General features: G+C 63.3%; 40 protein-coding genes. 19 read left to right on the forward strand and 21 right to left on the reverse strand.

The window, feature by feature from the left end; genetic code table 11:
• The coding region (locus AC07OV_RS15925) for an amino acid adenylation domain-containing protein (protein WP_495092547.1) at positions 1-9131 on the reverse strand (9131 nt) is incomplete at its 3' end.
• A 208-nt stretch (positions 9132-9339) separates the two neighbouring features.
• Here AC07OV_RS15925 and AC07OV_RS15930 point away from each other — a divergent pair.
• Complete coding sequence (locus AC07OV_RS15930) at positions 9340-9591, forward strand: type II toxin-antitoxin system HicA family toxin (RefSeq protein ID WP_176996507.1); 252 nt, start codon at positions 9340-9342, stop codon at positions 9589-9591.
• Positions 9588-9953 carry a type II toxin-antitoxin system HicB family antitoxin gene (locus AC07OV_RS15935; RefSeq protein WP_176996508.1) on the forward strand — a complete coding sequence of 122 codons (366 nt, stop codon included), beginning with the start codon at positions 9588-9590 and terminating at the stop codon, positions 9951-9953. Before AC07OV_RS15930 ends, AC07OV_RS15935 begins: the two co-directional genes overlap by 4 nt.
• Before the next feature lie 8 nt (positions 9954-9961).
• Here the strand turns inward: AC07OV_RS15935 and ispC are convergent, their stop codons facing one another.
• On the reverse strand, positions 9962-11149 hold the full coding sequence (gene ispC, locus AC07OV_RS15940; protein WP_494997960.1) for a 1-deoxy-D-xylulose-5-phosphate reductoisomerase: 1188 nt from the start codon (positions 11147-11149) through the stop codon (positions 9962-9964).
• A 565-nt stretch (positions 11150-11714) separates the two neighbouring features.
• Between ispC and dxs the strand changes: the two genes are divergently transcribed.
• Genes dxs through ispG form a run of 3 tightly spaced genes read left to right on the forward strand, consistent with a single transcriptional unit; the run spans position 11715 to position 15763 of the window.
• Positions 11715-13535 carry a 1-deoxy-D-xylulose-5-phosphate synthase gene (gene dxs, locus AC07OV_RS15945; RefSeq protein WP_494997945.1) on the forward strand — a complete coding sequence of 607 codons (1821 nt, stop codon included), beginning with the start codon at positions 11715-11717 and terminating at the stop codon, positions 13533-13535.
• A 2-nt stretch (positions 13536-13537) separates the two neighbouring features.
• Positions 13538-14467: a 4-hydroxy-3-methylbut-2-enyl diphosphate reductase gene (gene ispH, locus AC07OV_RS15950; protein WP_495092548.1), complete on the forward strand. Its 930-nt coding sequence runs from the start codon at positions 13538-13540 to the stop codon at positions 14465-14467.
• 18 nt (positions 14468-14485) lie between these two features.
• Positions 14486-15763, forward strand: a complete 1278-nt coding sequence (ispG, locus tag AC07OV_RS15955) for a flavodoxin-dependent (E)-4-hydroxy-3-methylbut-2-enyl-diphosphate synthase (RefSeq protein WP_495092549.1) — start codon at positions 14486-14488, stop codon at positions 15761-15763.
• Here ispG and AC07OV_RS15960 read toward each other — a convergent pair.
• Entirely contained in the window at positions 15731-16903 is a 1173-nt protein-coding gene (locus AC07OV_RS15960) for an MFS transporter (RefSeq protein ID WP_494997942.1), read from the reverse strand. The genes ispG and AC07OV_RS15960 overlap by 33 nt on opposite strands.
• A 142-nt stretch (positions 16904-17045) precedes the next feature.
• On the opposite strand from AC07OV_RS15960, the gene AC07OV_RS15965 reads away from it, so the two are divergent.
• The 3 genes from AC07OV_RS15965 (at position 17046) to AC07OV_RS15975 (ending at position 19185) form a co-directional block, all read left to right on the forward strand.
• Positions 17046-17627 carry a TetR/AcrR family transcriptional regulator gene (locus AC07OV_RS15965; protein WP_176996514.1) on the forward strand — a complete coding sequence of 194 codons (582 nt, stop codon included), beginning with the start codon at positions 17046-17048 and terminating at the stop codon, positions 17625-17627.
• Between the two features lie 67 nt (positions 17628-17694).
• On the forward strand, positions 17695-18660 hold the full coding sequence (locus AC07OV_RS15970; RefSeq protein WP_495092550.1) for a GlxA family transcriptional regulator: 966 nt from the start codon (positions 17695-17697) through the stop codon (positions 18658-18660).
• Between the two features lie 63 nt (positions 18661-18723).
• Positions 18724-19185 (forward strand): nuclear transport factor 2 family protein, encoded by a 462-nt coding sequence (locus AC07OV_RS15975; RefSeq protein WP_495092551.1) that lies wholly within the window; start codon positions 18724-18726, stop codon positions 19183-19185.
• Here AC07OV_RS15975 and AC07OV_RS15980 read toward each other — a convergent pair whose 3' ends face one another.
• The 6 genes from AC07OV_RS15980 to fmdA all read right to left on the reverse strand — a co-directional run bounded on the left by AC07OV_RS15980 (position 19186) and on the right by fmdA (position 24805).
• A complete protein-coding gene (locus AC07OV_RS15980; protein ID WP_178919774.1) occupies positions 19186-20541 on the reverse strand; it encodes an MATE family efflux transporter in 1356 nt (451 codons plus the stop codon). It lies immediately after the preceding gene.
• A 25-nt stretch (positions 20542-20566) separates the two neighbouring features.
• Positions 20567-21139 carry a DUF2239 family protein gene (locus tag AC07OV_RS15985; protein WP_495092552.1) on the reverse strand — a complete coding sequence of 191 codons (573 nt, stop codon included), beginning with the start codon at positions 21137-21139 and terminating at the stop codon, positions 20567-20569.
• A 67-nt stretch (positions 21140-21206) separates the two neighbouring features.
• The gene (locus tag AC07OV_RS15990) at positions 21207-22163 is read right to left on the reverse strand and encodes an AAA family ATPase (protein ID WP_494997939.1); all 957 of its coding nucleotides are present in this window, start codon (positions 22161-22163) and stop codon (positions 21207-21209) included.
• A gap of 3 nt (positions 22164-22166) precedes the next feature.
• The gene (locus tag AC07OV_RS15995; protein WP_495092553.1) at positions 22167-23210 is read right to left on the reverse strand and encodes an aliphatic amidase; all 1044 of its coding nucleotides are present in this window, start codon (positions 23208-23210) and stop codon (positions 22167-22169) included.
• Positions 23211-23225: 15 nt separating this feature from the next.
• The gene (locus AC07OV_RS16000; RefSeq protein WP_495092554.1) at positions 23226-23573 is read right to left on the reverse strand and encodes an FmdB family zinc ribbon protein; all 348 of its coding nucleotides are present in this window, start codon (positions 23571-23573) and stop codon (positions 23226-23228) included.
• A 2-nt stretch (positions 23574-23575) separates the two neighbouring features.
• Positions 23576-24805 (reverse strand): formamidase, encoded by a 1230-nt coding sequence (gene fmdA, locus AC07OV_RS16005; RefSeq protein WP_494997937.1) that lies wholly within the window; start codon positions 24803-24805, stop codon positions 23576-23578.
• 233 nt (positions 24806-25038) lie between these two features.
• Between fmdA and AC07OV_RS16010 the strand changes: the two genes are divergently transcribed.
• A complete protein-coding gene (locus tag AC07OV_RS16010) occupies positions 25039-26679 on the forward strand; it encodes a methyl-accepting chemotaxis protein (RefSeq protein WP_494997936.1) in 1641 nt (546 codons plus the stop codon).
• Here the strand turns inward: AC07OV_RS16010 and AC07OV_RS16015 are convergent.
• Complete coding sequence (locus AC07OV_RS16015; RefSeq protein WP_495092589.1) at positions 26676-27407, reverse strand: GntR family transcriptional regulator; 732 nt, start codon at positions 27405-27407, stop codon at positions 26676-26678. The two genes, AC07OV_RS16010 and AC07OV_RS16015, sit on opposite strands and share 4 nt — an antisense overlap.
• Positions 27408-27520: 113 nt before the next feature.
• Between AC07OV_RS16015 and AC07OV_RS16020 the strand changes: the two genes are divergently transcribed.
• The 3 genes from AC07OV_RS16020 to AC07OV_RS16030 all read left to right on the forward strand — a co-directional run bounded on the left by AC07OV_RS16020 (position 27521) and on the right by AC07OV_RS16030 (position 31748).
• Positions 27521-28876, forward strand: a complete 1356-nt coding sequence (locus AC07OV_RS16020; RefSeq protein ID WP_495092555.1) for a class-II fumarase/aspartase family protein — start codon at positions 27521-27523, stop codon at positions 28874-28876.
• A 163-nt stretch (positions 28877-29039) separates the two neighbouring features.
• Complete coding sequence (locus AC07OV_RS16025; protein WP_033897419.1) at positions 29040-30344, forward strand: cation:dicarboxylate symporter family transporter; 1305 nt, start codon at positions 29040-29042, stop codon at positions 30342-30344.
• 12 nt (positions 30345-30356) lie between these two features.
• A complete protein-coding gene (locus tag AC07OV_RS16030; RefSeq protein WP_495092556.1) occupies positions 30357-31748 on the forward strand; it encodes a class II fumarate hydratase in 1392 nt (463 codons plus the stop codon).
• Here the strand turns inward: AC07OV_RS16030 and AC07OV_RS16035 are convergent.
• The 5 genes from AC07OV_RS16035 to AC07OV_RS16055 form a co-directional block, all read right to left on the reverse strand.
• A complete protein-coding gene (locus AC07OV_RS16035) occupies positions 31738-33216 on the reverse strand; it encodes an amidase family protein (RefSeq protein WP_494997932.1) in 1479 nt (492 codons plus the stop codon). The two genes, AC07OV_RS16030 and AC07OV_RS16035, sit on opposite strands and share 11 nt — an antisense overlap.
• 117 nt (positions 33217-33333) lie before the next feature.
• The gene (locus AC07OV_RS16040) at positions 33334-34353 is read right to left on the reverse strand and encodes an amino acid ABC transporter substrate-binding protein (RefSeq protein WP_495092557.1); all 1020 of its coding nucleotides are present in this window, start codon (positions 34351-34353) and stop codon (positions 33334-33336) included.
• Complete coding sequence (locus AC07OV_RS16045; RefSeq protein ID WP_495092558.1) at positions 34350-35528, reverse strand: cystathionine beta-lyase; 1179 nt, start codon at positions 35526-35528, stop codon at positions 34350-34352. The genes AC07OV_RS16040 and AC07OV_RS16045 overlap by 4 nt, the downstream gene beginning before the upstream one ends.
• A gap of 91 nt (positions 35529-35619) precedes the next feature.
• Positions 35620-36432, reverse strand: a complete 813-nt coding sequence (locus AC07OV_RS16050; protein WP_494997929.1) for an AraC family transcriptional regulator — start codon at positions 36430-36432, stop codon at positions 35620-35622.
• A 45-nt stretch (positions 36433-36477) separates the two neighbouring features.
• Entirely contained in the window at positions 36478-37380 is a 903-nt protein-coding gene (locus AC07OV_RS16055) for an arginase family protein (protein ID WP_176996530.1), read from the reverse strand.
• A gap of 493 nt (positions 37381-37873) precedes the next feature.
• Here AC07OV_RS16055 and AC07OV_RS16060 point away from each other — a divergent pair, with 493 nt between their 5' ends.
• The 4 genes from AC07OV_RS16060 (at position 37874) to AC07OV_RS16075 (ending at position 43628) form a co-directional block, all read left to right on the forward strand.
• The gene (locus tag AC07OV_RS16060; RefSeq protein ID WP_495092559.1) at positions 37874-39280 is read left to right on the forward strand and encodes an NAD(P)/FAD-dependent oxidoreductase; all 1407 of its coding nucleotides are present in this window, start codon (positions 37874-37876) and stop codon (positions 39278-39280) included.
• Entirely contained in the window at positions 39270-40532 is a 1263-nt protein-coding gene (locus tag AC07OV_RS16065; protein ID WP_495092560.1) for an NAD(P)/FAD-dependent oxidoreductase, read from the forward strand. Before AC07OV_RS16060 ends, AC07OV_RS16065 begins: the two co-directional genes overlap by 11 nt.
• Positions 40529-41944 (forward strand): FGGY family carbohydrate kinase, encoded by a 1416-nt coding sequence (locus AC07OV_RS16070; protein ID WP_495092561.1) that lies wholly within the window; start codon positions 40529-40531, stop codon positions 41942-41944. Before AC07OV_RS16065 ends, AC07OV_RS16070 begins: the two co-directional genes overlap by 4 nt.
• Positions 41945-42152: 208 nt before the next feature.
• A complete protein-coding gene (locus AC07OV_RS16075; protein ID WP_176996534.1) occupies positions 42153-43628 on the forward strand; it encodes an amino acid permease in 1476 nt (491 codons plus the stop codon).
• 100 nt (positions 43629-43728) lie between these two features.
• Here the strand turns inward: AC07OV_RS16075 and AC07OV_RS16080 are convergent, their stop codons facing one another.
• On the reverse strand, positions 43729-44508 hold the full coding sequence (locus AC07OV_RS16080; protein WP_176996535.1) for a DeoR/GlpR family DNA-binding transcription regulator: 780 nt from the start codon (positions 44506-44508) through the stop codon (positions 43729-43731).
• 111 nt (positions 44509-44619) lie between these two features.
• Here AC07OV_RS16080 and AC07OV_RS16085 point away from each other — a divergent pair, with 111 nt between their 5' ends.
• Positions 44620-44976, forward strand: coding sequence for a DUF1937 family protein (locus AC07OV_RS16085; RefSeq protein ID WP_494997925.1), 357 nt, complete (start codon positions 44620-44622; stop codon positions 44974-44976).
• A gap of 150 nt (positions 44977-45126) precedes the next feature.
• On the opposite strand, the gene urtE is transcribed toward AC07OV_RS16085, so the two are convergent.
• From urtE to urtA, 5 genes are all read right to left on the reverse strand, one after another.
• Entirely contained in the window at positions 45127-45816 is a 690-nt protein-coding gene (gene urtE, locus AC07OV_RS16090) for an urea ABC transporter ATP-binding subunit UrtE (protein WP_138815132.1), read from the reverse strand.
• 10 nt (positions 45817-45826) lie between these two features.
• Positions 45827-46585 carry an urea ABC transporter ATP-binding protein UrtD gene (urtD, locus tag AC07OV_RS16095; RefSeq protein ID WP_025855702.1) on the reverse strand — a complete coding sequence of 253 codons (759 nt, stop codon included), beginning with the start codon at positions 46583-46585 and terminating at the stop codon, positions 45827-45829.
• Positions 46582-47733, reverse strand: a complete 1152-nt coding sequence (gene urtC / locus AC07OV_RS16100) for an urea ABC transporter permease subunit UrtC (protein WP_494997924.1) — start codon at positions 47731-47733, stop codon at positions 46582-46584. Before urtC ends, urtD begins: the two co-directional genes overlap by 4 nt.
• Positions 47734-47743: 10 nt before the next feature.
• A complete protein-coding gene (gene urtB, locus AC07OV_RS16105) occupies positions 47744-48661 on the reverse strand; it encodes an urea ABC transporter permease subunit UrtB (protein ID WP_176996539.1) in 918 nt (305 codons plus the stop codon).
• 199 nt (positions 48662-48860) lie between these two features.
• The gene (urtA, locus tag AC07OV_RS16110; protein ID WP_494997923.1) at positions 48861-50069 is read right to left on the reverse strand and encodes an urea ABC transporter substrate-binding protein; all 1209 of its coding nucleotides are present in this window, start codon (positions 50067-50069) and stop codon (positions 48861-48863) included.
• 302 nt (positions 50070-50371) lie between these two features.
• Between urtA and AC07OV_RS16115 the strand changes: the two genes are divergently transcribed.
• Both AC07OV_RS16115 and AC07OV_RS16120 read left to right on the forward strand, forming a co-directional pair.
• Positions 50372-53755: an ATP-binding protein gene (locus AC07OV_RS16115; RefSeq protein ID WP_495092562.1), complete on the forward strand. Its 3384-nt coding sequence runs from the start codon at positions 50372-50374 to the stop codon at positions 53753-53755.
• Positions 53730-54395 (forward strand): response regulator, encoded by a 666-nt coding sequence (locus AC07OV_RS16120; protein ID WP_494997921.1) that lies wholly within the window; start codon positions 53730-53732, stop codon positions 54393-54395. Before AC07OV_RS16115 ends, AC07OV_RS16120 begins: the two co-directional genes overlap by 26 nt.
• The last annotated feature ends 71 nt before the right edge of the window (positions 54396-54466 follow it).

Below are 54466 nucleotides of genomic sequence, written 5' to 3' on the forward strand. Positions count from 1 at the left end.
TCACCGACCAGTTCGTGCACCCAGCGTGTGGCCGGGAAGCCTGAGTCGGTACGGTCCCACAGTTGCAGGATGTGCTGTTGCTCTTCGGTGTCGAGCAGGTTCAATTGGCCGACGGTTTGCTGCTGGTCAGCCACCATCGCCTGCAACAGGTTCTGCCAGTGACGCGCCATGCGCTCGATGGTGCTGGCGTCGAACAGGTCGGTGGCGTAGCTCAGCGAAGCGCGCAGTTGCTCCTGGGACTCCTCGATATCCAGGGTCAGGTCGAACTGTGCCACGGCCTCATCCCAGAGAACCGGGCTGATGTCCAACTGCGCCAGGCGCCGCAAATGGCTGCCCGCCAGGCTCACATGGTGGTTGAACGCGACTTGGAACAACGGGCTCAAACTCAGGCTGCGCTCCGGTTGCAGCGCTTCCACCAGTTGTTCGAACGGCAAATCCTGATGGGCCTGGGCCTCCAGGGCACGCTGCTTGACCTGTTGCAGCAGTTGGCCGACGGTGGTGTGCCCGTCGATATCGGCCTTGAGTACCTGGGTGTTGACGAAGAAGCCCAGCAGGCGCTCGGTCTCCACACGGTTGCGGTTGGCAATCGGCACGCCGACGCGGATGTCTTGCTGGCCGCTGTAGCGGTGCAGCAACACCTGATACGACGCCAGCAACAGCATGAACAACGTCACGCCTTCACGCTGGGCCAGGCCCTTGAGGCCGTCGAGCAACGGCGCCGGCAACGCAATGCTCAAGCGCGCGCCACAGTGAGTGGGCACGGCGGGACGCTGGTGATCGAACGGCAGTTCCAGCACCGGCTGCTCGCCGCCCAGCAGGTCGCGCCAATAGTCGAGTTGACGGGCCTTCTCCCCCGCCTCCATCCACTGGCGTTGCCACACGGCGTAGTCGGCGTACTGGATCGGCAGGTCCGGCAGTTGCAGGGGTTGCGCCTGGCTGTAGGCGGCATAGAGCTGCACCAGTTCATCGACCATCACCTGCATCGACCAGCCATCAGAAATAATGTGGTGCTGCACCAACACCAACACATGGTCATCGTCGGCCAGGCGCAGCAAACCGGCGCGCATCAGCGGGCCCGAGCGCAGGTCGAACGGCTGGGTGATGCGCGCTTCCACCAACGCCTTCAGGTTTGCCTCGTCGGCCTCGGCCGTGTCGAGCTGAATGCGGGCAACCGGGCTGATCACCTGCACGGTGCGATCAGCGTCCTGCTGCACGTGCGTGCGCAGGCTTTCGTGACGGCTCACCAAGGTATCGAACGCGCGCTGCAAGGCGTCCTGATCGAGCGCGCCCTTGAGGCGCAAGGCGCTCGGCACGTGATACGCCGCGCTGTGCGGGTCCAGTTGCCAGAGGAACCACTGCCGCTCCTGGGCATACGACAAGGCCAGCGGCTGGTCGCGCTCAACCGGTTCAATCGGATGGGTTTCCACCCGCTCGGCGCCCAAAGCCTGGACAAACGCCCCGAGCACCGGCTGATCGAACAGCGCCTTCAGCCCTACCTCAAGGCCCAGGCCGTGGCGCACGCGCGCGATGGTCTGGGTGGCCAGCAACGAATGCCCGCCCAGCTCGAAGAAATGATCGCTCAGGCCAACCCGCTCCATGCCCAGCACTTGCGCCCAGATCGCAGCAACCTGCTGTTCCAGTGCGGTATGGGGCGCTAGATAATCCCGCGATTGGGCCTCCACTTTCGGCAAGGCCTTGCGGTCCAGCTTGCCGTTGGGGCTCAACGGCATTTGCTCCAGCACCATCCACTGGGCCGGCACCATATAGTCCGGCAGGTGCTGGGCCAGGTGGGCGCTCAATACATCGCGCCAGTCGTCACCCGCCTGTTGCAGCACCAGGTAACCCGCCAGGGTTTGTCCGTCGACTGCCAACACGGCCGTTTCACGCACCCACTCGTGCTCCAGCAGGCGCGCCTCGATTTCCCCCAGCTCGATACGCAAGCCACGCAGCTTGACCTGGTGGTCGATGCGCCCGGCGTATTCGATCACGCCGTTGTCGCGGTAGCGCGCCAGGTCGCCGGTGCGGTACAGGCGCTCGCCTTTTACAAACGGGTGGGCAATAAAACGCTCCGCCGTCAGGGCCGGGCGACGGTGGTAACCCCGGGCCAGGCCGACACCGCCCAGGTACAGCTCGCCAAGCACACCAACGGGCGCAGGCTCGAAGTTGCTGTCGAGGATGTAGCACCCGAGGTTGGCAATTGGGCGGCCAATCGGCACCGCGTCGCGACCTTCATCGACGCAGGTCCAGTGGGTCACGTCGATGGCCGCTTCGGTCGGGCCGTACAGGTTGTAGAGCGCGGCCTGCGGCAGCTTGGCGAAGACTTGGATCTGCGCATCCACCGGCAAGGCCTCGCCGCTGCAAACGATGCGGTGCAGGGTATGGCAGGTGGAGACCATCGGGTCTTGCAGGAATGCCTGCAACATCGACGGTACAAAGTGCAGCGTGGTGACCTGCTCGGTGTTGATCAGGCTGACCAGCTTGGCCGGATCGCGGTGATCGCCGGGCGCAGCGACGACCAGGCGTGAACCGGTCATCAACGGCCAGAAGAACTCCCACACCGACACGTCGAAGCTGAACGGGGTCTTTTGCAGCACGCTGTCGCTGGCATCCAGCGCATAGGCTTCCTGCATCCACTGCAGTCGGTTGAGCAGCGCCGAATGACGGTTGCCCGCGCCTTTCGGCTGGCCGGTGGAACCGGAGGTGTAGATCACGTAGGCGAGGTTTTCGCCGTCCAACGTCACGTTCGGATTGGCTTCGCTGAAACCCTCGAAGGTCGACTCACCCAGCACCAGGCATTCCAGCCCGGTCGGGATTGGCAACTGGTCAAGCAGATGAGCCTGGGTCAGCAACAGCTTCACGCCACTGTCGTCGAGCATGTAGGCCAGGCGTTCACGCGGGTATTCAGGGTCCAGCGGTACATAGGCGCCCCCGGCCTTGAGCACAGCGAGCAAGCCCACCACCATCTCGATGGAACGCTCTACGGCGAGGCCGACCAGCACATCCGGCCCTACGCCCGCCGCTATCAGGCGATGGGCCAGGCGGTTGGCACGACGGTTCAATTCGCTGTAGCTCAAGCGCTGCTCGGCAAAGGCCAATGCCGGGGCGTCCGGTGTATTGGCGGCCTGCGCTTCAATCAGTTGGTGCACACACTGCTGCAACGGGTAATCGCGTGCGGTGGCATTCCACTGACGGATCACCTGCTCGCGCTCTGCCTCGGTCAACGGCGACAGATCCCCCAGGCGTTGTGAAGAATCCTTGGACAGGCCGTGCAACAGGCAGTGGAAATGCTCGGCCAGCTGGTGGATTTCACCTTCAGCAAACAATTGCACGTCAAAGCTGAACTCAAACGCCAGGGACGCCCCAGCGCCCAGCAGTACCGTCAGCGGGTAATGGGTCTGTTCCACGTTTTGTACGTTACTGAACGCAAGCCCGGCCGGCGCCCCGTGGGCCAACGCCTCGGATACCGGGTAGTTTTCAACCACCAGCAGCGTGTCGAACAACGCGCCGCCGCTGGTGCCCGCCCAACGCTGGATATCGAACAACGGCGTGTGTTCGTGCTCACGCAGGGCAAGGTTCAGGTCCTGGACCTGCTGCAACCATTCGCCGACCCGCAACGTCGGACTTGGCGTGGCGATGACCGGCAGCGTATTGATGAACAGCCCCACCTGCTGCTCGACCCCTTGCAAACCCGCCGGGCGTCCGGAAACAGTGGCGCCAAAGGCGACGGTGTCCTGGCCGGTCTGGCGTTGCAGCAACAACAACCAGGCGGCTTGCACCAGCGTGTTGAGGGTGACTTTGTGCGCTTGGGCAAAGGCTTTGAGTTGCGTGGTTTGCGCCGCCGTCAACGCCAGATGCACCGCACCCTTGGCCAATGAAGGATCAGGCGATACCGTGCGAGCCAGGTGTGTAGGCGTTTGCAGCGCTGCCAACTGACCTTTCCAGAAGGCCTCGCTGGCGGACGCATCCTGCGCCTGCAACCAGGCGATGTAGTCGCGGTAATGCCCCTGAATCGGCGCCAACGACTGGCCGGCATAGTGCTGCAAAACCTCGCCGAACAACTGCGCACGGCTCCAGCCATCGAGCAGGATGTGGTGGTTGGTGTAGATCAAATGGAAGCGATCAACGCCCGTGCGGATCAACTTCAAGCTCAACAGCGGCGCCTGTTCCAGCACAAAACCCTGGGCCCGGGCCGACTCGCTCAGCTCATCGAGCGCCGCTTGCTGATCAGGTCGGGACTGCCAGTCATACGCGGCGAACGGCAAGGCGACCTCGCGGTAGACCGCCTGCAACGGTTGCGCTTGGGCGTCCTGCCAGACAAAGCCGGTGCGCAACATGTCGTGCCGGGCCACAACCTGCTCCCAGGCACGCTGGAAGCGTGCGACGTCCAGGCCCTGGATATCGGCGCGCAGCTGGCTGACATAGATGTCGTCCTGCCCTTGTTGATACAGGCTGTGAAACAGCATGCCCTGCTGCATCGCCGACAACGGGTACAGGTCCTGTACCCGACGGGCCGGCAGTGCCAACTCATCCAGTTGTGGCTGGGCCAGTTGTGCCAGGGGCACGTCGGCCGGCGTCAGGCCGCCCTGTTGCGGGTCCACGCAATGGGCGATCAGCGCCAGCAATTCGCGACGGTAATCTTCGGCCAGGCGTTCGATGGTCGCCGCCTGGAACATCTCGCGGCTGAACCCCCAGCTCAGGCTCAGCTCACCGCCGTACACCTGCCCTTCCACCGTCAGCCAGTTGGCCAAAGGCGCCTCGGCGTCCTGGGCCTGGCCGCTGCCTTGAGTGGCCGGCACAAACAGTGCCGAGTCATCGAACTGGCGGTCAAACTGCCCCAGGTAGTTGAAGGTGATACGAGGTACAGCCAACCCTGCAAGGGCTTGGTGAGACTCGGAGGTGCCCATATAGCGCAACAGGCCATAGCCCACCCCCTTGTCGGGGATTGCGCGCAGTTGCTCCTTGACCGCCTTGATCGCGCTCGACAATTCGCCATCGGCTTGCAAACGCACCGGGAACAGGCTGGTGAACCAGCCAACGGTACGGGTCAGGTCGACGTCGTCGAACAGGTCTTCACGGCCGTGGCCTTCCAGTTGGATAAGCGCCGCAGCCTGGCCGCTCCAACGGCCGATGACCCGTGCCAGCGCCGTCAGCAACAGGTCGTTGACCTGGGTGCGATAGGCGGCCGGCGCGTCTTGCAGCAGTTGGCGGGTGTCTTCGGCGTTGAGGCGGATTTCGAGCTGGGTGCCCAGGCGATTCTGCAAGCCGCCTTGAGGGTTATCGCACGGCAGGTCGGCGTCGAGTGACTGCGCCTGCCAGTAAGGCAGTTGAGCCTCCAGGGTCTGCGCATGAGCCTGCAGCCGCTGCGCCCAGTGCTGGTAGGCGCTGGTCTTGGCGGGCAGTGCCGCGTTGCGATAAGCCTGTTGCAAGTCTTCCAGCAGGATGCGCCACGACACACCGTCGACCGCCAGGTGATGGACCACCAGCAACAGGCGCTGAGTGCCATCGGCCAGGCTGATCAAGGCGGCGCGCAACAACGGGCCTTGCGCCAGGTCCAGGCTGCGCTGGGCTTCATCGCACAAGGCGGCCAGCGCTGCATCGTTTTGCGCATGGGACTGCCACAACCCGGACGCGCTGACCGGGGCCCCGTGAGTTTGCTGCCATCCGTCAGCCTGCGCCACAAAACGCAGGCGCAGGGCATCGTGGTGGTTGATCAATCGGTTCAGGGCCGCGTCCAGGCGTGCAGGGTCGAGCGCCTCACGCGGGGTCAGCAGCAACGACTGGTTCCAGTGATGCCGCGCCGGGATCGCCTCGCTGAAAAACGCCTGCTGCACCGGTGTGAGGATCACCTCACCGCTGACCGGGCCCTGGTCGATCACGATGGCCTGCTCGAAGCTTGCCACCCGCGCCAGGCTGCGCACGCTCTGGTACTGGAACAGGTCACGCGGGCTGAGGCGAATGCCCGCCTGACGGGCGCGGCTGACCACCTGGATGGAGATGATCGAGTCGCCGCCCAGTTCGAAGAAGTTGTCGTCCAGGCCGACTTGTTCAAGGCCAAGCACGTCCTGCCAAATCGCCGCCAAGGCGATTTGCAAGGGTTCTTGCGGCGCCTCATAAGCCTGTTGCGGCGCAGCATCCGGCACCGGCAGGGCCTTGCGATCGAGCTTGCCATTGGCGGTGACCGGCAGCTTGGCCAGCGGCACCAGATGGGTCGGCACCATGTATTCCGGCAGGCTGCTGAGCAGCCACGCTTTGAGGTCGGCAGGTTCTTCGTGTTCGAGTACCAGGTAAGCGACCAACTGTTTGCCGCCCTGCACCAGCACCACGGCTTCGCGCACGTGGGGGTGCTGCATCAAGCGCGTCTCGATTTCACCGAGCTCGATCCGCAAGCCGCGCAGCTTGACCTGATGGTCGAGGCGGCCGAGGTATTCGATCACACCGTCGGCGCGCTGGCGCACGCGGTCACCGGTGCGGTACAGGCGCGCACCATCGACAAAGGGGCTGGGCACAAACCGCTCGGCGGTCAGCCCCGGGCGACGATGGTAGCTACGGGCAAGGCCGACGCCGCCCAGGTACAACTCACCGGAAACACCGGCCGGCACCGGGTTGAGCTGGGCGTCGAGCACATAGGTGGCGAGGTTGGCGATCGGGCGGCCGATGGGCACGCTGTCGGCACCTTCGTCCAAGCAGGTCCAATGGGTCACGTCGATGGCGGCTTCGGTGGGACCGTAAAGGTTGTACAGGCCGGCGCCCGGCAGCTTGGCGAACACCTGCAGTTGCGCATCCAGCGCCAGGGCCTCGCCGCTGCACACAATGCGTTTGAGGCTCGAGCAGGCCTGCACACCCGGCTCATGGATAAACGCCTGGAGCATCGACGGCACGAAGTGCAACGTGGTGATGCCGTGGCGACCAATGGTTTCGATCAGCCGCGCCGGCTCACGGTGCTCACCCGGGGCGGCGACCACCAGGCGTGCGCCGGTCATCAGCGGCCAGAAGAACTCCCACACGGACACGTCAAAACTGAACGGCGTTTTTTGCAGCACCGCGTCACTGGCGTCGAGACCATAAGCCTGTTGCATCCAGCACAAGCGGTTGACCAGCGCACGGTGGCTGTTGCCGGCGCCCTTGGGCTTGCCGGTAGAACCGGAGGTGTAGATCACGTAGGCAAGGTTCAGCGCATCGAGGGCGACGGCGGGCGATGCACCGCTGTAACCGTCGAGCCACGACTCGGCCTGATCCAGCACAACCACGTCAATACCTGCGGTCGGCAACAGCGCCAGCAGGCTTTGCTGGCTGAGCAGCAACCGGATGCCGCTGTCCTCGATCATGTAGGCCAGGCGCTCCTGGGGGTATTCCGGGTCCAGCGGCACATAGGCGCCACCGGCCTTGAGAATCGCCAGCAGGCCGACCACCATTTCTACTGAACGCTCGATGCAGATACCCACCAGCCCATCCGGGCCTGCGCCGCGCTCGCGCAAGGCGTGGGCCAATCGGTTGGCGCGAGCGTCAAGCTGGGCATAGCTCAAGGTGGTGGCGCCAAATACCAGCGCCGGGGCATGCGGGGTGCGTTGCGCCTGAGCTTCGATCAGCTGATGGATGCCCTGCTCGGTCGGGTAGGCCTCGGCAGTCCGGTTCCAGCCGTGGATCAGCACCTGCTGTTCGTCGGCAGCCACCATCGGCAATTCGCCGATGCGTTGCTCACCGTCGGCGACCATGGCGTGCAACAGGCGGGTCCAGTGCTCGGCCATGCGTGCAATGGTGGGCGCGTCGAACAGGTCATTGGCATAGGTCAGCGCGGCGTGCAGCGTGCCGGACTTCTCAAAGGTGTCGAGGGTCAGGTCGAACTGGGTGGTACGGCCTTGCCATTCCACCAGGGTCAGTTCCAGGCCGGACGCAGTGCTCACCGAGCTGATATCCGCCACCACCGGCTGGTGGTTGTACATCACCTGGAACAGCGGCGTATGGCTGAGGCTGCGTTCGATCTTCAGCGCTTCCACCAAGCGCTCGAATGGCAACTCCTGATGGGCCTGGGCGCCCAGTGCGTGCTCCTTGATGCCTTGCAGCAGTTCGCTGACGCGGGTCTGCCCGGTCAGCTCGGTGCGCAGCACCTGGGTGTTGACGAAAAAGCCAATCAGCCCTTCGACCTCACTGCGGTTACGGTTGGCAATCGGCACGCCGACACGGATATCACCCTGCCCGGTGTAGCGATGCAGCAGTACGTTGAACGCGCCGAGCAGCAGCATGAACAAGGTGACATTGTGTTTTTGCGCGCAGCTGCGCAACTGCGCCGCCAGGCCCGGGTCGATGGCGAAGTTATGACGGGTGCCCTGGTAGCTCGGCATGGCCGGGCGCGACCGGTCTGTGGGCAGCTCCAATACCGGGTGCTCATCCCCCAGGCGCGCTTGCCAGTAGTCCAGTTGACGCGCCTGCTCCCCCGCTTCCAGCCAGCGCCGCTGCCACAGGGCGTAATCGCTGTACTGGATTGGCAGCGCCAGCAATTGTGGCTGTTCGTTGCGCTCGTGGGCGTCGTAGCAGCGGATGAACTCGTCGATCAGCACGTTCATCGACCAACCGTCGGAGACGATGTGGTGCAGGGTCAACAGCAGCACGTGTTCTTGTTCGTCGAGCTTGAGCAACTGCACGCGCAGCAGAGGGCCGTGCTCCAGATCGAAGGGCAGCAGCGATTGACGGGTCGCGGCCTCAACGACAGCCTGCTCGCGCTCGGCGGGCGCCAGCGCGCTCACATCCAACTGCTCGATGGTCACCTGCGACGTCATCGCCACCTGCAACAGGCGCTCATCGTCCTGGCGCTGGAACACCGTGCGCAGGGTTTCATGGCGCGCCACTAGGCTGGCGAACGCCTGCTCCATCGCGCCCAGGTTCAGCGCGCCCTTGAGCCGCACGGCGCCGGGCAGGTTGTAGGCACCGCTGGCCGGGTCCAATTGCCACAGAAACCACATGCGCTGCTGCGCGTAGGACAGCGCCTGGCGATCCTGTGCCTCCACCCCTGCCGGGATCGGGAACCGGGAAAAATCCACGCCCTCTTTCTGCAAGGCCTGCAGGAACAGTTGGCGTTTTTCCAGGGGCAACCCGATAAACCGGCGAGCAAGTTTCAAGGAGTCTTCAGCATTCATTTCTTGGAGTCCGGAGCAATAGGCGGGAAGCACAAAGGCACGTCGTCCCTATAAAACGAACCGGACAGCGAAAAATTAGCGGGGGATGGGAAGCGCGCAGCGGCGTGTCATCAAGGGTTACACCAAATTCGGCACGACGAATGAACCCGGGCTAGCATTGACGTAAACCACTTTTTGCAACTACATTTAGTTACACGCAGGGAACGCTGTGTCCAAAAATGAAAAATTGCTCGCCAAACTGCTCAATCCGCAGATGGGATTTACCTGGCAGGAGCTCGCCACGCTGCTGTGCCGGCTGGGCTACACACAGATTCAAGGGGCTGGAAGCCGGGTCAAATTCTACAACGGCGACCCCAGTGCAATGATTACGCTGCACAGGCCTCACCCCGGCAACGAAGTGAAACACTACATTCGGCGCCAGATCATCGAACAATTGAAATCAGGAGAACTGATTCAGTGAACAACCAACTGAAACACCAAGGCTACATCGGCTCCATCGAAGCCAGCCTCGAAGACAACTGCCTGTTCGGCAAAGTGCTGTTCATCAAGGCGCTGGTCAGCTACGAGGGCAAGACCGTCGCCGAGCTGGACGCGGCCTTTCGCGAAGCGGTGGACGACTATCTCGCCACCTGCCAGACCCTCAGGCAAGCACCGGAGAAACCCTGCAAAGGCTCATTCAACGTGCGCGTCGGCCACGACCTGCATCTGGCAGCAGCCCTGGAGGCAAGCCGCAAGAAAGTGACGCTGAACGATTTGACGCGCCAGGCGCTGAGCGAATTCCTGCTGCACCATCGCAGTGAGTCAACGCCTGCCGTCGGCTGAGCGCGGTATCAACCGTTTAAACTGCACACCCTGACCGCCTCGCGTGCCAACCTCCTTGCCTGGTGATCCTGCTCGAAAATATCGCTCAGGCTGGAGAGCGTCTGCAGGTTGATGCACTGTAAGGTGTGATCCACCACACGCGGGATCTGGGTGAACCGAACCCGTCGCCCCAGGAACGCCTCGACGGCCACTTCATTCGCGGCATTCAACGCCGCACTGGCGCGATTACCTTCGGCGAGCACTTGCAGGGCCAGGCCGAAACAGGGGAAGCGATGGAGGTCGGGATGCTCGAAGGTCAAGCCGCCAGAACGTGTGAGGTCCAGCGGCGACACTCCGGACTCGATACGTTGCGGATACGCCAGTGCGTGAGCCACTGGCATCCGCATATCCGGGTTGCCCAGTTGGGCCAACACGGATTGATCGCGAAACACCACCATGGAGTGCACCACGCTTTGCGGGTGAATCAACGCTTGGATGCGTTCGGCGGGCAAGTCGAACAGCCAGTGGGCTTCGATGATTTCCAGGCCCTTGTTCATCAGGGTGGCGCAATCCACGGAAATTTTGCGACCCATTGACCAATTGGGATGGGCACAGGCCTGGTCGGGGCTCACATCGTCCAGGCTGTCGAGGGGACGCTTCCTGAAAGGTCCACCCGAGGCCGTCAAGATCAGACGATCAACGTCCTCCAGCGAACCGTGACAGCCTTGCAGGCACTGAAAAATCGCGTTGTGCTCACTGTCGAGTGGTATCACCGTCGCTCCGCCGCTGGCCACGGTTTCGACGAACAAGGCGCCGGCCATGACCAAGGCTTCCTTGTTCGCCAAAAGGATTTTCTTGCCCGACTGCGCAGCACTCAAGGTCGGTAACAACCCCGCCGCCCCGACGATACCGGCCACCACCGTGTCGACATCCGACGAAGCGGCCACCGCACACAAGGCATCCAAACCACACAACACTTCGGTCGGCAGGCCGGCTGCCAGCAAGTGGGCCTGTAGCTCGATGGCATGCTGCGGTTCACTGACCACAGCGACGGGGGGACGAAATTGCAGGCACTGTCGGTACAACTTGTCGATGTTCCGATGAGCAGTAAGCCCTTGCACCATCAATGTCTCGGGGTGACGCGCGACTACATCCAGAACACTGTCGCCGACCGACCCGGTAGAACCGAGAACGAGCAGGCGTTGCAACATGATCAAACGTCCTTTGGAGGCGGCAGGTAATTAAAGTAACCGTAGCATCCGCCCACTACCTGACAAGTTAGCCACTCGACTAACTTGCGATAGGCAAGCACACTTTTATTTATATAACAGGCGACCTATAACGCGTTCAAAACTCGCTCATTCCAAATAAAACTATGCACGGACTTGCGCTGACGCCTGTTCCTTTCTAAAAATAACCTTCACCTCTTGCCTTTTCAGCCCATCTGTTTGGTCTGCAGTATCGTCCAATGGCTAGTCCCAATGAGACTGTACTGTGAACGCCTATAAAACATCACACGCAAGGTTTACCGAATCGCCGCCAGCAGACCAAAGCACGTGCTTCCACGGCAGCGGGCGTCACTCTTCTGCGCCTCGAAAACTAAACATAAATCCTGAAAAACGTTCAGCAAAACTAACTGCTGGCGAAGTAGCAGTCATGCGCCCACCCAATAAACTTGCTCTTCACAACATGAAAAACGGCAACTTTAATGTTTACACGGTCGATCCTTAGAACTTCGTTTTTTCTAGCGGTGAGCGTCAACACGGCTCGCAGGAGGCAACCATGTTCGAACTCCTCAATACCATTGATAACCCTGCCCGCCTGCGCACTTTGCACCCCGCCGCACTGCGGCCGCTGGCCGACGAACTGAGGGCCTTTATTCTGCACAGTGTCAGTACCACGGGCGGCCACCTGTCGGCGAACCTGGGCACGGTCGAACTGGCTATTGCGCTTCACTACACCTTCAATACACCGGATGACCGCATCGTGTGGGATGTCGGGCATCAGGCCTACGCCCACAAGATTCTCACCGGCCGCCGTGAAGACATGGCCGACATTCGCCAACTCGGCGGTATTTCGGGTTTTCCGCGGCGCAGTGAATCCGTTTATGACTGCTTCGGCACCGCGCACTCCAGCACTTCGATATCCGCCGCGTTGGGCATGGCACTCGCCGCACGCAACAAGGGTGAACACCGGCACTGCATCGCCGTCATCGGCGATGGTGCGCTAAGCGGCGGGATGTCGTTCGAGGCGCTGAACAATGCCGGCGTCTACCGCGACCTGCCATTCCTTGTGGTGCTCAATGACAATGACATGTCGATCTCCCCTTCCGTGGGCAGGTTGCGTGAACACCTGGGAGCATTGACGGCCAGCAGCGAAGCCCGCCACGAAGCCAACCTCTTCAAGACCATGGGGTTTGCCTATAGCGGGCCGATCGACGGGCATGACGTGGATGAACTGCAACGGGTACTGCGCCGCCTGAAATCACGTCGAGGGCCGCAATTGCTGCACATCATCACGGAAAAAGGTCACGGTTATTCTCCGGCGGCAGCCGACCCGGTGCGCTATCACGGGCCGACAAAGTTCGACCCCACCGAGGGCCTGCGCCCTGAGCCGCCAGGCAAACCCTCATACACCCAGGTGTTTGCTCGATGGCTGGCCGACGAAGCAGAACACGACCCACGGGTGATCGCCATCACCCCGGCCATGCGCGAAGGCTCCGGCCTGGGGGCGTTCGAACAACGCTTCGCGCAGCGCTATTTTGATGTCGGCATTGCCGAACAACACGCCCTGACGTTTGCCGCCGGGCTTGCAACGGAGGGCATGCGACCTGTGGTCGCGATCTACTCCACGTTCCTGCAACGGGGCTACGACCAGTTGATCCATGACATCGCGATCCAGAACCTGCCCGTCGTATTGGCCATCGACCGTGCCGGGATCGTGGGTGCCGATGGCGCCACGCATATGGGGGCCTTCGATGTGGCCTTTCTGCGCTGTATCCCCAACCTGACGATCATGGCACCCGCCGATGCCCAGGAATGCCGGCAGATGTTGCACACGGCCCTGCAACAACCCGGGCCGTGCGCCGTGCGCTTCCCGCGCGGCTGCGCACTGGGGGCTGTACCTTCGCAGGTGTTCAGTGAGCTGGCCATAGGCAAAGGCGAAATCCGCCGCCTCAGCCCCCGTGTGCCAGGGCAACGTGTGGCCATCCTGGCGTTTGGCTCGATGACGCAACACGCGCTGGAGGCCGCGGACCGCTTCGATGCCACCGTCGCCAATATGCGTTTCATCAAACCGCTGGACACCGAGCTGCTTCAAAACCTGGCGCGCAGCCATGACTTGCTGGTGACCGTTGAAGAAGGTTGCATCACCGGCGGCGCAGGCTCGGCTTGCCTGGAATACCTGGCCCGCAACAACCTGCACCGGCCGGTGCTGCAATTGGGTTTACCAGACCAGTTCATCGAGCACGGTGCGCCTGATCAGCTGTTGCGCCATTACGGCCTGGACGCCAACGGCATCAGCGCGGCCATCAACCGCTTTATCCATGAACACGCGCCGGGCGCGGCCATGCCCGTCATCACACCGCGTCAGGTGAGCGCCTGACCATGAACGTAATCATTGCCCAGCCACGGGGGTTCTGCGCCGGCGTCGTGCGTGCCATCGATGCCGTGGAACAAGCCCTGGACCAATTCGGCGCGCCGGTGTATGTGCGCCATGAAATCGTGCATAACCGCCATGTCGTGCAGACGTTGACGGACAAGGGTGCCACGTTCGTGGAAGAGCTGGACCAGGTACCCGTCGGTGCCGTGACCCTTTTCAGCGCCCACGGCGTAACCCGTGACGTGGAACGCGAGGCTCAGCAACGCCAGCTTCAGGTATTCGACGCCACCTGCCCGCTGGTGTCCAAAGTGCACAACCATGGACGCCAGTACGCGGCCAAGGGTTATTCATTGATCTTGATCGGCGAGCCCGGCCACCCCGAAGTCATTGGCATCCTGGGTCAGGTTGATGCACCAATCACCGTGATCCAGACCGTCAGGCAGGTCAGCGAGCTGCCGTTCGCCGAGGATGCGCCGCTGGCCTACCTGACCCAGACCACCCTGAGCGTTGACGACACACGGGCGGTGGTACAGGCGCTGACGCGGCGCTACCCCGGGATTGTCGGGCCCGCCAGCCGCGATATCTGCTACGCGGTGCAGAATCGCCAGCAAGCAGTGCGCGACCTGTGTACACAGGTGGAACGGCTGTTGGTGGTCGGCAATGCCAACAGCGCCAACTCGGTAACCCTGTGCGCACTGGCCAATGACCTCGGCGTACAGAGCTACCTGGTAACCGACGGCAGTGAAATCGACAGCCAGTGGTTCACGCCCGACATGACCGTGGGCATTACCGCAGGTGCTTCAACCCCGGAAAGCTCGGTCAAGGACGTCATCGCCGCGCTGGCACGCATAGCCCCGCTGCAGGTCAGGGCCTTGCCCGGGCGCGAGGAACAGGTGCGGTTTCACCTCCCCGCCGGGTTGATTGCCCGGCAATAGCGCAGAGGCGTCATGAGCATGAACACTTTCCCTGTCCGTCGCACCACCCGCCAGGTCAACGTCGGGCCGGTTCACCTGGGCAGCGATGCGCCGATCGTGGTGCAGGCCATGACCAATACCGACACCGCCGATGCCCAGGCCACCGCAAGCCAGGTGGAAAGCCTGGCGCGTGCGGGGGCCGAGCTGGTGCGCATCACGGTCAACAGCCATGAAGCCGCAGCCCAGGTCGCACACATCCGCGAGCTATTGGACCGGCACAACGTGAACGTGCCCCTCGTGGGGGATTTTCACTTCAATGGCCATCGCCTGTTGGCCGCTTACCCCGACTGCGCTCAGGCCCTGGCCAAGTACCGGATCAACCCCGGCAATGTCGGCAAAGGCGAACGGCGCGATGAACAGTTCTGCCAGATGATCGAGGTTGCCTGTCGCTACGACAAACCGGTGCGCATCGGCGTCAACTGGGGCAGCCTGGACCCGGACCTGCTGGCCCGCCTGATGGATACGAATGCTGCCCTGCCCGCACCGCTGCCGGCCGACGCGGTGATGCGCGAAGCGCTGGTGGTCTCGGCCCTGGAAAATGCCGGGCGCGCCATGGAGGTCGGGCTACCGGCAGACCGTATCGTGCTGTCGGCCAAGGTCAGCCATGTGCAGGACTTGATCACCGTCTACCGCAACCTGGCCGCTCGGTGCGACTTCCCTTTGCACCTGGGCTTGACCGAAGCAGGCATGGGCACCAAGGGCATCGTCGCCTCCACCGCAGCCCTGGCCGTGCTATTGCAGGAAGGCATCGGCGACACCCTGCGCATGTCCCTGACCCCGGAGCCGGGCGGCACGCGCACCCGTGAAGTCCAGGTGGCCCAACAACTGCTGCAAACCATGGGCCTGCGCGCCTTCAGCCCACAAGTGGTGGCCTGCCCCGGCTGCGGGCGTACCACCAGCGTGTTTTTCCAGGAACTGGCGCAGCGGATCGAGGCGTTCCTGAGCGCGCAAACGCCGGTGTGGCGCAGCCGCTACCCAGGCGTCGAGCGGTTGCATGTGGCGGTCATGGGCTGCGTGGTGAACGGTCCGGGGGAAAGCCGGTTGGCAGACATCGGTATCTCACTGCCCGGCGCCGGTGAACACCCTTCGGCACCGGTCTACATGGATGGCGAACGGGTGATGACACTCAAGGGCGCCACCATCGCCGAAGACTTTATCCGCTTGCTTGAGGCCTATGTCGCGGCGCGTTATGGCCACGACGAACAGGCCTTGCACGCGCTGCTTTCAGCCCAGGCGCCGGTAGCCCAGCAACGCTGAACCAAAAACCACTGCACCAGCCCCAAGTGCCACCCAGAACCCACTGGGGGCGCCGAAGTGGTCGATCATCCACCCGGAGCTGGCAGCGCCGATGGCCACGCCGATGCTCAGGCCGGTGATCAGCCAGGTCATACCTTCGGTGAGGCGGCTCGGCGGTACCACCCGCTCCACCAACGCCATGGACACGATCAGGGTCGGGGCAAAGAACAACCCGGAGATAAACACCGCCACCGCCAACCCAGGAATATTGGTCACCAGCAGCAAGGGCAAGGTGGTCAACGCCGTGGCCACGCCGCACAGCAGGAACTGGCGCGGCAGCGGTGCCTTGAGCTTGAGGGTGCCGAACGCCAGGCCAGCCAGGCAGGAACCGATGGCGTACACCGACAACACGATGCTGGCAGCCGCAGGCTGGCCCTGGTGCTGGGCGAACGCCACGCTGACCACATCCACCACGCCGACGATCACGCCCATGGCCAGCAGCAGGATCATCAGGATGAGCACCGAGGGCGAAGCAATCAGCCAGCCGCCGTGGTGCGCGTGGTGTTCGTGCACCGCAGGTTCGGTGTCACGTTGCAGCACAAAGGTGGTGACCCCAGCCGCCAGCAGCAACGCCGCCACCAGCGGCCCGGCTTCGGGGAACAGCACCACACTCAGGCCCACCGAGATCGGCGGGCCGATGATGAAACACACCTCATCGAGTACCGACTCCAGGGCAAAGGCAGTCTGCAACTTGGGTTGGCCCCGGTACAACTCGGTCCAGCGCGCCCGCACCATGGCGGACATATTGGGCATGCAACCGGCCAGCGCGGCAAACACGAAGAGGGTCCAACTGGGCGCCTGCAATCGCGTGCACAGCAGCAACATCAGCAACGCCCCGCCGCCGATCAATGCTGCAATCGGTAGCACCCGGCCCTGGCTGTAGCGATCCACCAGCCGCGACACCTGCGGCGCACAAAACGCCGTGGCCAGGGCAAACACCGCCGCCACCGAGCCCGCCAGGCCATAGCCACCATGCACCTGCGACAGCATGGTGATCAGGCCGATACCGGTCATGGACACCGGCATGCGCGCCAGCATGCCGGCCAATACAAACGCACGCGCGCCAGGCACCTGGAATAATTCGGCGTAGGGGTTTGCCATGTTGCTGAACCTCATTCTCTATGCCTTGAACCTTGCTATCTGAAGCGCCCGAGGCAAAATACATACGGTGCGTATGTGACAAATCATGATTAACATACGTAACGTATGTCAATCTTTTACTGACCCACAGCGAGCCTTAACCATGAGCCGAGCCCGAGCCGAAATGATCGAGGACACCCGCGCCCGGCTGATCGCCAGCGCCCGCCAAGCCTTTGCCAGCCAGGGCTATGCCAATACATCGATGGACGACTTTACCGCGCGCGCCGGGCTGACACGGGGTGCGTTGTACCATCACTTTGGTGACAAGAAGGGCTTGCTGGCGGCCGTGGTGGCCCAACTCGACGGTGAGATGGATGCGCACTTGCAAGGCATCACCGATCAGGCAAGCGACCCATGGGACGGGTTCCGCGAACGTTGCCGTACTTACCTGCGTATGGCACAAGATCCCGAAATACAACGGATTGTTTTCCAGGATGCGCCTGCGGTTCTGGGCGTCACCGAATCAAGCCACTCGCAACACTGCGTGGAGTCCCTGGCCGCCTTACTGGAAAGCCTGATGAGCGCGCACATCATCGTACCGGCCGCCAGCCAGGCGTTAGCGCGCCTGATCAATGGCAGCCTGGTGAGCACCGCCCTGTGGATTGCCGCAGACGAACACCCCAACCTGCGACTGGAAGAAGGCCTGCAAGGGCTGGAGCTGCTCTTGCGAGGGCTGAAGCAATAACCGCAAGCGCATCCATGCAAAGCGTGCACACTTAGACTGCCCGCCTGCCCTTTTCCCGGAGCCCATCATGCAGCGCATCGGTTTCATTACCTTTCCCGGTTTCGGCGTCATGAGCTTCGCCGCGCTGTCTGTCTTTGAGAGTGCCAACAGCGCCGTGGGCAAGGCTCATTACGATGTCAGGCTGCTCTCCGAAAATGGCGGGCCGGTACGCAGCTCCCTGGGTGTGGTGGTGCACACCGAAGGCTTCGATGACACCGCGTTCGACACGGTGATCATCGGCGGCGGCAGTGATCGCGAATTTACCGCGCCGCTGCTGGCTTATCTGCGACACGCCGCCGTGCACAGTCGCCGCCTTGCGGCCACCTGCTCCGGTACTTTCTTTCTGGCGCAGGCGGGGTTGCTCGACGGTAGGCGGGCGACCACTCACTGGTTTTTTGCCGGCGAATTTCGCGCGCGCTATCCAGAGGTCCAACTGGAAGTAGAGCGGTTGTTTGTGATCGACGGATCCATCTGGACCAGTGCGGGCATGACCGCAGGCATTGATCAGGCATTGACCATGGTTGAAACCGACCTGGGGCCGGAAGTCGCCCGCGCTGTGTCGAAAACCTTCATTCTTCAGAGCCGCCGCGTCGCAGGCCAGCCGCAACGCTCGGTGCTGCTGGACATGGAGCAGAAGACCGATCGCATTCAGGCCGCCATGACGTATATGCGCAATAACCTGCATCGCGCGCTGCCGTTGAGCGAGCTGGCAGATGCCGCGCACTTGAGCCTGCGCCAGTTCAGCCGGGCGTTTCATGCACAAACCGGGCTTACACCGGCCAAGGCTGTGGAAAAGCTGCGGATCGAAGCGGCCGTGGTGTTGATCCAGGATGGGCGCCACCCCCTAGACAACATCGCCCGCCAAACCGGGTTTGGTGACAGCGAACGCATGCGCCGGGCGTTCGTTCGCCAATTCGGCGAGCCGCCACGGGTGATTCGGCGCACGGCTAGGAACCCCGCCGAGGCAAGCGCAACGTCCCGAAACGAGGGTTAAATGGCCTTTGTCGCCCTGTGAGTTGGCCTAAGCTTTACCTCAGACCATCCCTGAGGAATCCTTATGAAACGCTGTGCACTGGCCTTCGGCGCCCTGTTTTCACTCTTCACCCTCACCTGCGCATTCGCGACCCCGCAAGAGGACGAAACCCGAGCGTTCTTTACTCGATTTGTCGAGGCTCAGAATGCCCATGACCTCAAGCAGATCAAGGTCATGCTGTGGGATTCACCGAAAATGCTCTGGTTTGCCCGTGGTGAAGCCAGCTGGGGGCCGGATGCCGTCGTCAGCAAACTCAAGGAATACTACAAGGGCACCTGGCAACTACAGCCGGACATGAGCCACTTCAGTGTAGTGACGGTGAACGACGAAGTTGCCCAACTGATGGTGCCGGTCGCCTTTACCCGAGGCCATCCAGGCGAGCCCGCGCAGGTGGACACTTTCCTGATCAGCCAGACGTTATTGAAAGGCAAGGACGGCTGGCATGTCGCAAGCATCCTGCCGGTCGCCGATACCCATTTCAAATAATCACACCAACCGCTTGATCTGCTTGTGCCGCCACACCAACCGGTAATACGCGGTCTGCAACACCAGCATCGCCAGGTAGGTCACCGGAAACGCCATCCACACCCCTTCCAGGCCAAAGTGCGCGTTGAACAGGTAAGCCATCGGCAACTCGACGCACAGCACACAGAAGATCGAGATGGCCACCGGCATCAGCACCACGCCGCTGGCGCGCATGATCCCGCCGACCACCGCCTGGAAACCGAACACCAGGATGCTCCACAACATGATGTGCAACAGGTGCTCGGCATTGCTGCGCGCCGTGTCGTCGGTGATGAACAGGCCCAGCAACCAGTGCGACAGCAGGTAACCGAGCACGATCAGGCCACCGGTCAGGCAAGTGTTGATCATCAGCCCTGTGCGCAGGATCGGCCCGATGCGTTCCAGGCGCCCGGCACCGATGGCCTGGGCGCCGAGGATCGATGCGGTGATGGCAATCGACAGCGCCGGGAACTGCACGTAGTTGACGATCTGCGTCACCGCGCCATAGGCCGCCGTGGCCTGGGAACCGTGCCCGTTGACCAGCGCGAGGATGACCAATTCCGACAGCGACAGCACCACCATCTGCAAGCCGGTGGGCAAGCCGATGCGCAGGACCTTGCCGAGGATCACCCGGTCCAGGCGCAAGGCGGCGAGCAATTCGCGGTCCGGCGCCATTACGTGGTTCTTATGGCGCAGGCGCAGGATCAAAAACAGCATTGCCAACGCGTTCCCCACCAGCCCCGCGTACACCGCACTCTGGATGCCCATGGGTGGCAGGCCGATCCAGCCGCGAATCAGCGCCGGGGTCAGCAGCAGGCCGGCCAGCGTGGACACCATCAACGCCAGCAACGGCGAAATCGTGTCGCTAACGCCGCGCAACAACTGGGTGTAGAGGATGAAGACCAGCAGCAGCGGCATGATCAGCATCATCATCTGCGCATAGCCGACCGCATCGTCCAGCACATCGACCGGCGTGCCCAAGGCCTGCAAGGCCGGACGCGCAAACAGGCTGCCGAGCACCGCCGCAATCAGCCCCACCAGCGCGCCCAGGGTCAGGGTGGCGCCGGTGATGACCTTGACCATCGCGGTTTCCTGGGCGCCCCACGCCTGGCCAATCAGCACCGACGCGCCCGCCCCCAGGCCGATCACCAGGGCGATAAAGAAAAACACGATGGGAAACATCCCCGACACCGCCGCCAGTGCCTGGGTACCGAGCATTTGCCCGACGTAAATGCCGTTGAGCGTGCCGGAAAAACTTTGCAGGAAGTTGGACAGCACCATCGGTGCCAGAAAGATCAGGTAGATCTGCCACAACGGCCTTTGCTGGGTGACTTCCATGAAGATTCAGGTCCGTGAATTATTGTTAGACGGGAAAAGCATTGCGCGACAGCCACGCCAGGTACGTCTGCACGTCCACCGGCCACTGCGCGATCTTGTGGGAAAAGTCTGCGGCGTCGTGGGCAAACAATGCGCGGGAAGCCTCCTCGAAGCCTGGCAAGTCACCGCCGATGGCGCTCATGAAACGATAGCTGGCTTCCTTGGCCTGGCGTATCTGATCACGGGAAGCACTGGCGGTGCGAGCGTCATCTACCAAGCGACGCAACGCCGCCGACGCGCCACCACGTTGCTGGCCCAGCCATTCCCAATGGCGCGGCAGCAGGGTGACTTCCCGCGCCACCACCCCGAGTTTCGGGCGACCCACCGATGGCGCTGCCGGAGGCTCGTCATCCGCCTCGGCCGATGCCGGTTGCGCAGGTGCATACCCCGCTGGCCAGGGGTAATCCACCTGGCTGCCGGTGGCGTCATCGAACACCAGGAAGCTGCCAGGCGCCAAGGCGGATTGGGCAAGGCTATGGGCAACGTCGGCATAGGTGCCCGCCGCCACGCGCTGGTGATGGACAAAGGCGGTGCAGAGCGAAAGGTTGTGCGTAGGCATGATTTATTACCCGGGTGTTATTTGTTTTACCCGGGTTATATTAGCCAAAATTGTGCAACGCGCAAGCCTATTGACGTGAAACGTGCAACTGCTCATCCCGCACGGTCGCCCGCATGCCTTGCACACCAGGATCGTGCAGCACGCACTCGGCGATGGCGGGCTGCAGCTCCACCCGCAGCCGTCGGCCCAAGGCCCTGGCGCCAAAACGCGCATCGTGCTGGCGGCACAACCATGCCCGCGCGGGCTCATCCACTTCCAGCCAACGCTGGTGTGCCGCCAGGCGCCCGTTGAGCTTGCCCAGTTCCACTTCCAGCAACGCCTCCAGCCACTGGCCGTCGATGGGTTCGAACATCAGGATGCGGTCGATGCGGTTGAGAAACTCCGGCTCGAAGTGACCGTGCAACGCGTCTTCCAGCACCGCCGCCTCGTCCCGGGCAAATACCCGCAGCAAGCGGCGCCAGCCGTGGGCGAACCGTTGGCGATGGCGGCGCGCCTGTTGTGCGCCGATGTTGCTGGTCATGAAGATCAGGCAATTGCGAAAGTCCAGGGTGCGCGTGCCACCGGCCAGGGTCAGCTGGCCGTTTTCCAGGATGCCCAGCAGGCTGCGCACCACCTCGTGACTGGCCTTTTCCAACTCGTCGAACAACACAATGCCCGGGCAACTGTAGGTGCCCTGGATCAATTCGCTGTTGAACAGGCTGATGCCCTCTTTGCTCCCCACATACCCCGGAGGCGCGCCCGTGAGCGCGGCGGCGTAATGCTCCTGGGCGAGGGTGTGCATGTCGATACGGCAAAAACCATCGGCACGGCCGTGCAGCGCCTGGGCCAACAGGCGCACGATCTCGGTCTTGCCCACACCGGTCGGCCCCATGAACAGGTTGACGCTCAAGGGCCGGTCACGCTCACCGATATCGGCCTTGACCACGTTGAGCAGGCCCTCCACCTGCGCCAGTGCCGCGTCCTGGCCGACAATGCGGCTGCGCAACAGTGTCATCACCCGGGCCGGCTCAAAGGTAAAACGCATGCCCTACTCCGCCGTCTTCTCTTTACCGCCATGGGGCAGTTGGCCCACCGGGCACTCGGCGACACCGACGGTGCTGCGGGTGATTTTTTCGACATTCTCCTGGGCCTTCTGCGCATCCAGCACCCAGGTGCGGTAGAACTCGAACGGGCAGTCCGCCACGCCCTTGTCGCCATCGCCCGAGGCGTGCATGCCGGTGTAGCCCCGGTGCAGTAGCTTGAACAGGTGGTTCTGCGACTGGTCATTGGCCCGCGCATCGCGGATCTGAGACACCGACAGTTGCGCATACTGGATGCCCATCTCCTCCTCGCCGCATTCGCCCAGGGTGCGCCCGTCAAAACCGATGATCGCCGAGTGTCCGAAGTACGAATACACCCCATCGAACCCCGCCGCGTTCGCCACCGCCACATAGCAGTTATTGGCCCAGGCCATGCTCTTGGACATCTGCACCTGCTGCTCCTTGGCCGGGTACATATAGCCCTGGCAACGCACGATCAACTCAGCGCCCTTCATCGCGCAATCGCGCCAGATCTCCGGGTAGTTGCCGTCGTCGCAAATGATCAGGCTGATCTTCATGCCTTTGGGCCCGTCACACACATAGGTACGGTCGCCCGGGTACCAGCCTTCGATGGGACACCAGGGAATGCATTTGCGATAGCGCTGCACGATTTCGCCGAGATGGTTGATCAACACCAGCGTGTTGTACGGCGCCTTGTGCGGGTGCTCTTCGTGGCGCTCACCGGTCAGGGAAAACACGCCCCAGGTGTTCGCCTGGCGACAGGCCGCCGAGAAAATCGCGGTCTCTTCGCCGGGAATGCTTGCGGCGGTGGCCATCATTTCATCATTGTCGTACATGATCCCCATGGTGCTGTACTCGGGGAACACCACCAGGTCCATGCCGGGCAGGCCCTGCTTCATGCCGACAATGATCTCGGCAATCTTCTTCGCGTTGTCGATGACCTCGGCCTTGCTGTGCAGGCGCGGCATCTTGTAGTTCACCACCGCGACACCCACGGTGTCCGGGCTGCTGGAAATGTCGCCATGACGCATAACAACGCTCCTGTTCTAGTGGCTGATCATCCACGGCCGTGGGCCGGTTTTGGTCTTGAGCCCCAAGGGGTTGGCCTTACTCGGCAGCACCTTTTTGCTGGTGCCGCAGCAACTGCAACCGGCCGGGTGCTTGCGGCTTTCCTGGTACTCGCCGACGGTTTGCGGCGCATGGCGGCTGCGTTCGTTGCCCTCGATGGCCTTGCGCTGGTTGCCCGACAGCGTTTGCAACGCGGGCGCGCAAATCAGCAGTTGCCCGCCCGGCCCGTCGCAATACGGGCACTGGCTCGGTTCGTTGCGCTGGGCGATGGGCCGCAACATCGTGAAGGTGCCGCACGCCGCACAGGCGTATTCGTAGGACGGCATGGCTACAGGTCCGGGGCGATGGGCAGGTCGATGCTGCCATCGAGAAACTTGGTCGGCCCGTTGGCGTTGGGGTTGATGTCGAACTCGAAGATTTCCGTGGGCAACCACAAGGTCGCGCAGGCATTCGGGATATCCACCACGCCGCTGATATGCCCTTGTACCGGCGCCGAGCCGAGCAGCGCATAGCCCTGGGCCGGCGAGTAGCCGAACTTGGTCAGGTAGTTGATCGCGTTCAGGCACGCCTGGCGGTAGGCAACGTTGACGTCCAGGTAGTGCTGCTGGCCCTGTTCGTCCACCGAGATGCCTTCGAAGATCAGGTAGTTCTTGTAGTTCGGGGTGATCGGGCTCGGCTTGAACACCGGGTTCTTGATCCCGTACTTGGCCATGCCATCCTTGATCAGCTCGACTTTCATGTGCACCCAGCCGGCCATCTCGATGGCGCCGCAAAAAGTGATTTCGCCGTCGCCCTGGCTGAAGTGCAAGTCACCCACCGACAGCCCGGCACCCTTGACGTAGACCGGGAAAAAGATCTTCGAACCCCGGGACAAATCCTTGATGTCGCAGTTACCACCGTGCTCACGGGGCGGCACGGTACGCGCGCCGGTGGCAGCCGCATCGTCGCGTGCCTGGCCCTGCATCTTGCCCATGTGCGCCGTGGCCGCCAGGGGCGCGTTGGCCAGCGGCGGAACGCGGGTGGGGTTGGTGTCGATCAGTTCCTGCTCACGGCGGTTCCAGTCGGCGAGCATGACCGGGTCGGGCAGGCAGCCGATCAAGCCGGGGTGGATGAGGCCAGCAAAATTCACGCCCGGAATGTGCCGGGAGCTGGTGAACATGCCCTTGAAATCCCAGATGGCTTTTTGGGCGCTGGGGAAGTGATCGGTGAGAAAGCCGCCGCCGTTCTGGCGTGAGAAGAAACCGTTGAACCCCCACTGGGAATCGGCCTTGGCGCCGATGTCGAGCAGGTCCACCACGAGCAAATCACCCGGCTCGGCGCCGTGCACGCCTACGGGGCCCGACAGGTAGTGCACGGTGGACAAATCCACGTCGCGCACGTCGCTGGCGTCGTCGTTGTTCTTGATGGCGCCGGCGGTCCAGTCGTAGGTTTCAAGGATGAAGTCATCGCCCGGCTTGACCCAGCAGGCCATCGGAATATCCGGGTGCCAGCGGTTGTGGATCTGCTCGTTTTCGGTGACAGGCTGGTTGAGGTCGACTTTGATCAGCGTTTCGGTCATGGACAGGCTCCTGGACGGATGGCGGGTGCGTGCAATCCAGTCTCAAGGGGCCAGGGAAAACGGGGAATACGTTGGATGACGTATAAAACCCGAGCGTGGGGTTTTATTCCATCAATTCGCTCAATGTCAGGGTCAGCAATTTCTGATTGGACGCAACGTCGAGGGGTGATTAGATTTCGCGAGACAGATAGCTTTTAGCCATCACCTCTAACTCCTTGAATATCGAGCCTTTCATGAAAAAACCTGTCTCGTTGGCAATGCGTATCGGACTGGGCTTTGCGTCCACCCTGTCGTTGCTGGTGCTGATCACTGCGGTCGGTATCCAGCGAGTGGGGTTTATCGACGGCACCCTCAAGGAGGTCGGTGAAAAAGCCGCCGTGGTGCAGCGCTACGCGATCAACTTCCGGGGCAGCGTGCACAACCGCGCCATCGCCATTCGTGACGCGGTGCTGGTCAAGGATGAGCCAGCGCTCAACCGGCACCTGGCCGAGATCGACCAACTCAAGCGCGACTATCAGGATTCCGCCGTGATGCTCGACCGCCTGTTCGCCAGCGCCGCCCCCAGCGCCGAAGAGGCGCGCCTGCTGGCCGATATCAAGGCCATCGAAACCCAGGCCCTGGCCTCCAGCGAACGGGTGATTGCCCTGCGTCGCGGCAACGACATCGCCGGCGCCCAGGACCTGCTGCTGGCCCAGGCATCGGCGCATTACACCGAGTGGCTCAAGCGCGTGAATGCGCTGATCGACTTCGAAGAAGCCCAGATCAAGCAACGCCTGGACACGGTGCAATCGGCCGCCAGCAACTTTGCCGTGCTGATGGTGCTGGCCAGCGCGATCGCAATCATCCTGAGCGTGCTGGTGTCGCTGCTGATCATCCGCAACATCAAGGCCACCCTCGGTGCCGAGCCGGAGGAAGTGGCCGAAGCGATCCGCCGCCTGGCCCAGGGCGAATTGAACCAGCCCATCGAAACCCGCTACCCCGACAGCGTCATGGGCATCCTGAAAAACGCCCTGGCGCGCCTGGGCGACACCATCACCGAAGTGCGCGCCGCCGCCCAGGCCCTGCGCCATTCCTCGGTGACCCTGTTGTCGGTGGCCAGCGACAACCGCCAGCAGATCACCCTGCAGACCAGCGAAGCCCAGCATGTGGCCGCCGCCATCACGCAGATGGCTGCCTCGGTCAGCGAGGTCTCGGGCTACGCCTCGGCGGCGTCGAAGGCCACCATCCTGGCCGACGCAGAAGTGGACAGCGGCCACCGCCTGGTGGGCGAAGTGACCGTGGCCATCGAAGAGTTGGCGACGATCCTTGAGCAAGCAACCACGCGGGTCAACCAGGTGTCCAGCGACAGCGAAAACATCGAAACCGTGATCGAGGTGATCAACGCCATCGCCGCCCAGACCAACCTGCTGGCCCTCAACGCGGCCATCGAAGCGGCGCGGGCCGGTGAGCATGGGCGTGGTTTTGCGGTGGTGGCCGATGAAGTGCGCTCCCTGGCCACGCGCACCCAGGAGTCCACCCAGGAAATCCGCGACATGATCGGCAAACTGCAAAGCGGCACCCAGGACGCCGCCGACATCATGCAGCGCAGTCGCAACCTGGCCCAGGTCACCGTGGCGCAAACCCGCGACTCTCAGGTGGCATTGGGCAAGATCAGCCAGGAAGTCGGCGCGATCAACGCGATGAACGCGCAAATCGCCAGCGCTTCGGTGCAGCAAAGCGCCGCCGCCGAAGAGGTGGCGCAGAACGTCACGCGTATCCACAGCTCCACCGTGCAATCGGCGGCCGGTTCCGAAGTGGTGGAAAGCTCCAATCAGGAACTGGCCGAGCTGGCGGACCGCTTGAGCACCAAGGTGGCGTTCTTCAACGTGGCTTAAAGCTTGTCGCGCTTCATCTGCATGGTCAGGGTGAAACGGTCTGCCGGGTAGACCGTTTCCGACACGGCAATCACCTCACCGGCGTCATCCCGGTACTGGCGGATGATGTTCAGCCCCAGTGCACCGCCCTGGGCCTTCAGGCTGGCGGCCAGTTCGCTACTCAGCTGCACCGGCCGCACCTGCTGGTCGACCACATCGATGTGCCGCGCAAACGCCTTGCCGATCAACGCCGCGATCAACTCATCGGGGTGTTTGCGCGCTTCGGGGATCACCTCGGCGAAGGTCTGTTCGGCGTACACGTCGGTCCAGCACAACGGCGCATTGCCGTCGCCGGCATCCACCTTGATGCTCGACACGCAGAAGTAGTGCCCACCCGGCTCAAGCCCCAGGCGCCGGGCCAGAGCGATATCGGCGACGAATTCACGCACGCCCTGGATATCACGAATGTGAGTTTCGGCCACTTGCACCAGGTCGGCCACCGACGCCATCGCCTGGGAATAACCGCCCTTGGGTGACGACGCCTCGACCCGCGTGCCCACGCGCTTGCGCCGCGAGACCATGCCCTGCCCCTGCAACTGGTCGATGGCCGCGCGCACCGTGTGACGGCTCACCGCGTACAGCGAACACAGTTCGAACTCCGTCGGCAACAACGACCCCACCGGGTAATGGCCGCTGCCAATCCTGTCGATCAAGTCCTTGGCCACCGCCGCATAACGCCTCTGGCTCACGCTTTCCATTTTTACCCTCGTTGTCGTGTTGACAGTGTATCAGCACAGGCGTAATCATAATGTACGGACATATTAAATATGTATGGTTTAAAAATAACAAATAGGACTTCGCCATGTCGAGTACCGTTTTTGATTCCGCCCTGTTCCGCGACATGTTCGGCACAGCCGAAATGCGTGGCGTGTTCTCCGACAAAGCGCTGATCGAGCGCTACATCGAAGTGGAAGTGGCCCTGGCCCGCGCCGAAGCCCGTTGCGGCGTGATCCCGAGCGAGGCCGCCGAGCAGATCGCCGCGCTGTCACGCTACGAAGCCCTGGACCTGGCGTTGATGCAGCACGAGACCGAGATCGTCGGTTACCCGATCCTGCCGCTGGTAGAGCAACTGTCGAAGATCTGCGGCGAAGCCGGCCGCTATGTGCATTGGGGCGCCACCACCCAGGACATCATGGACACCGCCGTGGTCCTGCAGGTGCGCGCGGCCCTGGCGATTGTCGAGCGTGATATCCAGGCGGTACGCGGCCTGCTCGCCGGCTTGGCCGAGCGTTATCGCGACACGCCCATGGCGGGCCGTACCCACTTGCAGCACGCGCTGCCGATCACTTTCGGCTACAAGTGCGCGGTGTGGCTGAGCATGTTCGACCGCCACGCCGAACGCCTGTTGGAACTGCGCCCACGGGTGGAAATCGGCCAGTTCGCCGGCGCCGCTGGCACCCTCGCCTCCCTGGGCGACAAGGGCCTGAAGGTACAGCAAGCCTTGATGGCCGAACTCGGCCTGGGCGTGCCGCAAGCCACCTGGCACGTGGCCCGCGACGGCCTGGCCGAAACCCTGAACTTCCTCGGCCTGGTCACCGGTTCTCTGGGCAAGATCGCCCTGGACATCATGATGATGATGACCAGCGAGCTGGGCGAGGTGTACGAGCCCTTCGTCAAGGGCCGTGGCGCCAGCAGCACCATGCCGCAGAAGCGCAACCCGATTTCCTGCGAGCTGATGTACGCCGCCGCCAAGGGCGTGCGCCAACACGCAGGGCTGATGCTCGACGCAATGATCCAGGACTTCGAGCGTTCCACCGGCCCGTGGCAGGCGGAGTGGATCGCCATCCCCGAAGCCTTCGCCCTCAGCGCCGCGTCCCTGGGCCAGGCGACCTTCATGCTCGCAGGCCTGGAAGTGCGCCCCGAGCGCATGCGCAAGAACCTCGACATGACCCAGGGCTTGATCGTCGCCGAAGCCGTGATGATGGGCCTCGCCCCGGCCCTCGGCCGTCAGGTGGCCCACGACGTGGTCTATGCCGCCTGCCGCATGGCCAACGACCAGGGCACCAGCCTGCTCGACGCCCTGCTCGCCCAGGGCGAAGCCACCGCGCAACTGGACGTGGCCGAACTGCAACGCTTGACCGACCCGGCCAACTACCTGGGGCTGGCGCCGCAGATGGTGGATATCGCGTTGGCGCGCGAGGGTGCAGTCCCGCGCTGATCCAACACTCAATGCAAATCCAAATGTGGGAGCGGGCTTGCCCGCGATTGCGGTGTATCAGTCACCGGATGCATCAGCTGACAGACCGCTATCGCGGGCAAGCCCGCTCCCACATTAGATCTACGGCGCTACACCGAACCATAACAACAACGAGATCACAGACATGTCATCCACCCCCGCCAAAAAACCGCTCTACAAGGACCTGACCTTCCAGGTCGTTGCCGCCATGTTCCTCGGCATTGCCTTCGGCTTTCTCGCCCCCGAGCTGGCCGCCAGTTTCAAGATCCTCGGCGATATCTTCCTCAAGCTGATCAAGACCGCCGTCGCGCCGCTGGTGTTTTTCACCGTGGTCCACGGCATCGCCTCGGCCGGTGATATCAAGCGCGTCGGCAAAGTCGGTCTGCGCGCACTGATCTATTTTGAAGTGGTGTCGACCATCGCCCTGGCCATCGGCCTGCTGTGGGGCAACCTGCTGCAGATCGGTTCCGGCATGCACGACGCCCACCCGAGCAGCGCTGCCGCTGCCGCAGCGAGTGCCGCCGTTGCCAAGGGCCACGCGCCGGCGTCGACCATGGACTTCATCTACGGCATCTTCCCCGACAACTTCGTCGGCGCGTTTGCCGGTGGCCAACTCCTGCAGGTGCTGGTGATCTCGGTGCTGTTCGGCTTTGCCCTGCTGGCCCTGAAACCCGAGCGCCGTGAAGTCATCGAAGACGGCTTGAACCGCATCTCCGAATGCTTCTTCGAATTCATCAACCTGATCATGAAGTTCGCGCCCCTGGGCGCCTTCGGCTCGGTGGCTTACGCGGTGGGCAGCAATGGCACTGCCGTGCTGATGTCCCTGGCCAACCTGGTGCTGATGTTCTACGTGGGCATTGCCTTCTTCATCTTTGTGGTGCTGGGTGCGGTGTGCCGCTTGAGCGGCTTCAGCCTGTGGCGCTTCCTCACCTACATCAAGGATGAAATCTTCATCGTGCTCGGCACCGCCTCGTCGGAAAGCGCCTTGCCCCGCCTGCTGCAAAAACTCGAGAAGTTCGGCTGCTCCAAGCAGAGCGTCGGCCTGGTGCTGCCCACCGGCTACGCGTTCAACCTCGATGGCACCTCGATCTACATGTCGCTGTGCGTGCTGTTCATCGCCAACGCCTACGGCGTGCCCCTGAGCTGGGAGCAACAGCTGGGCATCATCGCGATCATGCTGGTGACGTCCAAAGGCGCGGCGGCGGTGTCGGGCGGCAGTTTCGTGGTGTTTGCCGCCACCGTCACGGCCATCGGCGTGCTGCCGGCCGAAGGCCTGGCCCTGCTGTTTGGCGTGTACCGCTTCATGTCGATGGCGATTGCCACCTGCAACACCATCGGCAACAGCGTGGCCACCGTGGTGGTGTCCAAATGGTCCGGCGAGTTCTCCCAGCAGACCGCCCAGGATGAATATCAACGCGTGCTCGGCCGAGCGGCTGGCGCGGCACTTTGACGGAGCAGCACGATGCCCACTCTGCGAATCGAACACGATGCGTTTGGCCCGGTGTCCATCCCGGCCGAGCGCTACTGGGGTGCACAGACCCAGCGCGCACTGGAGGTGTTCGGCGCCAAGCAGCCGTTCCCGGCCAGCCTGATCCGCGCCTTTGGCCAGCAAAAACGCGCCTGCGCCCGCGCCAATGCACGGCTCGGCGCACTCGCGCCCGCCCTGGCCGAGGCCATTGAGCTGGCCGCCCAGGACCTGGCCAACGGTCACTTTGACGCGCACTTTCCGCTGTCGATCTGGCAGACCGGCTCCGGTACCCAGACCAACATGAATGCCAACGAGGTGATCGCCAACGGCGCCAACCTGCGGCTCGGCGGCGAGTTGGGGAGCAAGTCGCCGGTGCACCCCAACGACCACGTGAACCGTTCGCAGTCGTCCAACGACAGCTTCCCCACGGTGATGCACCTGACCACCGTGCTGGAGTTGCGCGGTCGGCTGCTGCCTGCGCTCGGTCACCTGCGCAACGAGCTGAACGCCAAGGCCGACGCCTGGCAGGACGTGCTGAAAATCGGCCGCACCCACCTGATGGACGCGGTGCCGATGAGCCAGGGCCAGGCGTTCGGCAGTTTTGCCCAGCAGATCCACCACGGCATCGCGCGCATCGAGGCCTGCATGCCGCGCCTGCGCCTGCTGCCCCAGGGCGGCACGGCAGTGGGCACGGGGCTTAATACTCCCGTAGGCTTTGATGTGGCGTTTTGCGAAGAAATCAGCCAGTTGACCGGCGAGGCATTCCAGACCAACCCGTGCAAATTCGAAGGCATGAGCACCCACGATGCGTTGGTGGAGGTCTCCGGCGCGTTGAATGTGCTGGCGGTGTCGCTGACCAAGATAGCCAACGACATCCGCCTGCTGGGCTCAGGCCCGCGCTGCGGCCTGGGCGAGTTGATCGTGCCGGATGACGGCCTCACCTCCTCGATCATGCCCGGCAAGCGCAACCCGACCATCGCCGAAGTGCTGGTGCAGGCGGCCATGCAGGTGATGGGCAACCACACCACCATCACCCTGGCGGGCGCGTCCAGCACCTTCGAATTGAACGTGGCCAAGCCAGTGCTGATCCACAACCTGCTGCACTCGATCGAGGTGCTCACCGACTGCGTCAGCCTGTTCACCCACAAGCTGCTCAACGGCCTGGAGGTCAACCGCCCGCAACTGGCGCGCAACGTGGAGCACTCGCTGTTAATGGCCACCGTGCTCAACCCGGTGCTGGGTTATGACCGGGTGGCGCAGATCACCCGCAAGGCCGCAGACGAAGGCTTGTCGCCCAAGGAAGCGGCGGTGCAACTGGGCTTCATGACCGCCGAGGAATACGCGCAACGCGTGCAGCCGGCCGCCATGATCCGCCCTACCCCATAGCCCCCGGCACCTGGAACCCACCGACCACCTCCGCAAGGTATTCGGCAAACTTGATCGTGGTGCGATCGGCAAACGGCGCACCGATGATCTGCACGCCTACCGGCAACCCCTGGCGTGTCAGGCCAATGGGCGCGCTGGTGGCCGGCAGGCCCATCAGGGTGGCCGGCGCAATCCACTTGTACAGGTCGGCGTAGTGACGCTTCTGGCCGTCAACCTGCAGGGTGCGCAGGCTGATGACCCTGGAGTGGTCATGGGCAAACGCCGTGGTGAAGGTGGGCGGCGCCAGGATCACGTCGACGTCATCGAAGGTCTTGAGGAAAGCTTCACGCAGGCGCAAGCCCGCCTCATGGGCCTTGAGCCAATCGGCATGGCCCATGGCGCTGCCCTGGTAGAACTTGTCGGCATGCTGCGGCGTGTCCATCACCCGGCCCAGTGCCCGCAACATCGGAGCCACCAACCCCATGAAACACCGCTTGGACGCTGGCAACGACACACCCAGCTCAGCGCCCAGTTGCAACAGGTAGGCGGCAAACAAGCGCTCCAGCGACGCCCCTTTGGGCGCGCCCTGCACCACCTCCACACCCGCCGCTTCCAGGCTCAGGCGCAATTGGCGGTAGGCCTCGGTCATGCCCGGGTCGAGGGGGCAATCAACGTCGTCGGTCCACAGCAACACACGAAAGGTCTTCAGAGACGTAGGGCGCGGCGCTGGCAGCTGTAACTGCCAACCGGGTTGCCCGGCCGGTGGTGCGGCGGCGATCACGTCCAGCATCAACTGCAGGTCGGCGGCACTGCGCGCCAAGGGCCCGACCACGTTCAACGCCCCCTCTGCCAGGTCACCCGGTGCTCCGGGGATATGCCCGCGCTGGGACACGATGCCGTGGGTGGGTTTGTGCCCATACACGCCGGTAAAGTGCGACGGGATGCGGATCGAGCCGCCAATGTCGCTGCCCAGCTCCAACGCGGTGAAGCCCGCCGCCAACGCAACCGCAGCGCCCCCTGAAGAACCGCCGGGTGTCAGCGCCAGGTTCCAGGGGTTGTGGGTGGTGCCGAACAGGCTGTTGTAAGTCTGGATATCCCCGGCCATGGTCGGCACGTTGGTCTTGCCGAACACAATGGCACCGGCATCTTCCAGGCGCTTGACCGCCACCGCCGACTGCGCCGGCCGATGCTCGCGCAACGCGGCGGCACCTGCGGTGCACGGCATACCGAGCACTTCAAAGGTGTCCTTGATAGTGATCGGCAAACCATGCAGAGGCCCCAGCGGCAGGCCATTGCGCACTGCCGTGTCAGCCAGGTCGGCCTTGAGGCGCGCCTGCGCGAGGTCCAGGGTGACCACACTGTTGAGCGCCGGGTTGAGCATCTCCAGGCGCGCCAGGTAGCTGTCGAGCAAGGCGCGACTGCTTTGGCGGCCGGCCGCGATGTCGGCGAGCAGCTCGGTGGCGCTGCGGTAAGGGGTGTCGGTGCTCATGGGCGGCGGGCTCGGTGGTTGTTCAGGTCTACCGGTAAACACCTGAGCCCGCCCGGATATTCCATAGACGCCGATACGGTATGCGCCTGCCCGTTCAGGAAAGCGTTCGCCGGCCCCTCACCGCACCGGTGGCGCGTACTGGATACCGCCGTTGTTCCACAGGTTGTTCAAGCCCCGGTCGATGGCCAGCGGCGTCCCTGGCCCGAACGCACGGTTGAACACCTCGCCATAGTTGCCCACCTGCTTGACCACCTGCACCACCCAGTCCCGGGGCAGTTTCAGGTCCTTGCCGTACTCGCCATCGGCGCCGAGCAAGCGCGCCACGTCCGGGTTCCGGGTGGTCTTGGCTTGGGCCTCGACATTGGCCGATGTCACCCCGGCCTCTTCCGCGTTGAGCATCGCAAACAGCGTCCAGCGCACAATGCTGAACCACTCATCATCGCCACGACGCACTGACGGTCCCAACGGTTCCTTGGAAATCGTCTCGGGCAGGATCAAAAAGTCGGACGGCGTGGTCATCTGGCTGCGCTGGGCATTGAGTTGCGACTTGTCCGCAGTGATCACGTCACAACGCCCGGCCTGCAAGGCCTTGGCGGTTTCTTCGGAGGTGTCGAAGGTGATCGGCGTGTACTTGAGCCCGTGGCTGCGGAAGAAGTCCGAGGTGTTCAGTTCGGTGGTGGTGCCGGCCTGAATGCAGATCGACGCGCCATCCAGTTCAGTGGCACTGCTCACCCCCAGCTTCTTGTTGACCATGAAACCGGCACCGTCGTAGTAGGTGACGCCGGTGAAGACCAGGCCCATACCGGCGTCACGGGAGCTGGTCCAGGTGGTGCTGCGCGACAGGATATCGATCTCGCCAGACTGCAACGCGGCCAGGCGCTCCTTGCCATTGGTGGGGGTGAACCGCACCTTGCCCGCATCGCCGAACACCGCAGCGGCCACCGCGTGGCAGACGTCCACGTCGATGCCCTGTTGCTTTCCATTCTTGTCGGGCACTGAGAACCCCGGGATGCCGTCGGACACCCCGCATTGGATAAAGCCTTTCTTGTGAATCGCATCCAGGGTGGCTCCGGCATGTACCAGGCCACTGGCACCCAGGACGGCGCCCGCAATCATCAAACGCGTGAAGGTTTTCATTGCCCATCTCCGTGGTTATCTGCTTGGGAAAACGCGTGTTCAAGGTCGGCGATCAGGTCGTCGACGTGCTCCAGGCCGATGTTGAAACGCACCAGCCGATCGCCGTACTGGCGCACATCGCGGTTAAGGTTGAAATGCGGCGCCACCAGGCTGGTCACGCCGCCCCAGCTGTAGCCGAGGTGAAACAGGTTGAGGCGGTCGATGAAGTCCAGCAGCGCCTCGCCCGCCAGCGTCGGGCGGAACACCACCGAAAACACGCTGGTGGAACCGGTGAAGTCGCGCAGCCACAACGCGTGACCCGGGCAATCGGGAAATGCCGGGTGCAATACCCTTTCCACTTCGGGGCGGGTCTTGAGCCATTGCGCCACTTGCAAGGTGCTGGTCTGCAAATGAGCCAAGCGCACCCAAAGGGTCTGCAGGCCGCGCAAGGCCAGGCTGCAATCGTCGGGCGAGACCGCCATGCCCAGCAGCGAACGCGCCTGGCCAAGGGCCTGGTAATACACTTCGCTGCGGGTCGACACCGAGCCCAACAGCAGGTCGCTGTGGCCGCCGATGTACTTGGTGAGGGCTTGGATCGACACGTCCACACCGTGGGCATAGGCGTCGAAATACACCCCGCTGGCGTAGGTGTTGTCCAGCGCCAGCACCACGCCCGCCGCCCGCGCCACTTCAGCAATAGCGGGCACGTCCTGGATTTCCATGGTGGCCGAGCCCGGGCTCTCACACCAGATCAGGGTGGTGTTGGGGCGGATCAACGTAGCGATCTCGGCGCCGATCATCGGGTCGTAGGTCTGCACCGCGATGCCCAGCCTGGCCAGCAGGTCACGGGCCAGGTCGTTGTTGGGGCCGTAGGCGCTCTGCGGCACCAGCACATGGTCACCCGCACCGCAGAAAGCGAAGTACACCAGGGCAATCGCTGCCTGGCCGCCCGGAGTGATGAAGCAATGCTCGGCGCCCTCCAGTTGGGCAACGCGCGCGGCCAGCTCCAGGCTGGTGGGCGTACCGTGTAGGCCGTAGGCATAGGGCACGCGCTCGGGGCACCAGTCGTCGCGCACTTCGCGGGCACTGCCAAACAGGGTGGTGGAGCCGCGATGGGTGGCCGTGGCCAACGAGCGAAAACCGCCGGGTGCGCGGGGCGTGGGGTCGAGCAAGGTGGTTTGGATATGGCGAGGCATGACAGGGGTTCCACTTCCAGATGATGGAAAAAATCATAGGGAGTGGCACCACTGCGGCGATTGAACGTTCTTGCGCTTTACGAAAATAAACTCAGCGCCAGCGACCCGGCGTCACGCCAAAGCTTTTCTTGAAATGCCGGGTGAAATGGCTGAGGTCGGCAAAGCCGCTGGCACTGGCTACATCGGTGGCGGGCACGCCGTCGCGCAATAGGTGCAGGGCCAGGTTCAGGCGATATTGATTGCGCCAGGCATGGGGTGCCAGACCGGTTTCGCGGCTGAACAGGCGCGCCGCGTGAAACGTCGATAAGCCCACCTCCCCGGCCAGTTCGCTCAAGGTCAGGGGCTCGGCCAGGTCGCTCATCAAGCGCGCCTTGAGGGTCTCGACACGCGCCGCATCGCGCAGCAAATGCGCCACCGGCGGGCGCTGCCCGGCATGGCGGATCAACAGGGTGGACACCGCATCGAGCAACGCGTGCTCGGCACCAAGGGCGTCGTCCGGCTGCTGCAGGGCGTGGTGGGCCCGCAGCATTTTGCGGGTCAGGTCGGGGTCGCGCAGGATGTCGTCACGAAACCACGGCAGGTCGCACGGGCGGTCGCACAGGTCATTCATCACCTGTTGCACGAAGTTGATCGGCAGGTAGAACACCCGGTATTGCCAGCCACCGTCCATGGCCGGCGAACCGGTGTGCACCTCACCCGGATTGAGCACCGGCACGCAGCCCGCATCGGCCACGTGACGGCTGCCACGGTAGTCGTAACGCTGGGCACCGGCTTCGATCACCGACACGGTGTAGGTGTCGTGCCAGTGCGCCGCGAAACGCTGTCGATGGTAGGTGGCACTCAGCAGGTCGGCGTCCGGCAGGATCGGCGAACGCCAGTACCTCACGGAATCGGCGGTGGTCATCGGGCAGCCCTCCTCTGAGCGAATACCGAGCACCGCCGCCACCGATCAGGCTTTGCCGAACGGTGCGAGCGCCCTGGCGATGGTGCCGGCCAGGCCGCGACCACTGAGGTGGCCCGGATCCATGTCGGGGTTGTAGATGGTGAATTGAATGCCAATGGCCTGTGGCGACTGCATGGCCGTGCGCAGCGTCGTGGCCAGGTCGTCCCAGGAGAAACCGTCCGGCTGCGGGTGGTCACAGGCCCACATGATGCCCTGGTCCAGCACGTCGACGTCGACGTGAATCCAGAAACCTTCCGGGCCGTCGACACGGGTCAGGTGGGCCACCGCTTCTTCAGCAGCAGTTTGCGTGCCGAGTATGCGCACTTCGTTGCGGTTGAACGCCAGCAGGTCTTCGGGGATCGGCTGGCAACGGTTGCGCGCCTGGATCGCACCGTCGCGGTAGCCGAACAGCACCACATCGTCGTCACGCAACAGCGGACGGCGGCCTTCGATGTCGGCCACCACCGCCGGGCCACGGCCGGTGGCATAGCCCAGGTCGCTGGCCGACGCGGCGCCGGAGATCGGGTTCTTTTCGGCCTCATAGAAGTCTGCATGGCCGTCCAGGTAAAACAGCCCGAAGCGCCCACGGCGGCGCAGCGACAACAAGGTGCCCAGCAGGATCGAGCAATCGCCGCCGATCACCACCGGGAACTCGCCCTTGTCCAGCACCTCCCCTACTTTATTCGCCAGGGTGATGGAGTATTCGTTGATGGCGTGGGGGTTCATGATCTGGGTTTCCGGATCGCGCTCCTCGCGCCACGGCGGCGACTCCACGCGGCCGGCGTGGCGCGCCCCCAGCCGCTCGGCCAGGCCGGCCTTGAGCAGCACATCCGGCATGCGGGCCACGCCCAAGTGAGTGGGGATATGCCCGAGCACGGACGGGGCTTCAATGATTGCGAAGTTACGCATGGAACATCCTCTCTGGTGTGTTCAACGGCATGGCGGCTGGTTTTTATCGATGTGCCGCTACACCGGGACCTTCGCAGGGAGTGCGCCAGTGTTGGTTTTAAACGTGGATATTGATTTTTTAAACCGCCCTTTCGGTCATTTATCAACGGTTATATGACCGAATCACTTTTACTCTAAAACACCGCTACGGGCGTTAGTGACGCCGCAACTTAGTCATAGTGGGTACACAACTAAGCGGACGCCTCACTTGAGTGCACTTGTAACGTTACTTCGCCCCACTGTGTCGCAAAGTAGCAATGTGAAAACTTCCCATACCCCACACAGAAAACCAATAAAACCAATGCTCTATAGGTTTAAGGCACGCTTTATCCTTTTATGACCGAATTGAATGCCTTAAAAACAACAACTCCACAGTCAATACCTCGACTGGCACAGTCACTGCTCCGTTACCGGCATTCAAGTTATGTTATCGACACAAGGACTACGCCGCACAATGAGCCCATCATTTGCTCCCCCCACCGACACGTATGATGTCGCGATCATCGGCGCCGGCGTCGTGGGTTGCGCCATGGCGCGGCGCTTCACCCTTGAAGGGGCACGGGTGCTATTGCTGGAAAAAGGCACCGACATCCTCTCGGGTGCGAGCAAGGGCAACAGTGCCATCTTGCACACCGGTTTCGATGCGCCACCGGGTAGCCTTGAGCTGACGTGCATGAGAGCGGGTTACCAGGAATACCTGGAGATCCACGGGCACATGAACCTGCCGCTGCTCAAGGCCGGCGCCTTGGTGGTGGCCTGGAGTGACGACGACCTGGCCAAGCTCGACGGCATCCTGCAACAGGCCCATGCCAACGGCGTGACCGATGCGCACCTGATCGGCCCGCAGCAGCTCCAGCACGCCGAACCCCACCTGGCCCACGGCGCCCTGGGGGCCGTGGCGGTGCCCGGAGAATACCTGATCGACCCGTGGTCGGCGCCCCTGGGTTACCTGCAGCACGCCATGGCCCACGGCGCCCGCGTGCACACCGGTACCGAAGTCGAAGCCGGGCATTTTGACGGCCAGGCGTGGCAGCTGCGTACCTCGCGCGGCAGTTATATCGCCAACACCGTGATCAACTGCGCCGGGCTGTTCGGCGACCACCTGGAACACCGCCTGCTGGGCGACAGCACCTTTAGCATCCACCCGCGCAAAGGCCAGTTCGTGGTGTTCGACAAGGCCGCGTCCGCCCTGCTCGGCAACATCATCCTGCCGGTGCCCAATGAGCGCACCAAAGGCATCGTCATCACCCGCACCGTCTTTGGCAACTTGCTGGTGGGGCCCACCGCCGAAGAACAGGACGACCGCGTTCACGCCGGCCTGACCCCGGCCATCCTCAACCAATTGATCGACGCCGCCGTGGTCCGCATTCCGGCGCTGGAGGGCATGCCCGTCACCGCCACCTACGCCGCCCTGCGCCCCGCCAGCGAGAAGAAGGAATACCGCATCCACGAAGTGACCGGGCAGCACTGGATCACCGTCGGTGGTATCCGCTCCACCGGGCTGACAGCCGCGCTGGGCATTGCCCGGCATGTGTTCGAGCTGTACAGGCAGCGCGTCCAGCACGCGCCCGTCACACACCTGAGCTGGCCGCACTTGCCCAACCTCGCCGAGCACTTGCCACGGGACTATCAACAGCCGGGCTTTGGCGAAATCGTCTGCCACTGCGAGTGGGTTACCTCGCGGGAAATCCAGGCCACCTTTGCCAGCCCCCTGCCCCCCGGCGACCTCGGTGGCCTCAAGCGTCGCACCCGTGTGTGCATGGGCCGCTGCCAGGGTTTTTACTGCGGCGCCCGCGTGGCCGAACTGAGCGCCGGGCACCTCGCATTGCCACTGGCCACGGGAGCCGCCCATGAAGACTGAGTACGTGGACGTGGCAATCATCGGCAGCGGCCCGGCCGGGTTGTCGGCCGCCGTTGAGCTGCGCCGCCAGGGCGTGGACAACGTGGTGGTGATCGAACGCGACAGCGTGGCCGGTGGCGTGCCGCGCCATTGCGGCCACCCGCCGTTCGGCTTTCGCGAATACGGCCGTCTCTATACCGGGCCCGACTATGCGCGCCGCAACGTCGCCGAAGCCTTGGCCGCCGGTGTGCAACTGCGCCTGGGCCACACCGTGACCCAACTGGGCCATGGCGGTTGCCTGCAGCTGGTGAGCGATGCCGGCGCCGTCACCCTGCAAGCCAAGCGTGTGCTGCTGGCCACCGGCGTGCGCGAGAACCCACGCTCGGCGCGCCTGATCGGCGGTGACCGGCCCCTGGGGGTGATCAACACCGGCGCCCTGCAAGCCTACCTGTACCTGCAACACCTCAAGCCGTTCGAACGGCCGCTGATTATCGGCAGCGAACTGGTGAGTTTGTCCTCGGTGTTCAGTTGCCGCCGTGCCGGGATCAAGCCGGTGGCGATGATCGAGTCGAACTTCCGTGCCACCGCGCGTTGGCCGTTGTCGCTGTTCCCATGGCTGTGCGGCGTGCCGGTGCATTACGGCGCGCAGCTCTTGGAGATCCACGGCACCGGTCGCGTGGAGGCCGCCAGCGTGCGCCTGGCCAACGGGCAGGTGCAGCGCCTGGACTGCGACGGTGTGCTGCTCACCGGGCAGTTCCTGCCGGAAGCCAGCCTGGTGCGCCAGAGCCACCTGCTGCTGGACCCGGGCAGCCGTGGCCCGGTGATCGACCAGTACGGCCGCTGCTCCGACCCGGCCTACTTCGCCGCCGGCAACCTGCTGCGCCCGGTGGAAACCGCCGGCTGGTCGTGGCGCGAAGGGGCCCGCGTGGCACACCTGCTGGCCAAGGACTTGCGCGGTGAAATCCCCGCGGCCCAGCGCACCCTGGCCATCCGCTGCCGCCCGCCGTTGAAGCTCTGCGTGCCGCAACGTTTTGCCCCAACCGGTGTGGCCGGCCTTGAGCACCTGCAATTGCGCGTCAACACCGCCTGCGAAGGCGAATTGACGGTGTATGCCGACGGCGTGCCGATCTGGAGCAAGGCCCTGGCCTGCCTGCCGGAGCGACGCATCCTGATCCCCATCGCTGCACTCAAACTCAACGCCCGTATCACGCAACTGGATGTCGACTTTGTCGGCCATGAACACCCCGCGCCGAACAAAGGAGAGACGCCATGAGAATTGCCGCCCTGGACCAAGGCACCACCAGCACCCGCGTGCTGGTGGTCAGCGATGACGGCTCGGCCGATATCCAGCTCGCCTTGCGCCACCAGCAACACCACCCACAGCCGGGCTGGGTCGAGCATGACCCGCTGGAGCTGCTGGCCAACCTGCAACGCTGCCTGGAAGCCACCGGGCGCGTGGATGCCATCGGCCTGGCCAACCAGGGCGAAAGCTGCCTGGCATGGGACGCGATCACCGGCAAGCCGCTGTCGCCGGTGATCGTCTGGCAAGACAACCGCACCGGCCCGGCCATCGAACGACTGCGCGCCGAAGGCGGCGAAGGCCTGACCCTGGCCCGTGCCGGGCTGCCCCTGGACCCGTACTTTTCCGCAAGCAAGCTGAGCTGGATCATCAACCACCTGCCCGCCGCCCAGCAGGCGTTCAAGGCCGGGCGCCTGCGCCTGGGCACCAGTGACGCGTGGTTTCTCGACCGCCTTACCGGGGTGTTCGCCACCGATGTCACCACCGCGTCGCGCACCTCACTGATGAACCTGGCCACCGGGCAATGGGACGCCGAACTCTGTGAACTGTTCGGGGTGCCCATCGAGACCCTGCCGCCGATTCTCGACACCGTCGGCCATTTCGGTGAGATCGGCGCCACACCGGTCACTGCTGCCGTGGTCGACCAGCAAGCCTCGTTGTACGGCCACGGTTGCCGTAAGGCCGGCGATGCCAAGATCACCTTTGGCACAGGGGCGTTTGCCCTGACCCTGACCGGCGACGAGATCATCCGCGCCCCGGACAAAGGCCTGCTCGCCACCATCGCCTGGCAGATCGACGGCAAGCCGGTGTACGCCATGGACGGCGGTGTGTACGACGCCAGCGCCGCCGTGGAATGGGCTGGCCGGTTGGGCTTGTTCAGTGATTTTTCCGAACTGGCCGGCTTTGACCAGCCCCCGGCGATTGCCCGGCAGCTGGCGTTCGTGCCGGCATTGTCGGGCCTGGCCTGCCCACACTGGGACCGCAGTGCGGCCGCCTTGTGGGTGGGCATGCACGGCGGCACCACGCGTCAGGACATGTGCCAGGCCGTGCTGGAAGGCGTGGCCCTGCGCAGTGTCGAGGTGATCAGCGCCATGGACCAGTTCCTCAGCGTCACCGACCGCCTGTCCATCGACGGCGGCCTGGCGCGCAGCCCCTATTTCGCGCAGTTCCTCGCCGACGCCTTGCAACGGTGCATCGTGACCCAGCGTTTCGACGAACTTACCGCCTTTGGTTGTGCAGCACTGGCCGCCCGTGGACTGGGCAAAACCCTGGTGGCACCGCGCAACACCTGCACCGAGTTCCACCCCAGGGTCAGCGCGGCCACCGCCCGCGCGTGGAGGGACACCTTCAGCGACGCGGTCAGCCGCTGTCGCACCTGGCGCTAGCCACAGGCAACCGGTGACAACAGGCAGTTGCCACCCGCTTCACCGCCAGGGAATTGACCGGCTCACAACGCCGAAAAAGGCAAAACCACAACAAAAAACACGCTGGCATATGAAGTGCGTCACCCCGTCGGGCCCCGGGCGTCGCAGGTTGCCCTGTCAACCCGTGCGCCGAGCCTTGTCCTGTGCATTTTTTGAAGGAGACATCCCCATGTCTGACACTCTTTCGAGTCCGCAAACCGTTTTACCCGATAAAGGTGCCGACAGCGGCACCGGCTACAAGGAACAGTTCGAACGCTCTCTGGGCAAGTTCGAATCCTTTGCCGTGGCGTTTTCGTTTATCTCGATCACCACCGGGCTGTTTTCCACCTACGGTTCGGTGCTGGTCTCCAGCGGCCCCATCGGCATGTGGACCTGGCCCATCGCAACCCTCGGCACGCTGCTGGTGGCACTGGTGTTCGGGCTGCTGGCGAGCAAGATCCCGCTGTCCGGTTTCAGCTACCAGTGGGCCAGTCGCCTGGTCAACCCGGTGTTGGGCTGGTGGTTTGGCTGGATGAGTTTCGCGTTCATCGCGGTGGTGCTGCTGGCGGTGGATTACGGGCTGGCCCAGGTGGCGCTGTTCCCCTTGCTCGGGCTTGAGTACTCCCCGGCGGCGGGCGCCATCACCACTGTGGTGGTGCTGTTTATCCAGATGCTGCTGATCATCTGGTCGACGCCGATCCTGACCAAGATCAACAACATGGCCGTGGGGGCGGAAGTGATCGCGATGATCGGCCTGATCGTCGGCATCGGCATCGCCGTGACCTTCTTCGGCAAGGGCCAGGCGTCCAACCTGCTGTCCACCGGCATTGCCCCCACCGAGCACTACTACGGCTGGCTCGGCCCGTTCATGCTCTCGGGCCTGCTCGGCGCCTTCACCCTGGTGGGTTGGGAAGCGGCGGCCAACCTGGCCGAAGAGACCCTCAACCCCAAGCAGGTGGTACCTCGGGCGATGGTCCACGCGGTGCTGGCCAGTGGCGTGATGGGCACGTTGTTCCTGATGGTGATCGGCATGGGCCTGGGCGATCAGGTGGCTGAGTTGAGCAAGAGTTCGGCACCGGTGGCCGACGTGATCCGCATCACCCTGGGCGAAACCCTGAGCAAGCTCATCCTGTTGGTGGTGTGCGTGGCGATCTTTGCCTGTGGCCTGGTGATCATGACCAGCAACAGCCGCCTGGTGCACGCCATGGCCCGCGACGGGCGCCTGCCGTTCGCCGAAGCCTTGAGCTACGTGCCACGCCCCACCGGCGGCCCGCTGTGGGCGACGATCCTGGCAGCGCTGATCCCGATGATCATCGTGCTGAGCTTCTACAGCGACCCCGACGCCCTCACGCAAATCCTCGGTGCGGCCACCCTGCTGCCGGCCCTGCTCTACAGCGCCACCGTGCTGCTGTACATCGGCACCCGCCACAAACAGCTGCACCACGCCGACGACTTTACCCTGGGCAAATGGGAGTGGCCGGTGGTGGCTGGCGCGTGCCTGTGGCTGTTCGTAGAGCTGTGCGTGTTCATGATCCCGGCGGACTTTCGCGTGGCACAGATGTACGTGCTGGGCCTGATCGCGGTCGGCGCCGTGGTGTTTGCCTGCGTGTGGGTCACCCGTCGCAAGCAACTGGAACAGATGCCGCCGATCCAGCATTACCTGTAAGCCACACCCCCTTCGCCCACCTGATACGGCAGAGGCTGCCACCCAGCCTTGCGGCATTCGGCTGCGCGCGATTCCTCGGCTGCCCCTGGGCAGCCGGGGTTTACCAATCGGTTTTCGGAGTGACCTGCGCCTCATGCACGTCCACATTGGCCCGCGCCAACGCACTGCCCAGCTCGCCCACCGGCTTGCGATCGATGATCAAGCGGTCGATGCGTTCCAGGGGAAACACCTGGAACAACGCACTGCGGCCGAGCTTGGACGAGTCGGCGATCACCGTGAGGTAGCGCGCCCGGGCAATCATTGCACGGGCGATCTCGGCCTCTTCGATGGAGAAGTCGAACGCACCGTCCACGCTCAGCGCGCCGATGGTGACCACGGCGTGCTCGGCGTTGAAACGGGCGATCTGCTCCAGCGCCAGCGGCCCGCTGTTCTGGTTGGATTCGGGGCGGTACTCGCCACCGATCATGAACACCCGGTTGCCACTGGCGCCGATGCTGTCGGCGATCTGCAAGGAGTTGGTGATCACCGTGATGCGGTTGAGCCGCGCCAGTTCGCGGGCGAAAAACAAGGTGGTGGTGCCGGTATCGATCAGCAGGCTGTCGCCCGGCGAATACAAGCCGGCGGCATAGCGCGCCACTGCGCGTTTTTCCTGGGAGAACTCGTTCATGCGGGTCTGGAACGCGTTCTCGTGTTCACCACGGGGCGGCAGCGAGGCCCCGCCATGAAACTTGGTGACCTGGCCGCTATCGGCGAGGTCCGCGAGGTCGCGGCGAATGGTTTCCTGGGAGGCGCTGAGGGTACGGGCCAGTTCGTCGACGGAGATGCGCTCGCGCTGGCGAAGCAGTTCGAGGATGTGTTGGCGGCGCTCGTTGGGACGCATGGCGGTCTCCGTGTCGGTGCTGAGGTGACGGCAAAACTAAGTGGATTCGGTCACCAATTCAACAGATAAGCCACAGAATTTTATTCATTCATCAAAAAAACAGAGGTATTTATGCGCAAGATTTTTCTCGCCTGCCCTTACAGCCACGCCGACGCAGCCGTGGTCGAGGAACGGTTTATCGCTTGCAACAAGGTTGCTGCCGGGATTATCGAGGCGGGTCATGCCGTGTTCAGCCAGGTGTCGATGTCTCACCCGATCAACCAGGCGTTCGTGGGCAAGGACAACGCAGCCATCGGCAAGTTATGGGCGCCAGTGGATGCGGTGTTCATGGCGTTGCTCGACGAGCTGATCGTGCTGGACCTGCCGGGGTGGGAATTGAGTGGGGGGATCAAGCGCGAGATCGCGTTTTTTGAAGCGAGGGGACGCCGGGTAAGCCTGTGGTCGAACGTTGCAGCACAATTCACCTGACCCTGACGGCTAATTCCTATCCCCCCTGTAGGAGCTGGCTTGCCAGCGATGGCGGCAGGTCAGGCAACTTCGCGTCCACTGACAGATCGCCATCGCCGGCAAGCCGGCTCCTACAGGTCCAACACACCGGCAATAAAGGTGGGTGGTGGGTCAGACAGACAGGTAGCGGCTGATCGTGGCCTCGTCCACGCGGTCACGGGTCTCTTCGATCACGAAGCGGCCCTTCTCGATGACGAGGAAGCGGTCGGCGATTTCCAGGGTGAAGGACAGCACCTGCTCGGACACGACGATGGTCAGGTCCCGCAGGTTGCGGATCTCCTTCAAGGTGCGGGCGATGTCCTTGATGATCGACGGCTGGATGCCCTCCGTCGGTTCATCGAGCAATAACACCTTGGGGTTGGTCGCCAGCGCGCGAGCAATTGCCAGCTGCTGTTGCTGCCCACCCGACAGGTTGCCGCCCTTGCGCGACTGCATGTCGTGCAGCACCGGAAACAACGCATACAAGTCCTCCGGCACCTTGCCCCGCGCCGAGGCCGGCAAGCCGGTCTGGATGTTTTCCAGCACGGTCATGCTCGGGAAAATCATGCGGCCCTGGGGCACATAGGCGATGCCCCGCTCTACCCGCTCGTGGGTTTCCAGCGCCGACACATCGTGCCCGTCCACACTCACCTGGCCTTTCCATTGCGGCAGGATGCCCATCAGGCTCTTGAACAAGGTGGTCTTGCCCATGCCGTTGCGGCCCATCACCGCGACAATCTCGCGCTTGGCCACGTTCAGGTCCAGATCGTGGAGGATCTGGCTCTGCCCGTAGCCGCAGGACAATTGGTCGATCTTGAACATGCCTGCTTCCTCAGTGGCCCAAATACACTTCGATGACTTTAGGGTTGCTTTGCACCGACTCCATGCTGCCCTCGGCGAGCACCTTGCCCTGGTGCAGCACAGTGACCTTGTGGGCGATGCTTTTGACGAACTCCATGTCGTGCTCGATCACCAGCACCGAACGGCCCTGGCTGATGCGGTTGAGCAGCTCGGCGGTCTGCGCACGTTCGTTGACGCTCATGCCCGCCACGGGCTCGTCGAGCATCAGCAGCTCGGGGTCTTGCATCAGCAGCATGCCGATCTCCAGCCACTGCTTCTGCCCGTGGGACAACAGGTCAGCCTGCTGTTGCAGCAAGTCGCCGAGGAAGATCTCCCGCGCCACCTCCTCCACTCGTGCAATCACTTGGGCGTTGCGCTTGAAGAACAGCGCGCCCCACACCTTGCGCCCGGCCGGGTAGGACATCTCCAGGTTTTCGAACACCGTGAGGTTCTCGTAGATCGACGGGTTCTGGAACTTGCGCCCAACGCCTGCGCGCACGATGTTGTACTCGCGCATTTTGGTCAGTTCCTGCCCATCGAACTGGATGCTGCCGCTGGTGGCGCGGGTCTTGCCGCAGATCAGGTCGAGCACAGTGGTCTTGCCGGCGCCGTTGGGGCCGATCACCACGCGCACTTCATTGCGGTCGATATACAGGTTGAGGTTGTCGACCGCCTTGAAGCCATCAAACGACACGGTGAGGCCTTCGATGGCCAGCACCGGTTTTTTCATCTCAAAGCCGACGGCGGTCATGGCTGGGTCTCCAGGATTTTGGTTTTAGCCTTGGCTTTAACCGGGGCTTTCACCACCGGTGTGCGCCGCAGCAGTTTGGCCAACGCCTGGCGGCCATGGCTCTCCCACAACCCGGCCAGACCGTTGGGGAAGTACATCACCACGGCAATGAACAACCCGCCCATCAGGTACAGCCACAGTTCGGGAAACGACTCGGAAAAGTAGGTCTTGCCGTAGTTCACCAGCAACGCGCCATACACCGCGCCCAGCAGCGACATGCGCCCGCCCACGGCGGCAAAGATCACCATCTCGATCGACGGCACGATGCCCACGAACGACGGCGACATAAAGCCCACCTGCAAGGCAAACATCGCCCCGCCCATCGCCGAGAACGCAGCAGCCACGCAAAACACGAAGATCTTGAAGCTGGCCACGTCATAGCCGGAAAAACGCACGCGCTCTTCCTTGTCGCGCATCGCCATCAGCAACCGACCGAGCTTGGACGCGAGGATGAAACGGCCGATAAAGATGCAGCCAAACAGCAAACCGGCGTTGATGAAATACAGAATCAGCTTGGCGCTGTCGGTGCGCAGGTCCCAGCCGAGCAAAGTCTTGAGGTCGGTGATGCCATTGACACCACCGGTCAGGCCTTGCTGGCCGACGATCAGCACGGTGAGGATCAGTGCAATCGCCTGGGTGACGATGGAGAAATACACATCCCCCACACGGCGTTTGAACAACGCCAGGCCGATCACGAACGCCAGCAACACCGGCACGGCGATCACCGCCACCAGGGTAAAGCTGAAACTGTGGAACGGCTGCCACAACAGCGGCAGTTCGGTGATCTGGTTCCAGTCCATGAAGTCTGGGATGCCGGGGGTGGATTGGATTTTGGTGCTCTCCGGGTCCGATGCCTCCAGCTTGAGGAACATCGCCATGCAATAGCCGCCAACGCCGAAGAACACGCCCTGCCCCAGGCTGAGAATGCCGCCATAGCCCCAGCACAGCACCAGGCCCACCGCGACGAACGCGTAGGTCAGGTACTTGCCGACCATGTTCAGGCGGAACGCGTCCAGGGTCAGGGGGAATACCACCAGGATCAACAGCGCCAGCAGCACGATGCCGATCAGGTTTTGCTGGCCGCCCAGCAGCTTGTCTAAAGCCTTCATCTGCTCGCCTCTACTTGCGCACTTTGATGGAGAACAACCCTTGCGGGCGCAGCATCAGGATCAGGATCACCGAGGACAAGGTCAGTACCTTGGCCATCGAGCCACTGAGGAAAAACTCCGACAGCGATTGGGTCTGGGCAATCACGAACGCCGAGGCGATGGTGCCGAACAGGCTCTGCGCACCGCCAAACACCACCACCAGGAAGGTGTCGACGATGTACTGCGACCCCGCCGTGGGCCCGGTGGAGCCAATGGTGGTGAACGCCGCACCCGCCACCCCGGCCACGCCACAGCCGAGGGCGAAGGTCATGCGGTCGACCTTGCGCGTATTGATGCCTACCGCCCGGCTCATCAGGCGGTTCTGCACCGTGGCGCGCACCTGCAAGCCCCAGCGCGAGCGGTAGAGCATGATGAAGATCGCACCGGTCAACAGCAGCGTCAGGCCCATCATGAACAGGCCGTTGCGCGGGATCTCGATGGCGTCGGTGAAGTTCACCGAGCCCATCAGCCACGCCGGCGGTTCGGCGCTGACTTCACGGGCGCCGAACACCGAGCGAAAGGTTTGCTGCATCACCAGGGACAGGCCCCAGGTCGCCAGCAAGGTGTCCAGCGGGCGCTTGTACAAACGGCTGATCATCGCCCACTCCACCAGCCAGCCAATGGCGCCGGCAACGAGGAACGACAGGGCGATGGCAAAGAAGAAGTAATAGGGTTGGAAGCTCGGCGCAAAGTGCGCGGTCAGGCTGGAACACACGTAGGTGGTGTAGGCGCCGATGGTCAGGAACTCGCCGTGGGCCATGTTGATCACGCCCATCTGACCAAAGATGATCGCCAGCCCCAATGCCATCAGCAACAGCACGCAGAACACGGACAAGCCGTTGAACCCCTGCATTGCCGCGATGGCTCCAAATTCCGATAGCCATTCCATGATGATGGTCTCCTGAGAACCAGGTGATAATTGAAATGCGGTCTGCTGTTGCTTTATGTGGGAGCTGGCTTGTCGGATCGCCGCACCGCTGCGATGCAGACACCTCGGTCTCTCGGTGATACAGAGGTGATGCAATCGCAGGCAAGCCAGCTCCCACACAAAGCCCGTTCCCACAGGTGGATCGGTGTGTTCCGCAGGGTTATTGGTAGCCTTTCGGGAACGGGTTAGGCTCGATCAGATCCGACTCGTAGATCACCTTGAACTGGCCGTTGGGCTGCACTTCGCCAATGCGCGATTTGCTCCACAGGTGATGGTTCTCGTGGATTTTCACGTAGCCTTCCGGCGCCGTTTTCAGTTCGATGCCCGGGGACGCGGCGACGACTTTATCCACGTCGAAACTGCCGGCCTTCTCCACCGCGGCTTTCCACAGCCATGGGCCGAGGTAGGCGGCCTGGGTCACGTCGCCGATCACCGCGTCCTTGCCGTACTTGGCCTTGAAGGCTTCGACGAAGGCTTTGTTGTTCGGGTTGTCCAGGCTCTGGAAGTACTTCATCGAGGCATAGAAACCGGCCATGTTTTCGCCGCCGATGCCGAGCAGTTCGTCTTCGGTGACCGACAGCGTCAGCAAGGTCTGCTTGGACGCGTTCACGCCGGCCGCGTTGAGCTGTTTGTAGAAGGCCACGTTGGAGCCGCCCACCACCGCAGCGAACACCACATCCGGCTTCTTCAGCTTGACCTTGTTGATCAGCGAGCCGAACTGGGTGTTGCCCAGCGGGTAGTAATCTTCGCCGACCACGGTGCCGTGCAGCACGTTTTCAATGTGCTTGCGTGCGATCTTCATCGAGGTGCGCGGCCAGATGTAGTCCGAGCCCACCAGGTAGAAGGTCTTGGCGCCTTTGGTCTTGGCGATCCAGTCGAGGCTGGCGAGGATCTGCTGGGTGGCTTCCTGCCCGGTGTAGATCACGTTTTTCGACTGCTCCAGGCCTTCGTAGAAGGTCGGGTAGTAGAGCAAACCGTTTTCTTTTTCGAAGATCGGCAGCACCGCCTTGCGCGACGCCGAGGTCCAGCAGCCGAACACGGCGGCGACCTTATCGTTGACCAGCAGCTTCTTGGCTTTCTCGGCGAAGGTCGGCCAGTCGGATGCGCCGTCTTCCTGGATCACCTTGATCTGCCGACCGAGGATGCCGCCCGACGCGTTGATCTGCTCGATGGCCAGGCGCTCGGCCTGGATCGAGCCGGTTTCGGAGATGGCCATGGTGCCGGTGGCCGAGTGCAACTGACCGACGGTGACTTCGGTGGGGGTCACGGCCAAGCCTTCGTTATCGGCCAGCACGCCCTGGCTGAACAGAGCGGCCGCCAGTAATGACAAGGCCAACAGCGGTGTGGAGCGGATCAATCTTCGTGCCATGGGGCGACTCCTCTGCAATGAGGGGTCCAGCATGGCGGCAGGGGGCCAGCGCGGGTATACGCAGCCTGACGTAAGCGGGTACGTCATTTGACGTATGCCGCTGCGCACCATTTTCGCGCAGGATCGCGCCCGCCCACCGCCCCAAAACCCTGTGGGAGCTGGCTTGCCTGCGATAGCGGTGTGTCAGCCGACCTCTCCAGTGCCTGATCCACCGCTATCGCAGGCAAGCCAGCTCCCACATTTTGAATCGGGGCATGGAACTTGCTCATCCGATTTAGCCTTCTTTGCGGAGTCCCCCCACCGTGCATCCCCCTCCCGGCACCCAGCGCATCGTCAAGATCCGCCGCGACTACAACACCTGGGTCGCCGACGAGACCATGGAAGACTACGCCCTGCGCTACACCCCCAAGTCCTTTCGCAAATGGTCGGAGCTGCGCATCGCCAACACCGCCCTGGGCGCGGTGTCGTTCCTGGCGCTGGAGGCCATCGGCGGCGTCCTGGCCTTGAGCTACGGGTTCACCAACACCTTCTGGGCGATCCTGGCGATCAGCCTGGTGATTTTCCTCACCGGCCTGCCCATCAGTTATTACGCCGCGCGCTACGGCGTGGACATGGACCTGCTCACCCGTGGCGCCGGTTTCGGCTACATCGGCTCCACCATCACCTCGCTGATCTACGCCAGCTTCACCTTCCTGTTCTTCGCCCTCGAAGCGGCGATCATGGCCCTGGCCCTGGAGCTGTATTTCCACATCCCGCTGGCGATTGCCTACGTGATTTGCTCGCTGCTGGTGATCCCCTTGGTAGCCTACGGTGTGACCCTGATCAGCCGCCTGCAACTGTGGACGCAGCCCCTCTGGCTGTTGTTGCTGGTGTTGCCCTACGGTTTTGTGGCGTGGAAAAACCCCGACGCCTTCAGCGACTGGACCAGCTTTGTGGGGCGCAGCGGCGAAGGGGGCGGGTTCAACCTGCTGGCGTTCTGCGCCGCGTGCACCGTGGCGTTGTCCCTGGTGACGCAGATCGGCGAACAGGTGGATTACCTGCGCTTCCTGCCGGAAAAAACCGCCGCCAACCGTAAGCGCTGGTGGGCCGCCCTGCTCTGCGCCGGCCCCGGCTGGATCATTCCCGGCGCGTTGAAGATGTTTGCCGGGGCGTTCCTGGCGTTTCTCGCCCTGCAACATGAGATCCCCATGGAGCGCGCCGCCGAGCCGACCCAGATGTACCTGGTCGCCTTCCGCTATGTGTTCAGCTCGCCGGAATGGGCCCTCGGCGCCATGGTGCTGTTCGTGTTCATCTCGCAGATGAAGATCAACCTGACCAACGCCTACGCCGGCTCCCTGGCCTGGTCCAACTTCTTCGCCCGCGTCACCCACAGCCACCCCGGCCGCGTGGTGTGGCTGGTGTTCAACGTGGCCATCGCGCTGATGCTGATGGAGCTGGGCGTGTTCGATGTGATCGACCAGGTGCTGGGGCTCTACGCCAATGTGGCGATAGCCTGGATCGGCACGCTGGTGGCGGACCTGGTGATCAACAAGCCGTTGGGCCTGTCGCCCAAGCACATCGAGTTCAAACGCGCGCACCTCTACGACATCAACCCGGTGGGGGTCGGTTCGATGCTGATCGCGTCGTTGCTGTCGATCCTCGCCCACTTCGGCCTGTTCGGTGCCCTGGCCCAGGCAGCACCGCCCTTTGTGGCGCTGGGCACAGCGCTGGTGATGGCGCCGTTGTTGGCGTGGCTGACCGGGGGCAAGTACTACATCGCCCGCACCAGCGACGTGCTGTTGATCCACCCGGTGGCGCCGGCCACCCACGCGGTGTGCGGGCTGTGCAGCAACCCGTTCGAAACCGCCGACATGGCGTTCTGCCCGGCCTACAGCACGCCAATCTGTTCGTTGTGCTGCTCGCTGGATGCGCGTTGCGGCGACCGCTGCAAACCCCACGCGCGCCTGGTCACCCAGTTCGAAGGCGTGCTGCGCTGGCTGCTGCCGAATACGATGTTGCCGCGCCTGCACACGCGCCTGGCGCATTACCTGGGGTTGCTGCTGGCGCTGATGTTGATGCTCGCCGGCGCGCTGGCCCTGATCTACGTGCAGGCTGCCCAGGGGCTGCCTCATTCGGAAACCTTGTATCAAGCGTTCTTCAAAGCCTTCCTGACCTTGTCGGTGTTGGCCGCTGTGCTCGCCTGGTGGGTGGTACTCACCCGTGAAAGCCGTGGCGTGGCCCAGCAGGAATCCGACCGCCAGACCCTGCTGTTGATGCAGGAAATCGACGCCCACAGCCTCACCGACCAGGCCCTGCAACAGGCCAAGGAAGCCTCGGAAGCAGCGAATGCCGCCAAGAGCCGCTACGTCACCGGGCTGTCCCACGAGCTGCGCACACCGCTGAACAGCATCCTCGGTTTCACCCAGATCCTGCAGCGCGACAGCGCCATGCCCGAGCAGCATCAGGACGCCCTGGCGACCATCCTGCGCAGCGGCTCGCACCTGGTGTCGCTGATCGACGGGCTGCTGGATGTGGCCAAGATCGAGGCGGGCAAGTTGCGCCTGGAACTCACCGAAATTCCCTTCCCGGAACTGCTTCACGACCTGGAGCAGATGTTCACGCCCCAGGCCCAGGACAAGGGCCTGCGCTTTCGCCTGGACTGCGCGGGCAATATCCCGGCGGTGGTGCGCGGTGATGAGAAGCGCGTGCGGCAGATCCTGATCAACCTGCTGGGCAATGCGGTGAACTTCACCGACAGCGGCGAGGTGTGCCTGCGGGTGAGCTACAGGCGCGAGACGGCCAATTTTGAAATCATCGACACCGGCATCGGCATTGACCCGGGGCAGCTGGAGCGGATTTTCCAGCCGTTCGAGCGCGGCGACCTGATTCGCCAGGACAAGGGCGTGGGCCTGGGGCTGACCATTACGCGCATGCTGACCGCGTTGATGGGCGGCGAGTTACGCGTCACCAGCGAACTGGACAAGGGCACGTGCTTCCAGGTGCGGCTGTTCCTGTCCCAGGTACGTGCGCCGCAAGCGGTGGTGCATGTGGAGCACGACATCATCGGCTATCTCGGTTCACGCCGGCGCATTCTGGTGGTGGATGACCACGTGGACCATCGCAAGGTACTCAGCGGCATGCTCACGCCCCTGGGGTTTGAAGTGATCCAGGCCAGCAACGGCCAGGACGCGATCCGCCAGGTGGCGCTGCTGGCCCCTGACCTGATCCTGATGGACCTGTCGATGCCGACGCTGGACGGCTATGAGACCAGCCGCCTGATCCGGCGCAACGCGCTGTCGACCGCACCGATCATCGTGATCTCGGCCAATGCCTTTACCGACGACCGCGAACGCAGTATCGCGGCTGCCTGCAACGACTACCTGGCCAAGCCGGTGCGCACGCCGGAACTGCTAGGGCGCCTGCAAACACACCTGGGCCTGGAGTGGCTGCGGCGCACCCAAAGCCGCGTGCCGCCTGCGCCACCCAGCGTGCTGCCCAGCCCCGAAGACCTGGCTGCCCTCGCCGAACTCAGCGCCATCGGCTATGTGCGCGGCCTGCACGAACGACTCGACACGATCCTTGTACAAACTCCCGACGCCGCGCCTTTCATCAGCAAAGTGCGCGGTTTGCTCAAGGGCTTTCGCCTGGATGAACTCAACCGAACCCTCAAGGAGGCCGTAGATGAATGCACTCACCCGCAGCACTGAACCTGGCGTGGTGCTGATCGTCGATGACACGCCGGACAACCTGGCGATGTTGTCCGATGCCCTCGACGACGCCGGCTACATGGTGCTGGTGGCCCTCGATGGCCTCAGCGCATTGAACCGCGTACAGCGCCGCCGCCCGGACCTGATCCTGCTCGACGCGATGATGCCGGGCCTGGACGGTTTCGAGACCTGTCGCCGGCTCAAGGCCCAACCGGCCAGCGCGGACATCCCGGTGGTGTTCATGACCGGGCTGACTGACAGCAAGCATGTGGTGCAGGGGTTTGAAGTGGGTGGCAGCGACTACGTGACCAAGCCGATCCAGACCGACGAGGTGCTGGCACGGGTGGCAGCGCATTTGCGCACATCGCGCATTTTGCTGTCGGCGCGGGAGGCCAAGCAGCCGAGTGTGCTGACGCTGGAGGATGAGCCGGCGCACCGCTTGTTATCGGCGCGGTTTGCGTTGACGGAACGGGAGGTGGAGGTGCTGCGCTGGGTGGCGTGCGGCAAGACCAATCGGGACATCGGCGATATTTTGGGGTTGAGCCCGAGGACAGTAAACAAGCACCTGGAGCATGTGTATGTGAAGCTCGGCGTGGAGACCCGCACCGCTGCCACCTCCGTAGCGTTGGCTGCGATCTGACCCCTGTAGGAGCGGGGGGGGGGGGGGGGGGGGGGGGGGGGGGGGGGGGGGGGGGGGGGGGGGGGGGGGGG

It is taken from the genome of Pseudomonas sp. GW821-FHT09A09 (assembly GCF_059418405.1).

Coding starts and splice junctions, on each gene's coding strand:
- dxs (WP_494997945.1), top strand. CDS start 11,715: ATGTTCGAACTCCTCAATACCATTGATAACCCTGCCCGCCTGCGCACT.
- ispH (WP_495092548.1), top strand. CDS start 13,538: ATGAACGTAATCATTGCCCAGCCACGGGGGTTCTGCGCCGGCGTCGTG.
- ispG (WP_495092549.1), top strand. CDS start 14,486: ATGAACACTTTCCCTGTCCGTCGCACCACCCGCCAGGTCAACGTCGGG.
- AC07OV_RS15960 (WP_494997942.1), bottom strand. CDS start 16,903: ATGGCAAACCCCTACGCCGAATTATTCCAGGTGCCTGGCGCGCGTGCG.
- AC07OV_RS15965 (WP_176996514.1), top strand. CDS start 17,046: ATGAGCCGAGCCCGAGCCGAAATGATCGAGGACACCCGCGCCCGGCTG.
- AC07OV_RS15970 (WP_495092550.1), top strand. CDS start 17,695: ATGCAGCGCATCGGTTTCATTACCTTTCCCGGTTTCGGCGTCATGAGC.
- AC07OV_RS15975 (WP_495092551.1), top strand. CDS start 18,724: ATGAAACGCTGTGCACTGGCCTTCGGCGCCCTGTTTTCACTCTTCACC.
- AC07OV_RS15980 (WP_178919774.1), bottom strand. CDS start 20,541: ATGGAAGTCACCCAGCAAAGGCCGTTGTGGCAGATCTACCTGATCTTT.
- AC07OV_RS15985 (WP_495092552.1), bottom strand. CDS start 21,139: ATGCCTACGCACAACCTTTCGCTCTGCACCGCCTTTGTCCATCACCAG.
- AC07OV_RS15990 (WP_494997939.1), bottom strand. CDS start 22,163: ATGCGTTTTACCTTTGAGCCGGCCCGGGTGATGACACTGTTGCGCAGC.
- AC07OV_RS15995 (WP_495092553.1), bottom strand. CDS start 23,210: ATGCGTCATGGCGACATTTCCAGCAGCCCGGACACCGTGGGTGTCGCG.
- AC07OV_RS16000 (WP_495092554.1), bottom strand. CDS start 23,573: ATGCCGTCCTACGAATACGCCTGTGCGGCGTGCGGCACCTTCACGATG.
- fmdA (WP_494997937.1), bottom strand. CDS start 24,805: ATGACCGAAACGCTGATCAAAGTCGACCTCAACCAGCCTGTCACCGAA.
- AC07OV_RS16010 (WP_494997936.1), top strand. CDS start 25,039: ATGAAAAAACCTGTCTCGTTGGCAATGCGTATCGGACTGGGCTTTGCG.
- AC07OV_RS16020 (WP_495092555.1), top strand. CDS start 27,521: ATGTCGAGTACCGTTTTTGATTCCGCCCTGTTCCGCGACATGTTCGGC.
- AC07OV_RS16025 (WP_033897419.1), top strand. CDS start 29,040: ATGTCATCCACCCCCGCCAAAAAACCGCTCTACAAGGACCTGACCTTC.
- AC07OV_RS16030 (WP_495092556.1), top strand. CDS start 30,357: ATGCCCACTCTGCGAATCGAACACGATGCGTTTGGCCCGGTGTCCATC.
- AC07OV_RS16035 (WP_494997932.1), bottom strand. CDS start 33,216: ATGAGCACCGACACCCCTTACCGCAGCGCCACCGAGCTGCTCGCCGAC.
- AC07OV_RS16040 (WP_495092557.1), bottom strand. CDS start 34,353: ATGAAAACCTTCACGCGTTTGATGATTGCGGGCGCCGTCCTGGGTGCC.
- AC07OV_RS16045 (WP_495092558.1), bottom strand. CDS start 35,528: ATGCCTCGCCATATCCAAACCACCTTGCTCGACCCCACGCCCCGCGCA.
- AC07OV_RS16050 (WP_494997929.1), bottom strand. CDS start 36,432: ATGACCACCGCCGATTCCGTGAGGTACTGGCGTTCGCCGATCCTGCCG.
- AC07OV_RS16055 (WP_176996530.1), bottom strand. CDS start 37,380: ATGCGTAACTTCGCAATCATTGAAGCCCCGTCCGTGCTCGGGCATATC.
- AC07OV_RS16060 (WP_495092559.1), top strand. CDS start 37,874: ATGAGCCCATCATTTGCTCCCCCCACCGACACGTATGATGTCGCGATC.
- AC07OV_RS16065 (WP_495092560.1), top strand. CDS start 39,270: ATGAAGACTGAGTACGTGGACGTGGCAATCATCGGCAGCGGCCCGGCC.
- AC07OV_RS16070 (WP_495092561.1), top strand. CDS start 40,529: ATGAGAATTGCCGCCCTGGACCAAGGCACCACCAGCACCCGCGTGCTG.
- AC07OV_RS16075 (WP_176996534.1), top strand. CDS start 42,153: ATGTCTGACACTCTTTCGAGTCCGCAAACCGTTTTACCCGATAAAGGT.
- AC07OV_RS16080 (WP_176996535.1), bottom strand. CDS start 44,508: ATGCGTCCCAACGAGCGCCGCCAACACATCCTCGAACTGCTTCGCCAG.
- AC07OV_RS16085 (WP_494997925.1), top strand. CDS start 44,620: ATGCGCAAGATTTTTCTCGCCTGCCCTTACAGCCACGCCGACGCAGCC.
- urtE (WP_138815132.1), bottom strand. CDS start 45,816: ATGTTCAAGATCGACCAATTGTCCTGCGGCTACGGGCAGAGCCAGATC.
- urtD (WP_025855702.1), bottom strand. CDS start 46,585: ATGACCGCCGTCGGCTTTGAGATGAAAAAACCGGTGCTGGCCATCGAA.
- urtC (WP_494997924.1), bottom strand. CDS start 47,733: ATGAAGGCTTTAGACAAGCTGCTGGGCGGCCAGCAAAACCTGATCGGC.
- urtB (WP_176996539.1), bottom strand. CDS start 48,661: ATGGAATGGCTATCGGAATTTGGAGCCATCGCGGCAATGCAGGGGTTC.
- urtA (WP_494997923.1), bottom strand. CDS start 50,069: ATGGCACGAAGATTGATCCGCTCCACACCGCTGTTGGCCTTGTCATTA.
- AC07OV_RS16120 (WP_494997921.1), top strand. CDS start 53,730: ATGAATGCACTCACCCGCAGCACTGAACCTGGCGTGGTGCTGATCGTC.